Below are 40,861 nucleotides of genomic sequence, written 5' to 3' on the forward strand. Positions count from 1 at the left end.
ACCCCGGGCTCATGTGGGCGCGCATGGCCAGACCCTGCTGGGTCAGCCCTTGGCGCTTGCGGTATTTCTTTAAGTTGTCGATAATTTGGTCGTAAATCGGCTTGTTTTTCTCATTCATATTCTCACCGATTTCAGTGTATCCGCTTTCATTGCAACAAATACTAGCAAAAAGCTAGTAAATATGGTAAGATAAAAGAAAACTTGACAAGGTGAGAAGAAAATGAGCATAATACTCTGCAAAAATATTTTCTGTGTCTTCTGGGATAATGGATTCTGTAAGAGGAAGGAAATTCGGCATGATTTATACGGCTTATGTGAAACTTCTCTACTAAAAGGAATAGGAGAGATAGACACTACAAAAGAGACGATGGGACAAAAAACAAGCCCCTCTTCTGCAAATAAACAAGCATCCCGACACTCGCTTCTTTATCCTTTTGGAAAAACCAAATAAAAAGAAAGCCCCATGGATTCATAAAAACAGCCGGGATGAATAGAATAGGAAAGAAAGCGATTTGCAGAAGGGAGAGAAGGCGGATGAAACGAAAATGGATCAGCCTGATCGTTGCGTTGGTGATCCCGGTCGGCTTGGTGGGAGGGCTGTCCGCCCTGATTGCCGGCAATTCCATGGAGGTGTACGAATCCTTTATTAAACCGCCCTTGTCCCCGCCCGGCTGGCTTTTCCCAGTGATGTGGACCATCCTTTTCATCCTGATGGGCGTGGCCTCCTGGCTTGTCTACCGCAGCGATTCGCCGCTCAAGTCCCCCGCCCTCTTTCTCTACGGCGCGCAGCTGGCGGTGAACTTCTTCTGGACCCTCACCTTCTTTGGTGAACGGTACTATTCCGGCGCCTTTCTGGTGCTCGTGCTCTTGTGGGCTATGATCCTCATCACCATCCGCCAGTTCGGCCGCATCGACAAGCGGGCCGCCTGGCTGCTGGTGCCCTATGTGTTGTGGGTCACCTTTGCCGGATATCTGAACTTTTTCATCGCCCTGTATAATTAATCGGAGCATAACAAAAGCCCTGTGTGCCGCAAACGCATACAGGGCTTTTTGGTTATTTTGTTTCCCGGTCTTTCTTCAGGGCTTCAAAGCTGCGGTCGTAGGTGGCTTCCCCCTCCTTGGAGAAAAAGCAGCCCGGAAAACCGCCCTCGTGGTCCCGGTGGTGGGCCACACAGGCACAGCACTTGCCGTGACGGGGACAGTCATAGGTGCATGGACATGGACGGGTATTGCTGCATGCGTTCATGCTTCGTCACCTCCCTTTGCCCTCATTATACCCAAGGCAAACGGGGAAAGGCAAGGCTAACTTCGACCCGCTTCCCGCTTTTTCGCCTGCTTGTAGGAAAAGCGGATTTCCTATCTGAGCGGGGAAGCAGCGTGCGCAATTATTCCGCCAGCAGCCGGGCCAGGATCTCGTTGGACACCAGAAACCCGTCCCGGGTCAGCCGCAGGCCCCTATTGTCCTCTTCCATCAGCCCCGCCGCCGAAAGGGGCTTTGCCCGCCTTCGCAGCCGCTCCGGAATGGGATGGCCGAACCGGGCGAGGACTCCTTCCTCGGTAAGCCCTTCCACTAGCCGCAGCCGCAGCAGGACGTATTCCTCGAAATCGCCGCCCGCTGCGTCCTCCACCGGAGGTTCTCCCGAAAGGAACCCTTCCAAATCCCGCGGATAGAAAAACCGCCGTCCGTTTAAGAAGGAATGAGCCGCGGGCCCCAGCCCCAGGTATTCCTCCCCGTTCCAGTATTTGAGGTTGTGGCGGGAGGCAAAGCCGGGCTTTGCGAAATTGGAGATTTCATATTGTGCGAGCCCCATCCTCTCCAGTCCCCGGCAGGCGGACTGGTAAAGGGCCACCTGCGCCTCCTCGCCGGGGAACTCGTCCGCCGGGCGCAAAGAGAAGGGGGTGCCCGCTTCGATTTTCAGCAAATAGGCGGACACATGCTCGGGTGACAGCTGTTTTACCAAGGACAGGGTTTTCCCCAAGCTTTCCTCCGTCTGCCCCGGGATGCCCAGCATCAGGTCGAGAGACAGGTTTTCAAAGCCTGCCCGCCGCGCCTCCTTCACCGCCCGGACCGTGTCTATGGCCGTGTGCAGCCGTCCCAACGAGGCAAGATCTTCGTCCACGCCCGTCTGCATCCCGATGGACAGCCGGTTGACACCCGCCGCCCGGTAGCCCTGAAAATCCCCAAACGAAGCGGTAGCGGGGTTGACTTCCAGTGTAATCTCCGCCGCATTCAACCCAAAGTATTTTTCTGCCGCCGCAAGCAGCGTCCCCACCCGCTTAGGCCCCAGCAAAGACGGGGTGCCGCCGCCGAAATAACAGGTATCCGCCTCATAGCCGCCCCCCTCCCCATAGCGGCCCAGGGCGGCAAGCAGAGCGGAAGTATACTTATCGTATAAATCGTTGTTTCCTTTACAGGAATAAAAGTCGCAATAGCTGCATTTGCGCAGGCAAAAAGGAACATGAAGATAGAGGCCGATCCAATGGGGCACGGAAAATGCCCTCCTTTCTGCATCAATCGAATTCATGCATCTATATATGCATGAATTGCCCGGCAAAAAAGCCGCCCAACACGCCTGGGCGGCTTTTGTCGCGTCTTATTCGTCCAGCTTGAGCACCGCCATGAACGCCTCCTGGGGCACTTCCACCGAGCCCAGCTGCCGCATGCGCTTCTTGCCTTCCTTCTGCTTCTCCAGCAGCTTCTTCTTGCGGGTAATGTCGCCCCCGTAGCACTTGGCAAGCACGTCCTTGCGCAGCGCCTTGACCGTTTCCCGGGCAATGATCTTGCCGCCGATGGCCGCCTGGATGGGCACCTCGAAGAGCTGGCGCGGAATGTGTTCCTTGAGCTTTTCGGCGATCTTGCGGGCCCTGGTGTAGGCCTTGTCGCTGTGCACGATGAAGGACAAGGCGTCCACCACCTCGCCGTTGAGCATCACGTCCAGCTTAACGAGATCCGACTTCTGGTAGCCCATCACCTCATAGTCAAAGGAAGCGTAGCCCCGGGTGCGGGACTTGAGGGCGTCGAAGAAGTCGTATACGATTTCGTTGAGCGGGAGCTCATAGTGGATGTCCACCCGGCCCGCGTCGATGTACTGCATGTCCTTAAATACGCCCCGCCGCTCCTGGCACAGGTCCATGATGTTGCCCACGAACTCGGTGGGCGAGAAAATATGGGCGTTGGTGATCGGTTCCTCCGCCTGGGCGATGGTGCCCGGGTCGGGGTAGTTGGTGGGGTTGTCGATGTAAACCACGTCGCCGCTGGTCTTGGTGATTTTATAGATGACCGACGGGGCGGTGGTCACCAGGTCCAGGTTATATTCCCGCTCCAGCCGCTCCTGGATGATCTCCATATGCAAAAGCCCCAGAAAGCCGCAGCGAAAGCCAAAGCCTAAGGCCACCGAGGTTTCCGGCTCAAAGGACAGGGCCGCGTCGTTTAATTGCAGCTTCTCCAAAGCCTCCCGCAGGTCCGGGTACTTGGCCCCGTCCGCCGGGTAGATGCCGCAGAACACCATGGGGTTCACCTTGCGGTAGCCGGGCAGGGGCTCGGGCGCGGGGTTCTCTTTCAAGGTGACCGTGTCGCCCACTCTTGCGTCCGCAATCACCTTGATGGACGCGGCGATGTACCCCACGTCCCCCGCCGCCAGGCAGTCGTCCGGCTCTAAGAGGTTCGGGCGCATGTGCCCAGTCTCCACCACGGTAAACTCCGCGCCGGTGGCCATCATCTTGATGGTGTCCCCCGGGCGCACAGAGCCTTCCTTGACGCGGATGTAAACGATGACGCCCTTGTAGGGGTCATAGTAGCTGTCGAAAATCAGCGCCTGCAAGGGCTTGTCCGGGTCCCCCGCCGGGGGCGGCACGTCCTTGACGATCCGTTCGAGAACCGCCGGGATGTTCACCCCGTTTTTCGCGGAAATCTGGGGCGCGTCCTCGGCGGGAATGCCGATGACATCCTCAATTTCCTTGATGACCCGTTCAGGCTCCGCCGCGGGCAGGTCGATTTTATTGATGACCGGCAGGATCTCCAACCCGTGGTCCAGCGCCAGATAGGTGTTTGCAAGGGTCTGGGCCTCGATGCCCTGGGACGCGTCCACCACCAGCACCGCTCCCTCGCAGGCCGCTAAGGACCGGGACACTTCATAATTGAAGTCCACATGGCCGGGGGTGTCGATCAGGTTGAAGGTATAAAACTGGCCGTCGTCCGCCTTATAGTCCAGCGAAACGGCGTGGGCCTTGATGGTGATGCCCCGCTCGCGCTCTAAGTCCATATTGTCGAGAAGCTGTTCTTCCATGTCCCGCTTGGCGACGGCCTCGGTCAGTTCGAGAATGCGGTCGGCCAGGGTGGACTTGCCGTGGTCGATGTGGGCCACGATGCTGAAATTTCGGATGCGCTGCTGCACATTGTGCAAAATGATCACCTCGTCGAAAGGGTAGGATCGAATCCTTTCTATTATACAGGCAAGCGCCCGGCTTTGCAATTGATTTGCAGAGGAAGAAGGCATCCCTGCCGCGATTTATAACAAAATCGATGGCCACCTGCACCCGATACGCGTATTCGTACACAAAATACGCGTACTCGTTGATGACAGCGGGCAGTTTCCCAGCTAAAATAAGGGCGAAAGGGCATGAATCAACAATCGCTTTTTCGTTTTCCGATCTTCTCTAATGAAAAAGCGCGGCTATAGGCTGTCAATTAACCGCAGGAAGGCCTGCTTTTGCTCCGGGGACAAACGGCTCCATTTGGCAAGCAATTCACGCTGCTCCTGCGTCAGCGGGCAGTCGGAATCACCCTCATAGAAAAACTCGGACAAGGTGATGCCCAAACCTTCGCAGAGGCTTTCCAATGTAAAAATAGAAGGATTATACTCTCTACGGAACCAAGAATTAATGGTAGTTGGAGGAATGCCAGACCGTAGGGAAAGCTCACGTTCGTTCAGGCCACGCTGCTTCATCAAGCTCTCCAGCCTATTTAGAATATTCATGGAACACCTCATACGCTTTTTTCTTATTATAAAACAAAAAGGCGATAACTGGGTGAACGAAAAAGCGTATTATATAAACGAAAATGCGTTCAAGGAGGAAAAGGCAATGGAATCACGGCTTAAACTGCTTCGGGAAGAAAGAAATCTGTCTCCATCCGAGCTTGCTCGGACCGTAGGCATCTCTCTTCTTACCTATCAGCGCTATGAGAAGGACCATACCCGGATGAAAACGGCGGATCTATACAAGCTGGCCCTGTTTTTTGATTGCAGCATGGATTACCTGGCTTACCGCACCCAAAAGCGGGAGGTGCTGCGATGAGACGGTACGTGTGAATTATATTCACAATCACCGGCTCATCCATCCTTCTGGACGCTCCATCCGCTTTCGTGGATGCGTTGATGTGTGAAATAGATTCACAAGAAAAGCCTTAAAGCCTCTGCCGATTTCTGTGGATAGCCAAGTGTGTGAACATAGTTCACGTGACTCAGAGCCCTTCCCACTTCAAGCCATCCGCTTGCTTCTATGGGATTGGTGTTGAGTGAATATAGTTCACATCCCTGGGGATGCATCCGCCCGGCCACACAGGCCATTTTGGGCTGTGTGAATATGGTTCACATTATCGGCTTGTCCTTCCGAAAAAGGACGTTTGTTGGTAGGGGTGCTCGAATAGGTGAAATATATTCACAAATAGGAAGGACCCATTCCCAGGCTCCGCCGATTTCGGAATAAGCCCCCATATGTGAATTGGATTCACATATGGGGGCTTATTCCCTCTCAAGAACCAACTATTTTTTGTGGATCGTGAATGTATTTCACCGACTCGGAGAGTTCTCCGTCCACTTAGTAGCGTGGATTACGCGGGCACGTGAATTGTGTTCACGTGTGTAAGTTCCATCCCCCCTGTACTTCTGCCGGTTTCTGTGAATGCCCGAAGTTAGTGAGTTTGGTTCATATACTTTGGGCTTATTCCGTCGTGGAAGGCATTTATCCAGCCCCAAGGGGTTGTTTTGGAATGTGGATTAAATTCACATCCATACAGGCGTATCCAACGGCCTGCCTGTACGGATGGAATCTGCTTATCTGCCGGAGGGAAAGCCGCAGGCCGGGGCTGCTGCCTGTTTGTCCTCATCCAAATGTGTGAATATCATTCACAATAAGTCAAAAGCGTCCAGGCTCATGAGCCTGGGCGCTCTTTTCCTATTCCTCCCCGTCTGGGAACAGCATGGCGTCTACATAGGCGTCGTTAAAGTCCGCCCGGCCGGACAGCTCCAGGTACTTGGCGTCCCAGGCGATCTGGGTCAGGCGGGCCCGGGCCCCGTCCTCTAAGAGAACCGCCCCGGCCCCCAATCCCGCCGTGTTGCCCCCCGCCTGAGTCTTAGGAAGGAAGGCGGCGGGCAAGAGCCCGATGCGGCAGGCGCTTTTGGGGTTTAGCGCGCAGCCGAAGGACCCGGCCAGCACCACCCGGTCCACCTCCGCCTCGGTTAAGCCCGCTTCCTTTAACAAAAGCGCGATGCCCGCCGCGAAGGCGGCCTTGGCCAATTGCAGCTCCCGGATGTCCTGCTGGGTAACCGCTATGCCCTGTTCCTTGCTTAGCAGAAAAGCGGGCTGGCCGTCAAGCGCAAGGAAGCGCCCGGCAAGAGCCGGCGGCAGCTCCTCGCCGTCCATTCGCCCGGTTTCGTCCACCGCCCCGCAGTCTAAAAGCGCCGCCGCCGCGTCCAACAGCCCCGAACCGCAGATGCCCGCCGCCGGTTCCCCGCCGATGGTGGTCACCGAAAGGCCCTCCTTGGTCAGCGTCACTTGGTTGATCGCGCCGGGGACCCCGCCCATCCCATAGCGGATGCGGGCTCCTTCCAGCGCCGGGCCCGCCGCCACCGAGCAGCAGAAAATCTCCCTGCCCCGGCTGAGGGCCATTTCCCCATTGGTGCCGATGTCGATGAGCAGGGCGTTTTCCTTAGGGTTCCCAAGGTCCGCCGCCAGGATGCCCGCCGTAATGTCCCCGCCCACGTAGGCGGAAAGGCAGCGGATGAGATGAACGGGGGCGTTGGGGTCGATAGAAAGCCCCAGCTCCCCGGCGGGCACGTCCCCGCCGAAGAGGGACTTAGGAGTAAAGGGCGCCTGGGCGATGGAGGCGGGGTCCAAGCCGCGCAGCAGGTGGAGCATGGTGGTGTTGGCCGCGATGACGCCCTTTTGCACCCGCTCCACCGCTGCCCCCGCCTTTCTGCAAACGAAAGAAAGCATGTCGTTGAGAGCACCCACAATGGATGTTTGCAGGGCGGGAAGCGCCCCCTTCCCCGCCGCGTCGATGCGGGCGATCACGTCCGCCCCAAAGGTGCGCTGGGGATTTAGGGCGCTTTCGGTACTGAGGAGCCGGCGGCTTTTCAGGCCGAAGAGGGAAAGGGCCACCGTGGTGGTGCCGAGGTCGGCGGCGAAGCCCAGGGGCTCGGTTTCGCCGGCCGGTTCGCTGGGAGCAGGGGAGTTCTCTCCAGTCTGGGCTTCGGCGGGAGCCTGCAAAGTCACCGTCGCCTCCCCTTCCACCCGGGCAAAGCACGCCAGCCGCACGCCCGCCTCCCGGGCGCTTCCCAGCAGGATCGCTTCCTCGTCCGACATGGCCGAAAGTGCTCCCGTCGCCTTCACCCTGCATTTGCCGCAGGTGTGGCCCCCGCCGCAGGGTGCGTAGAAGGAAACGCCGCACCGGCCCAACAGGTCAAGCAGGGTTTCGCCCGGGTGGGCGCTGAGAAGGTCCGTCCGGTCCCCGCGGATCAATGTAACGTCTGGCATAAGCGCCGCCTGCCTTTCCAAGTTAGAGTATCACGAGTATAGCACGAATCGGCGGGAAAAAACCACCCAGTTCCTGCAAAAAGCGCCTTGCGCGGGGGACTTTGTTCGCGTATACTGAAAGAAAAAACAGGCGTTTTTCGAAAGGAGCGGACCCGATGGAGAAATTTATGGACTGGCTGTGGGCCGTGGTGGTGGAGTACGGGCCGAAGCTGCTCGTTGCGCTGATCGTGCTGCTGGTGGGGCTGTGGCTGGCAAAGCTGGTGACCAAGTTCGTCATGAAGATGCTGCAACGGGGCAAGGTGGACGTGACCCTGCATTCCTTCATCCGTTCCACCGTCTATATCGCCCTGATGATTCTGGTGGTGGTCACCGTCTGCGGCACCCTGGGGGTGAACATGACCTCCATCATCACCGTCATCGGCGCGGCGGGCGCGGCCATCGCCCTAGCGTTGCAAGACAGCTTAAAGAACATTGCCAGCGGCATTCTCATCCTGGTTTCCCATCCCTTCCGGGTGGGGGACTATGTCCAGACCGAGGGCGTGGGCGGAACGGTTACGGAAATCCGCCTGTTTTACACCACCCTGACCACCATAGACAACAGCCGTGTGGTCCTCCCCAACTCCCGCCTGACCGGCAATAACCTCATCAATTACAACGCCGAGGAGACCCGCCGCCTGGATCAGAACTTCTCCATCGGCTATCAGGACGACGTGGCCCTTGCCAAGGAAACCATCCTTATGCTGGCCTGTAAAAACGAGCTTACCATCCCGGAGCCGGAACCCACTGTTCAGATGGTGGAGCATGGGGATTCAGCCATAGTGCTGCAGCTGCGCTGCTGGACCAAAACCGGGGACTACTGGCAGCTTAAATTTGAGCTGCTCGAGCAGGTGAAGGCGGAGTTCGACCGCATCGGCATCTCCATTCCCTTTCACCAGGTCGACGTGCATGTAACGGGAGAAAAGGCGGAATAACGCAGTTGGCCGGTACAAGGGGAAAACAAAAGAAAGGGACGCCCCTGCTTTTTAAGCAGGGGCGTCCCTTTCTTTTGTGAAAACGGCAAGGATATCGCCTTCGGCCGAAGTGTCAGGCGTGATGTGTGCGCCCCTTCAGATCGTCGATAAGCATCTGGATGTGAGCAATCTCTTCCGGATGAAGGGAGGTTACCTCAAGATAGAGCCTGGTGTCCAATCCCAGCAAATAATCGGTGCTTACCGAAAAAAAACGGGCCAGCTTTACCAGAACCTCAATGGAGGGCTGGATGTTGTTATTTTCCCAGTTTGAAATACTCTGCTTGGATACATTCAGCTTTTTCGCAAGCTCCACCTGGTTAAGACCCCTCGCTGCCCTAAGAGTTTTTATTTGTTCGTGCAACATAGAAAGAGTCTCCTTGAAGTCAAAGATCACAATACCATTATATAAATATAATTGACAACATAAAAATACAAAGGTATTATGATAATGGACGAGTTGTTTCATTCAAGGAGGGTGGTTGGAAAATAGACGGTATCGAATTCCCGGAATTTACAGAAATAAACTGGCAACCATCCGGGGGCTGTGTCGAACAGCTTGGCTATGATCAAATTTTAAAATCAGAAAGTAGGGTTGTACCATGAAAAAAGAATTCTTTCCATTATGCTTACGCTGCTTCTGACCTTTTCGATGATACCTGCCGCTTCGTTGACCACTTACGCGGCAACAAGCGCCACAACCAGTTCGTCTTCGTATTGCACGGTGAAAATCAGCCAGTCCCTTATCAACAAACGAGGCAAGCAATATGCCAATGTAAAAAATCAAGACTTACGATATGAGCGGCTGGTATAACACCGGGGCCAAAGTTCGTATCACGCTGAGAGACGGCAATGGGAACTACATTTGCAGTTGGGTTGGCAAAGGTGGCGACACCCTGAAGCTTGGGGATGCCCACCATGTTTATCGCATCTATGTAAGTTACTACGATAACCCTGGAAACAACTTTATTTCGCAAGGAAATAGCTTTACCAACACAGGCGCATCGTATCAGTGGAAAATCTCTAACGCCAAAAACTGTAGCATTTCCTAGCCGATAGGCAATGAGAGGAGAAATTTAGAATGACAAAACGCGAGCTCAAACAGGCATGGAAAAAGGAATGGAAGCAGAGCAAACCCGGGGTGTTTATTATGAAGGTGCTTTCGTATGTAGGGCTGGTCGTATCCATAGGCTTACTGGCCCTGGTCCCCAGTGCTTTTGGGAAGGAATGGAGCTTTAAATATCAATGGGGCTCCAAATTCTATATGATTGCAGTGGGAGCTTTGCTCCTTTCCATAGCAGTTCTTATCGCGGTGAAATGCGTATCCTTCACTTCCTGGAAAAAATATTTCGAAGAGCATAAGGGCCAGCTTATGTAAACGGGTGGGGCTCCTACTTTTTGCCTTCGTAAGGGTGGGGCCTATTCCCCAACCCAGCGTGCCGCAGCTGGCCGGAAGCGCCGGTAAAGGGCGGAAGGACCAGCTGGTTTCCCTGCACCTCTACGCCGTGCATGGCCACCTGGGGAACAAAGCCCTGGGGCATGGAGACCGTGCGGGTCTGATCCCCGGCGTTGACGGCGGTGAACAAAGAGGTGCGCTTACCGGTGCGCAGATAAGCGGCCACCGGCCCGTCGCAAGCCATGGGGACAAAGTCCCCGTCCGCCAAGCATGGGCAGGACCGTCTGAGCGCCCCCAGCTTCTGATACCAGCCGATGAGCGACCGGTCCTCATGCCCCCAGGGATAACAGCCCCGGTTGAAAGGGTCCCGATAGCCCTCCATCCCCGCCTCGTCCCCGTAATAGAGGCAAGGAATGCCCGGCAGGGTATATTGCAGCAGCGAGGCCAGCCGAAGGAGGATGAGCCCGTGGGCCCGCTGGCCCTCGGACAGGCTTTTCCCCGCCTGCCACTCTCGGCCGTACCCTTTGTCCGGTTCCCCAGCTAGGTAGGTGATCGCCCGTTCGGTGTCGTGGGTACCGATGTGGTTCATCAGCACCCGCAGGGCTGGGCGTGGATAGTTTTCACAGATGGAGAGCACCGCTTCCATCAAAAGGCCGCTATCCTTTGTGCGCAGATATTCCAAAACCCCCTGCCGGAAGGGGTAATTCATCACGCTGTCCAGCTGTTCGCCCAGCAGAAATTTGCGGCGCGCCCCATAGCTTACCTTGTTGGACGCGTCCTCCCAAACCTCGCCCAAAATAAAGTTCTGGTCGCTTTCCTCTTTGACCGCGCGCCGAAACTCGTCTAAAAACCCGTCGGGCAGCTCGTCCGCCACGTCCAGCCGCCAGCCGGACGCACCCAACCGCAGCCATTTTTTCGCGATCCCCTCCTCGCCGCAGATAAAACGAAGAAAATCGGGGGATTCCTCCGTCACCTCCGGCAGGGTGGTAAAGCCCCACCAGCTCTGGTACTGGTCCGGCCACTTCTGAAACTTGTACCAGGGATAATAGGGGGATTCGGTGGTGTTGTACGCGCCGTTGGGCGGGTAGCGGCCTTCCCGGTTGAAATAGACCGAGTCCGACCCCGTATGGCTGAACACGCCGTCGAGCACAACGCGGATGCGGTACTGCTGGGCGGTGCTGCACAGGCGGGCGAAATCCTCCTCGCTGCCCAGAAGCGGGTCGATGCGGCTGTAATCCGCCGTGTCGTAGCGGTGGTTGGAATGGGATTCGAAGATGGGGTTGAGGTAAAGGCAGGTGACGCCCAGCGCCTGCAAATAGGGGAGCTTTTGCCGGATGCCCTCCAGGTCCCCGCCGAAAAAGTCGGAATTGGTGATCTTTCCCTCGCCGTTGGGGCGCCATTCCGGTTGTCCACCCCAGTCCTGCCGCAGGGTGCGCCCGGCGGGCAGATTCTCATGAGGCTTGCCGGACTTTGCAAACCGGTCGGGAAAGATCTGGTAGAGGATTCCCCCTGCCATCCAGGAGGGAGTCTGGTAATCCGGGTCGTAGGCGGTCAGCTGCCAGAATTCCCCTTTTCCGAACTTGCCCTTTCCTCCCCGGTCCCGGTGGATTTCTTCCAGTCCCTTAGCCGTGTCGCACTCAAAGGAGTACCAGTAAAGGCTGATGCGGCTGGGGACGAAATCGCATTCCCACCACTCGTAGTCAAACCCTTCCATGCCGCACCAGAACAGGCCGTACACCTGAGCCTGCGTCTGGGAATCCTCCCGGATCACCAGGCGCACTCCGGAACAGTTCTTGCTGCGGGGGATGAGCACCTTAAAATGAACGTTCTGCCCGGCCTTGACCGCGCCAAAGGGAGAACGGTGAACAAGGCTGCGGGAATCAAAGGGACACAGCATCCAAACACACTCCTCAAGTTCATGAAAAAGGATTGGCTGGGGCGGCGTTAGCCGCCCCAGCCCGTCGATGGCACAAAGGGAGCGCAGGCTTATTCCTCCTGCCCGAAAAAGGAAACCCCTTGCTGCAGCAGAAGGGTCAGCTTCATGATGCACACCTGGGTTTTTGCGTCGGTGATTTCACCGGACAGGCACATCTGCACCGCCTGCTCCAGCGGGACCTTGACCGGCTCGACAAATTCGTCCTGATCGGGGCGAGGTGCGGTAAAATGGGAAATTTTCGCCCCGTACATATAGATGGTTTCGCCGCAGTAGCCGGGGGTGGGCAGCATGAGCCCCAAATCCCGGTAACAGACGGCTACGCCGCCTGTTTCCTCCAAAAGCTCCCGTTTGCCGCCCTCCAGGGGGTCTTCTCCTTTTTCCAGCTTGCCTGCCGGAACCTCCAGCAGAATCTTGCGGTGAGGATAGCGAAACTGGCGCACCAGTAAAATTTCCCCTTCCTTGGTCAGCGCCCCTACGCACACGCCGCCCGTGTGCTCAACCACTTCCCGCTGGGCGGGCTTGCCGTTGGGAAGGAGAACCTGGTCGACCCGGGTGTTGATCACCCGGCCTTTGAACTTATATTCCTGACTGACGGTGGTTTCCATGAATTCCATGACTGCCTCCTACGCATACGCTGGGGCCTTTTGCCCCGAATGATTCTATTATACGCGCAAAACCTGTAAAAACCAAGAGATAGAAGCAGGATTGAACAAAGGAATCTGTTTTGGAATGGCGATGGCGTGAGACGAGGGAAAATCTGTTCATGAAATTGTAGGGAATTTGTAACCGGGATGCCGTTGCAATTTCCCAATGGCAATGGTAGTATGGTAGACATAATTGCGCAATCATGATGACTTTTGAGAGTGAAGAGGGAGACAAATGCGAAAACAGGTCCTTAGCACGCTGCTTGCGGCGATCCTGCTGCTCACCATTCTGGCCGGCTGCAACAAAGACCCGGTGTCTACCCCGGTGGCGGGCCCGGTTTCCTCTCAGGAGGATAGCAGTTCCTCGTCCTCGGATTCTTCCGTGCTGTCCCAATCCTCCGCAACCCCACAGATCATCGGAGAGGACGACGGGGTGCGCATCATCCGCTACCGGGAGGAATCGGACGAATGCTACATCCATGTGCTGTACGGCGCGTTCAAGGTCAAAGAGCTGGACGCCATGGTCAAAGATGAGGTCTATCGGCGGATTGACCGGTTCCAGCAGCGCCTATCATCCGCTCTGAGCGAGACCAGTCGCAACGACACCTATCTGACCATGCAGTACGACCAGGTGCGGTACGATTCCGATACCGTCACGCTGGCTTTTGAAAGCAACGAAATGTGCTTGGGGCAGTTTATCCACGATTCCTTTACCTTCTGTGTAAACACCAGTACCGGCGAACGCAAATATCTGAGGGACTTTGTGGACTTTGACGCGGCAAAGGAATTTTTGGTAGAGCAGTCGGTGCAGACAGTCCTCAAACAGTATCCTCAGCTGGAAGAAGGCTATGTAAGGGATAAGATTGACGCGAACCTCAAGGACACCTCGGATTTTACCGTTGAACCGGACACCCTTACTCTGCTTTTCGACGCGGATTTGTTCGGCATGACCCAATACGGTGTGACCATCCAGGTGCCCATCTCCCGTGGAGAGATCGACGCCTATCTCAAAGAAAAAAAGGAGGCGGAGAAGTCCCAAAGCCAAACGCCCCAGGAACCGCCCGCCCAGCCGCCTGCCGAACCACCCGCCAGCACCCCAACTCCGCCAGCACAGGGGGACAAGGTGGTCTGCCTGACCTTTGACGACGGCCCTCATCCCACCAACACCCCCGCCCTGCTGGACCTGCTGGGCCAGTACCAGGCGAAGGCCACCTTCTTCGTGGTGGGCAGCCGGGCGGAGCAGCATGGTCAGGTGCTCAGCCGGGCCGCAGCTGAGGGGCATGCTATAGGCAACCACACCTACAGCCACGCGAACCTGACTAAGCTTTCCGAGGCGGACAAGCTCGCCCAGGTGGCGAACGCAGCCCAAGCCATTGAGAACGCCTGCGGTGTTTCTCCTAAGCTCATCCGCCCGCCTTACGGCGCCCGGGCGCCGGGGGAAACGGAAATTGCCGGTGAGGTCGTCACCCTCTGGGATGTGGATCCGCAAGACTGGAAATACAAAGATTCACAGCGGGTGGCCTCCCATATCCTTTCTCATGTACAAAGCGGTTCGATTGTATTGCTGCACGATCTGTACGCTACCTCGGTGGAGGCGGCCGGGATCGTTTTGCAGCAGCTTTCCGCCCAGGGCTACCGGTTTATCACGGTGGAAGAGCTGTGGGGGATGTAACAAGCAAAAGGACCGGCGTCCAAAAGAGAAGTTCCAATCCGATACAAAGGAAGCCGGCCAAAACGTGTGTTACCACGTTCTGACCGGCTTTTTCTTATCGTCGCCGCTCGGAAGGATCCCCATCGTTCCGGTGGCACCGTGCCCATTCAGGAACCTTCTGCCGCTCTATCCCAGCGAGCGGACCAACTGCATGTCGTGCAGAATGTCCCAGAAAGTGGTTGGCGTTACCTGACTGCGCGCCAACAAGTGCAAGAATTCCAGCGCATCGTCGGAAGACATTACCATGTTATGGATTTCCTCCCGTTCCTCACTTCCGTCGGGATGATACAAGATCACCTCAAAACAGAATTCGCTGGGACGTTCTTCGGTGACCAGGTAGTCCACCCGGATACACCTTTTCTCGGAAATGATGCACTGCTTTAACTTGTGATGCATTTTCATCACGCTCCTCCTCCATTTGATAATGTGAAAATATGTCACATTTCGATATCTATTATACTATAATTTTGTGAATTTGAAACTATTACGCTTGACTTCTTTTCTGTGGATACGGAAGAATTTGTTGTACGGACGGGCCAAATCAACAGCAGGTCATTTTCGTGAGTCAAAATCCAATATTTTCTACGTCAAGTGTTGAAAACTTCCACCAAAGTTACTTCGTGCGGGTCTAAAGTTAGTATGATTTTTGCCTGTCCATCAAAACTGACGGTTTTAATCTTGACATCCGGAGCGGCTTTGGCGCGAAGGATCTGGATATCACAGGGATGGCAATAGGTGGGCGCGCCCATCTTCAGCCATGCGTCGTAGCCGGACCCGTATTCCCGGTTGACCCGGTACCGTTTCATCCGATAGGTGCCGTTAACCCCGTTGAGGAGGAACGTAAAGGTTTTGGACATCTCCGTCGGAAAGATACCGTAGCGCTCGGTTTTGGTAAAGCCGTCCAGCTTCAGGGAGGCAAACGCCGCGTCGTAATGGCAGTAGTTCCAGCAGAGAATTTGGTAACAGCCGTCGTCGCTGGTGGTGATAATATGGTTATCGCTCACGGAAAGAACGGTATCGCCCAGACGCGTGAGCAGCCAGATGGCGTTATAGGAGCTTTTTTTGATGCCGCTTTCCGAGAGCATACCGCTGCCGCCGTAAAATCCGTCGGGCATGATGCTGGTTCCCAGAATGCGGATGTCGGTGAAGTTGGAAAAGCTGACCGAGGAGGCAAGCTCGCTGAACGCAATCATATTTTTGACAATAAAGGGCCCCATATAGCTGATATCATGAAGCAGATCGTCCGGGAACAGTGTGGTGTTGAAACGGCTGATTTGTACGGGAAGGGTGTTCAGGCCCAGCCGGTCCATTTCCTGTCGGATGGCGGCAACGTGCCGAACCGGCGCGTTTTCGTCACCCAAGGCAAACTTGTTGCACTTGCAAAGCTCTTTCATGGTGGTAGGCCACAGATTTATGGCCTCTTCCATGCGTACGCCGTCTGCCAGCACCACCTGAGTGACGTTCCATCCCAGGAAATCCAGCGTCACATCCTCCCGGCGCATGTAGGCGGCGAATCCTTCCAGCCAGCCGTTATAACAGCTCGCCAGGCTGATGCCGCTGCATCCCACTTGTATGTTGCGGTCGAAGGATTTGACTGTGTAAAAGGTGCGGCAAAACAATTCGTAGAAGCTTTCCTTTGTTCCGGCCCAGTACCGTTTGGAATCGGGCGAGTTCCAAATGGCGAACTGCCATTCGGTTACCCGGCGTTTACCATACCGGTCGATGAGATGGTGCATCAGGCCACGGATCATATCAATCCAGTAATTTAGGTTTTTCGGAGGGCTGGCTCCGCCCAGCGACGTATCCGCCGCCAAACGAATGGAGGTCTGTCCCAGCTCAATCACGGGCTTTACGCCCATGGGAACCACCGTGTCAAGCAGCTTGTCCACCAGGGTATAATCGAACATAGGCGAGCTGCCTGGCGACTCGTTGTATACCCGCATGTAGTAATTGAGCATATTGCCGCAGTAGATGTAGTCATATTGGATTTCCTGCAAAAGAGAGGCAAACTGCTCTTTCCAGGCGTGACCCAGCCCGTCGCTGGCGTGCTCGAAGATGCATATCTTGTTCCAGACCTTATGTAAAGGCTTGCCGCGGTCGTATACGTTGAGTATAATTTTATGAGGTGTTTCCACCAGCGGGGTGGACGGTTTGGGATGATAATGAAGCTTGCGCAGAATATCGTCGAGCATATCCGCGTCGAAATAGTGCTCCTCGCGCAGCTTGTGCCGGGCCAGCATGTTGACGGAATTTTTCCGATAATGGGTAGGCGTTTCGCCGTAAATATCACGGAAGGCTTTGTAATAGGCGGCCACCGTGGTGAACCCATGCTTTTGGGAAATCGCCAGAATGGTGGCCTTGGTGTCCAGCAGGTCGTGCAGGCTCATGCGTACCCGGACGCTGTTGATATACTGGGAGATGGGCATGCCGACTCGTTTGTGAAACAGCCGGGACAGGTACTGGGGATTGAGACAGGCTACTGAAGCCAGCGTGTCCAGCGACCATTCGGACAGGTAGTTTTTATCGATGTAATCGAGCACTACGCTCAGCGGGTCATCCGGTTTTAGAGACAGGGCCGCCGAACGCCTTTCGGTTTCCTGAAAGGATTTTGCCAGCTGCTGGATGAGAAGATTGCATAAATTCAGCAGCGTCAGCGCGTAGCCGTCCTTTTGGGTGGAGGCCTCCATCAGCATTTCGGCGTAAAGCTGATAAACGTTGTCCAGGTCCTCGTCGGTGGCGGTGGGCGCCTGCAGGGAAAAGGTCATCGTTTTCAGTTCCGGCCAAACGTCGTAGTAGTTTTTCATGTCGATGCGCAGCAAGAGAATGAGCGCATCCCCTTGCCGGACAGTGACGTGATGCATTTGCATGGGATTGACAATTTGCAGCTGGCCCACCTTCATGTCGATGGAATTTTCACTGGTAGTAAGGGTTGTTTCACCGGCTAAGGGCAGGAGAATATTCAATTCGTGATGGCAATGCCATGTTCCGTTGAAGCTTGTGACACAATAGATGCGAAAAGGCAGACGAGAAGAAAAGCTCAGAAGTTCGTGCATGGCGTTCACATCATCACCCCCTTCGATTCGTTGGCTCAAAGCCCGCCGGTTCGCAAAAAAACAGCAGGAAGCTTGAAACCAGAATTGTAAAATATTCTATAATATAAACAGTAATTCATTGAATTTCAAGATTATACCTGTTAAAAGAAAACGAAGTCAGCACCCCTTTCGTAAGAAGGCTTTCATTTTTGTGACGCCTCATTCCAATGAAGCGCCTATAGGCCGGATGCCGATTCCGCTCGCATCCGGTGAAAAGCGGGTCTTCCGGAAGGCCGCGTGTCCGGCCGTTCTGTTTAACAGACCGGGCGGCAATCCACCCACTCAAAAAAGTCCAATAATTTTTCCAGTGTCGTCCACATCGATGGACTGGGCTGCCGGAACTTTCGGCAGACCCGGCATGGTCATAATGTCCCCGGTGAGTACCACGACGAAGCCCGCGCCCGCGGACACCTTTGCCCCGCGCACGGTGATGCGAAACCCCTTGGGCCAGCCCAATTTGGCCGGATCGTCGGAGAAGGAATACTGGGTTTTGGCCATACACACCGGGAAGCGGCCGAAGCCTAAGGTTTCCAGGCGGCTTAACTCCTTAGCCGCAGCGGGGGTGAAATCCACCCCGTCCGCCCCATATACCTGGCAGGCCACCGTCTCCACCTTTTCTTTCAGAGACAAATCGTCTCCATACAAGGGCGAGAACCGGTTTTCTTTTTCGTCGATGGCGTCAAGAACGGCTTCTGCCAGTTCCACGCCGCCCTCGGAGCCCTTGGCCCATACCTCCGACAGCGCCACCGACGCGCCAAGTTTCGCGCATTCTTCCCGAATGAGCGCAAGTTCCGCCTCGGTGTCCTGGGGGAAGCGGTTGATAGCCACCACCACCGGAAGCCTGTACCGATTAGTCAGGTTCTCCAGATGGTGCAGCAGGTTCGGCAGGCCCTTTTTCAGCGCCGGGAGGTTTTCCTCGCCCAGGTGCTCCTTCGAGACGCCGCCATGATGCTTCAAAGCCCGCACCGTTGCCACCAGCACGGCGGCGGCGGGCGTCAAGCCGCCGAAGCGGCACTTGATGTCAAGAAACTTTTCCGCCCCCAAGTCCGCGCCGAAGCCGGCCTCCGTCACCACATAGTCCGCCAGCTTCAAGGCGGTTTTTGTGGCGGTGATGGAATTGCAGCCGTGGGCGATGTTGGCAAAGGGGCCGCCGTGGACAAAGGAAGGCGTATGTTCCAGCGTCTGGACCAGGTTGGGCTTGAGCGCGTCCTTTAACAGCGCGGCCATGGCGCCCTGGGCCTTCAAGTCTCCCGCGGTGACCGGGCGGTCCTCCCGGGTATAGCCCACCACGATGCGGCCAAGACGGGCCTTCAGGTCCGCAAGGCTGCTCGACAGGCACAAAATCGCCATGATCTCCGAAGCCACCGTGATGTCGAACCCGTCTTCCCTGGGCACACCGTTGACCCGGCCGCCTAAGCCGTCGGTAATAACGCGCAGCTGCCGGTCGTTCATATCCACACACCGCTTCCAAGTGATGCGGCGCACGTCGATCTGAAGCTCGTTGCCCTGAAAAATATGGTTGTCAAGCATGGCGGCCAGCAGGTTGTTGGCCGCGCCGATGGCGTGCATGTCTCCGGTAAAATGGAGGTTAATGTCCTCCATGGGCACCACCTGGGCGTAACCGCCGCCGGCGGCGCCCCCTTTGATGCCGAAAACCGGGCCTAAGGAAGGCTCCCGCAGGCACAGCAGGACTTTTTTCCCAATGCGGTGCATGGCATCGGCCAGCCCCACGCTGGTGGTGGTCTTTCCTTCCCCGGCGGGCGTCGGGGAGATGGCGGTCACCAGAATCAGCTTGCCATCTGGTTTATCGGCCAGGGAATCGAGCAGGCTCAAATCCACTTTAGCTTTGTAGCGGCCATAGGGCTCCAGATAATGCTCAGGGATGCCGGCTGCCTCGGCAACCTGGAATATGGGCAGCATTTGATTCTCCTGCGCAATCTCAATATCGGTTTTGTAGTCCATGGGCCTGCACCGCCTCGTTTGTTTTTTGAGAGCAATCCACAAAAGTGGAAAGCCTGTTGAAAAGATTTCACTCACTGGTTTCTTTATGCAATTTATTATATAGTATTTCCTATATTTTCGCAATCAAATATATGCAGAAGATTCGCACATTTTTGCTACTTTTTGCGAAAGTTTCGGTAAAAATAAGCGATTTATATGAAATTGTATTTTTAGTCGCCAAAAATTAAGTTGAAATGATAGATAAGTTGTACTAATTTTTGGGATTTATCACTGGAAAGGAAAATGACAATTTATCGAAACGGCGCGGATTTCTATGCGAAAGCGGAAGAGATGCGCTGTATTGTTTGTCAATAGAAAAACCGCCCGCCATGTGACAAATACACACATGCGGGCGGTTGGTTTTTGAGTTATTCCTCCATTTGCTTTCCAAGGAAGCTGGCTGCGACTTGGATGAGCTTGAGCTCGGTGTCTCCGGGGATGGCGCCGTTTTCCGGCATCATCAGGATAACCGCTCCGGTCACGTCGCCGGCGGCGATGATCGGGATGGCGACGGCCGCCGCCCGGTCCACTCCTTCCACTGCCAGAAACCGGCGCTGGTCGCCGGCCTTGGTCACGTGGGTGCGGCGGGACTCCATGATCTCCTCGAGCTGGGTGCTGACCCGGCGGTCCAGCGCTTCCTTCTTAGGGATGCCGGCGCTGGCCACGCAATGGTCCCGGTCGCAGATGAGCACCGGTACCCCGGCCGCGTGGTAGAGCACCTCGGCATACTGGGCGGCGAAGGGGGAAAGCTCCCCGATGGGGGAATACTTCTTGAAAATGACCTCGCCGTCGTTTTCCGTGTATATTTCAAGCGGGTCGCCTTCGCGGATGCGCATGGTTCTTCTGATTTCCTTGGGGATGACGACCCGTCCCAGGTCGTCGATCCGGCGGACAATTCCGGTTGCCTTCATATATGAACTCCTCCAAAACGTATTGAATTTACAACCCTATTATTTTCCGCTATCCCGGTTTTATCCATTGTCTTTCAAAATAACTTTTCTTTTTGCCGGGCGTTTTTTCGGTATGTTTGGCCCTTGCGGTGCGAATACTTTCCATAAGTATGTACCGTGGGAGGGATTGTATGCGTATCAGCCCGGACGTAAACCAAAACATCGACGTCTTTCAAAAGCGGCTCCACTGCGACCTGAATTTCGATATTGTATTCCGCGCCATCACCATCTGCGGAAGAACCGCCGCCATGTTCTTTGTGGACGGCTTTGCCAAGGACGAGATCATCGAAAAGCTGATGGAGTTTTTCTATTCCAACGTAGAGCCCGACCAGCTCGCCGACGCCCATACCTTTTCCAAGGCCTGCGTGCCCTACTGCGAGGTGACGCTGCGCGAGGAGGAGGAGGAAATCGCCACCGGCATCCTTTCGGGAGAGCTGGCGCTGTTTGTGGACGGGTTCGACCGGTGCGTGGCCATCGACACGCGCACCTATCCCCAGCGGGGGAACGCCGAACCGGAGAAGGACCGGGCCTTCCGGGGCTCCAAGGACGCCTTCGTGGAAACCCTCATCTTAAATACCGCCCTCATCCGCCGCCGCATCCGGGACCCCCAGCTTTGCATGGAGAACATGACGGTGGGCACCAAGTCGAAAACCGACCTGTCGTTGTGCTACCTGGACGACAAGGTGGACAAAAAGCTCCTGACGAACATCAAAAACCGCATTTCCGCCGCCCAGGTGGAGGCGCTGACCATGAACCAGCAGAGCTTGGCGGACCTGTTGGTGAAAAAGAAGTGGTACAACCCGTTTCCGAAGTTTAAGTACACCGAGCGGCCGGACGTGTGCGCCGCCCAAATCCTGGAGGGGGACATTGTCATCCTGGTGGACAACGCCCCCTACGCCATGATCCTCCCCTCCGCCCTGTTTGACATTACCGACGAAGTCAACGACTACTTCTTCCCGCCCATCACCGGCACCTACCTGCGCCTGACCCGGTTTCTGGTGACCATCGCCACCCTGCTGGTCACTCCGCTGTGGCTGATGTTTTTGATGACGCCCCAGTGGATCCCCGACTGGCTTTCCTTCATCGTCCCCAAGGAGGAACCCCACGTCCCCATCATCGCCCAGCTTCTGATCCTGGAAATCGCCATCGACGGGCTCAAGCTCGCCTCCCTGAACACGCCGAACATGCTCACCACCTCCCTGAGCGTCATCAGCGCCATCGTGGTGGGGGATTTTGCAGTCCAGTCGGGCTGGTTCTCGGCGGAGACCATGCTCTATATGGCGCTGGTGGCCATCGCCACCTACACCCAGCCCAACTTCGAGCTGGGATACGCCATCAAGTTTATGCGGATGTTTTTGCTGCTGGTGACCTGGTTTTTCGGGGCATGGGGGTTCTTCATCGGCCTTGCCCTCATCTTCCTGGTCATGGTCAGCAACCGCACGGTGTCGGGCGGCTGCTACCTCTATCCCCTGATCCCCCTGAATCCTCGGGATCTGATGCGAAAGTTCTTCCGGGTGCGGCTCAAGAGCAAGAACGAGCGGTAAAAGAAAGGCCCCGGCCGGGTTCTCAATTGGAACCGGTCGGGGCCTTTTCCTGTGCGAATTCAAATAAGTCGTTGGGCGTGCAGTCAAAAATCTGGCAAAGCGCTTCGATGTTCTCCCGGCTGATGGATCGGGTTTCGTTGTTGAGCAGCCGCTGGAAGCTCTGATAGCTCATGCCCAGCTGCTTATGCAGCCAGTAAGCGGACTTCCCTTTTTGTTTCAAAAGCGTATGGATGCGCACGGTTACCATGTCAAATCCCCCTTTTCTTTATTGTACAGGGGAAAATAGCGGGCGTCCATGAACTATAGTTGGTTTTGTATGTGCACAATAGCTGTAGTCGCGTATGGAAAGAGCCCTTGTGTGAATATTGTTCACACAAGGGCTCTTTCTGCGTATTGGGGAAAAACAAAGGAAGAGTGTGAAATACATTCACACTCTTCCTTTTGCCGTGGCGGTTCGCTTGTCATGTGAATATGATTCACATACTTCCGTGCCGCCCGGCTGGTCACGTCAGCTTCTGGCCGAACACGTCCCCCAAACAGTCCAGAGGCGACTGGCCCTTTGCCATCTTCACCTGCAAATAGGGCTTCTGCCCGGCGTTGAGCATCACCCGGCCCTTGAGCCGGGCGGCGACGGCGGAGCCGGCCTGCAAATCCAGCTTTCGCATGTATAAAAGAAGGCTGTCCCCCTTCTGGGAAATCTCGTAGATGCCCTGGGCGGCGGCCAGGCTGCGGGCTAGCGCCACCGACACAAGCCCTTCCACCGCCGGGGGGATTTCCCCGAATCGGTCGATGAGCTCGTCGAACACGTCGGACGCGTCCTCCTGGGAGCGGATGTCCGCAATCCGGCGGTAGACGTACAGCCGCTGCTGGGAGCTTTGGATGTACCGCTCGGGGATGTGGGCCTCCACCTGCAGGTCCACCAAACACTCGTCCTCCCGCTTCTCGGGGGCTTCGCCCTTCTCTTCCCGGACCGCTTCGTTTAAAAGCTTCAGATACATGTCGTACCCCACCGCTTCCATGTGCCCGTGCTGCTCGGCGCCTAGGATGTTGCCCGCGCCCCGGATTTCCAGGTCCCGCATGGCGATCTTAAACCCGGCGCCGAACTCGGTGAATTCCCTTATGGCGTTTAAGCGCTTGGTGGCGATGTCGGTGAGCACCTTGCCGCGCACAAAGGTCAGGTACGCGAAGGCCCGGCGAGAGGAGCGGCCCACCCGGCCGCGCAGCTGGTGCAGCTGGGACAGGCCCATCCGGTCGGCGTTTTCGATGATCAGGGTGTTGGCGTTGGGCACGTCCACGCCGGTCTCGATGATGGTGGTGCACACCAGCACGTCGATTTCGTTCTCCAGAAGCTGGCTCCACACCTCGCTTAATTGCTCCTCGGTCATTTTCCCGTGGGCGACGCCCACCCGTGCCTCCGGAATCCGCTGGGAGAGGCGTGCCGCCACCCCTTCGATGGACTCCACGTGGTTGTGCAGATAATACACCTGCCCGCCCCGGCGCAGCTCCCGGCGGATGGCGTCGTCGAGAACCCCGGTGTCGTGCTCGAGCACATAGGTCTGCACCGGGCGGCGGTCCTGGGGTGCTTCCTCGATGACCGACATGTCCCGGATGCCGGACATAGCCATGTTCAGCGTCCTGGGGATAGGGGTGGCGGACAACGTCAGGCAGTCCACCCCGGAGAGGGCCTCCTTGAGCCGCTCTTTCTGGGCCACGCCGAAGCGCTGCTCTTCGTCCACGATTACCAGCCCCAGGCGTTTAAACTGCACGTCCTTGGAAATGAGCCGGTGGGTGCCCACAATGATGTCGATTTCCCCCCGGCGCAGCTGGGCGATGATTTTCTCCTGCTGCTTGGGGGTGCGGTACCGGGAGAGGACCTCCGCCTTCACCGGGAACCCTTCAAAGCGGGAGAGGATGGTCTGGTAGTGCTGCCAGGCCAGGATGGTGGTGGGCACCAGGATGGCGCACTGCATCCCCCCGTCCACGCACTTAAAGGCGGCGCGCAGGGCCACTTCCGTCTTGCCGAAGCCCACGTCCCCGCACAAAAGCCGGTCCATGGGGACTTCCCGTTCCATATCTCCCTTTATTTCCTCGATGCAGCGCAGCTGGTCCTCCGTTTCCTCGTAGGCAAACCGGCGCTCGAAGTCGTTTTGCAGGTCGGTGTCCGGGTCGAAAGCGTGGCCCTTCACCTGCATCCGCTCGGAATAGAGCTTGATGAGCTCCTTGGCCATGTCCTTGACCGCCTTGCGCACCCGCGACCGGGTTTTCTGCCACTCCGCGCCCCCTAAGCGGTTGAGCTTGATGAGAGAATCCTCTTTTGGCCCGATGTACTTGGAGACCAGGTCCAATTGGGTCACCGGGACATAGAGGGTGTCCCCCTTGTCGTACCGGATTTTGATATAGTCCTTCACAAGGCCCTGGATTTCCAGCTTGTGAATGCCTTCGTAGATGCCGATGCCGTGGGTGATATGTACCACATAGTCCCCAGGGGTCAGCTCCGCCACGCTCTGGATGGATTCGCCGCCCTTATGGCGGCGTTTGCGCGGCTTTGCGGCAGCGCCCACCCGGCCGTGGGTAATGATCGCGGCGCTGGAAACCTCCATGCCTGCCGACAGCCCGCCGGGCAGGACGGTGACCACCCCCGGCTGCAGCTCGTCGCAGTCGGGTACAAAGCGGGCGGCAAGCCCCCGGGAAACAAGGTCGTCCGCCAGGGTTTTGGCGGCACGCTCGGTCCCCGCCAGCACCGCCACCGCTTTTTTCTGATGCAGCAGGGGGTCCAGGTCTTCCAGCAAAATGTCCAGGCTGCCGCCCCACAGGGAAAGCTGCCTTGCCTGGATGGTGACCAGCTCGCCCAAGGGCATGTCGTAGGCTGTGCGGGCGAAGGCGTCTAGGAACAGAACGCCCCGGTCCCGGTATTCGGTGGAAAGCTGCCCGGGGTCCATGGTGAATTCCGTGAGCCCGCGGCACAAAACCCCTTCTTCCAAGAGGCCCTTTACGTCCTCCTGCAGCTGCCATTGGGAGGTGCGCACCCGCTCTTTGACCTTGGCCGGGTCGGAGAGGCAAAAAAGCATCCCGTCCGCATAGTCGAACAGGGTGGCGGGCGTCTCCCATAAAAGGGGCAGGTAGGCGTCCATGGCGGAGAGCTCCACCCCGTCTTTGAGCTTCTGGGCGTCCGAGTCAAGCCGCCCACGAGCGGCGGCCGCCATCTTGCCGCGCAGGGAGCCGGCCAGCTTTTCCAGCTTTAGCGCCAGCGCCTTGGGGTTCTCCACCGGCGTCTCGGTGGCCGGGGTGATGAAGGCACAGGAGAGAATGTCTACCCGCCGCTGGGACTCGATGGAGAAGGAAGTGATGGTGTCGATCTCGTCCCCCCACAGCTCCAGGCGCACCGGCAAGGCCGCGCCGGACGGGAAAAAGTCGATGATCCCGCCCCGGATGGAGAACTGGCCCATGCCGTCAATCTGTTCATACCGGCGGTATCCCGCCGCCAGCAGCGCCTGGGCCGCCTCCTTGACGGGAAAGGCCATGCCGGGCGTGAGTTCCCTGGTACGGCGTACAAGCTCTTCGGGAGGCATGGTAAAGAGCATGGCCGCGTCCGGCGTGGTCAAAACCACGTCGTACCGCCCTTTCATCATTCCGCACAGCACCGACAGCCTCTGGTGCTCGAACTCCCGGGACACCCCTTCCACCGGGCGAAAAGCCAGGTCTCTGGCTGGGAAGACAGCGGCCTTCAGGCCCATGGCCGTCAGGTCCTCCAAAAAGCGGCTGCATTCCCCCTCGTCCCCGCAGAGAAGGAGGGCCGGACGCTTTGCCCTGCGGCACAAAGCGAAGAGAAGGGCCGCTTTATGAATGTGGGATAGTCCCGTTACCGCCATAGGGGTGCGGGCGGCGGCACACCGGGCAACCACGCCGAATTCCGGCAGGGATTCGAACACGTCTACGAGAAAATTCATGGAAACCTCCCAGTCAGTCAAACACAAACGGTCAGGAAAAAGCGCCCGGCGACGGATGGTCGCCGGGCTTTTTGCAACGTATATGATTGAGATAGATTAATAATCGTTGGTATCGGTAGGCATTCCCTTTTTCTTAAGAAGGCGCTCCACACCGGTGCGCACCAGCGCGTAGATCACCGCCAGGGCCGGCACGCCGATGATCATGCCCACCACGCCCCACAGGCCGCCGCCGACCAAAATGGCCACGATGACCCAGAAGCCGGACAGACCCGTGGACTCGCCCAGAATCTTCGGCCCGATGAAGTTGCCGTCCGCCTGCTGCAAAAGGATAATAAACACGGTGAAGATCAGCGCCTGCCAGGGGTCCACCAGCAAAATCAGCAGGATGCTGGGGATGGCGCCGATGAAGGGGCCGAACATGGGAATCATGTTAAACACCGTGATGATCACGCTGATGAGCGGCGCGTAAGGCAGGCCGAACAGGGCCATAAAGAGAAAACAGATGGCGCCGATGATCATCGAATCGAGAATTTTGCCCGACAAAAAGCCGGTAAACACCTTGTTGGTCTGCCGGGTCAGCTCAATAATCCGGTCGGCAATGGTTTTCTTGGAGACGGCGTACAGAATCTTCTTGGTCTGCCGGGCAAAAAGGTCCTTCGATAATAGCATATAAATAGAGATAAAGATGCCGAAAAAGAGGTCCTTGATTCCCATGGCCACGCCGAAGGCCGCGTTGCCCAGAACAGGGATGAAGCCCTTGAGCCAGTTGACCAGGTCGTTGATAATCTGGTCCCAGTATTCCTGGACCATATGCATTTGATCCTCGGAAATGTGGAAATCGTCCAGGAGCTTGAGCACCCATTTCTCAGCTGTATCATAGTAGCCGGGAATGTTGGCGGCCAGGTCGGAAAGACTGGTGACCAACTGCGGCACCAGCAGCGCCACTACACCCACCACCACGATCAGCAAAACCAGAAAAGCAACCGCAATGGCAAGGCCCCGGTTGATGCGGGGATGGGGCTTTTTCTTGTCCAGCGCCTTGGCGCTGACCCGTTCGAAAAATTTGACCATCGGGTTTAAGATAAACGCCAGCACAAAGCCGTAGATCACCGGCGTCAGGATCCCCATGAAATTCCCCAGGTATCCCAGAAAGACCGGCATGTTGTCCAGCAATGAGGAGAACAGCGTATAGGCCACCAGCACGCCCAGGGCATACAGGCTGATGATGAAATAGCGGCCTTTGAAATTGAATTTCATCGGGACCCTCCTTTTTTCTCTTCCAAGGTGTGCCGGACCCGCTCGGCAAGAAAAATGTAGAACGCGAGCCACGCCCCACCCAGGGAAAAGCCCGCGAGCACGTCGCTGGAATAGTGGACGCCCAGGTACACCCGGCTGATTCCCACACAGGGAATGACCAGGAAAAGCAAAAGCATCAGCGGATATTTGTACCGGCCCCGGCAGTACCGGGCCACCAGATAGATCAAAAAGCCGTAGAAACTGATGGCCACAAAGGAATGGCCGCTTGGGAAGCTGAAGCCGCCCACGTCCACCAGTTGATTGATGTCGGGGCGGGGCCGGTCGAACACGCTTTTGGCAAAGGTGTTGATGACGCTGGAAAGCAACAGGTTCACAGGAATGGCCAGCGCCGGGTAAAGTTTATGGCGAAAGAGGAAAAAGGCAAGCAGCAGAATAGAAATACCGATGAGAAATGCGGGAGAGCAAAGATTTGTCAGGAAAATAAAGGATCGGGTGGTCTGCGGCGTAATCATGGAAGAGAGGAAATGATAGATTGCGCTGTCAAACCCGGCGGTCCGGTCGTTAACGATGAGGACCGCCAGCACGGCGAACACAGTAAGAGGGAGACCGAGGCCCAGCAGCACCCGGTATTTCTGAAAGAACAGACGCACGCCGCGGGTTTTGCCCCCCGTCATTTCGCGTCCTCCCCGCCGACGCCGGCTACAAAGCCGTTGCAGCGGTTCATGGCTTCGTCGGTCTTGCCCTGCACTAAGAGCTCAGCCGCGTCACAGGCGGCGTCAAGCGCTTTGGACAGGGCCTCCCCCTCCTCCTTCGTGAAACTGGAGAGCACCCAGTCAGCCAGGTCGTACTCGGGCCGGGGCTTTGCCCCTACGCCGATCTTCACCCTGGGAAACTGGTCCGAGCCCAACAGGTAGAGGATGCTTTTGATGCCGTTGTGCCCCCCGTCCGACCCTTTACGCCGCACCCGCAGCCGCCCGGGAGGAAGGGAGATGTCGTCAAACAGCACCACCACCCGCTGAGGCGGAATCTTATAAAAGGCCGCCGCGTCCCGCACCGCCTCGCCGGAAAGGTTCATAAAGGTCTGTGGCTTCATCAGCAGGCAGCGCACGCCGGCAATCTGCGCGTCGGCGCACACCGCTTTGAACTTGATCCGGTCGATTTTGGCGTGATGGCGCTCGGCAAGCCGGTCCACAGCCAGAAAACCCGCGTTGTGGCGGGTGGTCTCATATTTGCGGCCGGGGTTTCCCAGCCCGACAATCAGATATTCAATGGGTCCGGCGGGCTGCGCCGGCCGGCAAAAGGGGTGAAACATCCTGTCCATAACTCCTTTGCTGCCCTTGGCGGATACCATTAGGGTTGGATTTCGAGAGACACTCTATGCAAGCGGCTGGTGGTCAAAGGAAAATTCCATCGCGTTTAGGAAAGCCCGGGCGATGGCCATGTGGCCGATGTGGTTGGGATGAACCCGGTCCCAGGCAATGTTGGAGGAATGCATGTGGCAAAGAAGCCGGTCGAGTGCGGCCTGGGTGTCTACAAACACCGCGCCGGTTTGCTCGGCCACCTGCTTTACAATCGCCCCGTATTCGTCCATCCTTGCACGCATGGGTTCCTTTTTGTTGGGTTCCATATAATGGGGCGTCATAAGTACCAGACCCTTGACCTGGGGCTTTGCCTTGGCCGCCAGCTCGTGTAGGGTGGCCTCGTACACGTCGGGCAGCACCCAAAGCTCGGGAGAAGCGGGAGAGTCGAACTGCCGCCACACGTCGTTGACCCCCACCATGATGGAAAGCCAGTCCGGCTTAAGGGCTAGAGCGTCCGATTCAAAGCGGGCCTTCAGGTCCAGGGAAGTATTGCCGTTGATCCCCATGTTCACCACCCGAATGTTACGCTCCGGGTACACGCTCTGCATAAGGCCCGCCACGTCTCGCACGTAGCCTTGGCCATAGGGATGGTCCAGCCCCTCCCCCACCGGGCGCACCCGGCCGCAGTCGGTCACCGAGTCCCCAATGAAGACGATCTTTTCGTTCGTTCCGATGCGCATACAAACGCTCCTTTGCTTGATGTATGTGGATAGCCGCCGCCGGTTACAGGAACATGGGGGAAACCGGCGTATCCGTATAAATGCGCCAGATGGCTTCCGCAAACACGTCCGCCACCGACAGCACCTTGATTTTCTCGCTTTGGTGCTCGGGAGGCAGGGGGATGGTGTCGAGCAAAATGATTTCCTTGATCGGGGAGGCCTCGATGCGCTCCATCGCCTTGCCGGAGAGCACCCCGTGGGTGGCGCAGGCGTAGACTTCCTTAGCTCCGCCCCGCTCGATGACCGCCTTGGCCCCGTTGCACAGGGTGCCGGCGGTGTCGATCATGTCGTCCACCAAAATCACCCGTTTCCCTTTGACGTCGCCGATGATGTTCATCACTTCACTGACGTTTGCCTGCTGGCGGCGCTTGTCGATGATGGCGATGGGGATGCCGCAGCGCTCGGCGAAATTGCGCGCCCGGGTGACCGAGCCGAAGTCGGGAGACACGGCCACCACATCCGAGCCGTCGGCAATAAAGTCCCCGGTAAAGTGAGGCGCTAAAATCGGGACCCCCAGCAGATGGTCCACGGGGATGTTGAAAAAGCCCTGGATCTGGGGGGCGTGCAGGTCCATGGTCAGGACCCGGTTGGCGCCCGCGGCGGTAATCAGGTCGGCCACCAGCTTTGCGGAAATGGGATCGTGGGCCTTGGCCTTGCGGTCCTGCCTTGCGTAGCCGAAATAGGGGATGACCGCCGTAATCCGTGCGGCGGAGGCGCGCTTGACCGCGTCGATCATAATGAGCAGCTCCATTAAGTGCTCGTTGACCGGGGCGCAGGTGGACTGGACCAAAAAGACCTCCGAGCCGCGTACCGATTCCTGGAACGAAACTGAGATTTCCCCGTCGCTGAAGGTGGATACCACGCATTTGCCCAGCGGCACCCCTAAGTGCCTGGCGATCTGTTTGGCCATGTCCGGGCAGGAATTGCCCGCGAAGATTTTAACGTCCTTGCCGTGTATGCTCATGAAGCGTCCCCCTTGCTGTATTCCCGCCGCGTGGGCGGCTCTCGTCAAACGCAGGAAAAGGGCAGACAAACCGCCTGCCCAACCTTGCGTCTATCCTTCGTCTTTTTCCCGCTTGCTGGTCACCCACATGGGCTTGACCACCTGCCGTGCCCGGGCGATGGCCAGGGCGTTTTCCGGCACGTCGTCGGTAATGGTGGACCCGGCCGCCGTATACCCGTATTCCCCAATGCGCACCGGGGCAATCAGGTTGGTGTTGCAGCCGATGAAGGCATGGTCCCCCACCACACAACGGTTTTTCGACTTGCCGTCGTAGTTGACCGTGACGCAGCCGCAGCCGAAGTTCACGTGTTCGCCCACGTCCGAATCTCCCACATAGGTCAGATGAGGCACCTTCGTGCCGCAGCCAACGACGGAATTCTTGATTTCCACAAAGTCGCCCACCTTCACGCCGGCCTTCAGCTCGCTGTTTGGCCGGATGTGTACAAAAGGCCCGGCGGTAACCCCGTCGTGAACCGCAGACTGGTAACACTGAACGGCGTTGAGCTTTGCGTGGCTGCCCACCGTGCTGTCTTCCAAAAGGGTATTGGGACCGATGACGCAGTCTTCCCCGACGGTCACCCTGCCCCGCAGGATGGTGCCCGGTAAAATCACCGTATCCTGCCCGATGGTCACGTCCGGGCCGATGAGCACCCCATCGGTGCAGGGGATGGAGACTCCTTTCAGCATCTGCTCTTTTAAAACAGCAGCCCGTGCCCGGTCGTTGAGGGCGGCCAGCTGGACCCGGTCGTTGGCACCCAGCACCACGTCCTCCGACGCGGCCGCAAAGGCGCCGGCCTTTTTGCCCTGTTCCAGAAGGAGTTCGATGGTATCGGTCAGGTAATATTCCCCGGTAACCGGGTTTTTCGGGAGCTTGGGCAGCACCGAAAGAAGATCGTCCACCGCGAACCAGTAGCCTCCGGAATTGATTTCCCGGATGGCCTTTTGGCCTTCGTCTGCGTTTTTCTCCTCCACAATGCCCGAGATCCCGCCCTGGGGCGTGCGCAAAATCCGGCCGTATCCGGTGGGTTCCTTTACGACCGCGGAGATCACCGTCACCGCGTTCCCTTTTTTTCTATGTTCCTCATAGGCCCCGCGGATGCTCTCTCCGTCCATCAGCGGCGCGTCGCCGCAAAGGACCAGCACGCTCCCGCCCGCGTGGCGGGAAAGAAAGTCCGCTGCCTGCAAAACGGCGTGGCCAGTTCCCAGACGCTCGCCCTGGCGCACGGTTTCGCAGCCGTCTCCCCGGCTTTGCAGATAGCCTTCCACCTCGCTGCAGCCATGGCCGGTAACGACGCACCGGTCGGCGGCGCCGGCAGCGGCCGCCGCGTCCAGCACCCAGCCCAGCATGGGCTTAAACAGCACTTCACACAAAACCTTCGAATGCTTGGATTTCATCCGCTTGCCTTCTCCGGCAGCCAGAATCACCGCACAATTGTTCATAAACCTCGATCGCTCCCTCGCTGTTTCATTGGTCCTCCGGTTCCCTGCTACACTATATGAAGAAATAACAATTCATTATACAAAGCAAGCAGGAAGGGAAAATGGATAAAACGTGAATTTCCCATTACGATTCTATTATCGCAAGTTTTCCCACCGAATTCAATAGGAACTTTCACGAATTCTACCCGGGAATTGGCCCAATTTCGTTGACGGCAGGCGGGATATCGGTTATCATTTAGGGTGAAGTAATAGTAGATTGTCCGCGGCTGAGGCCTGCTTTTCCGAAGAGAGGGCCAAAGTGCAGCATCTTATCTGGAGGTACGTTTCTTATGGATATAAAGATTTCCCCTTCCATCCTTTCGGCGGATTTTGCCCGTCTCTCGGCCGACGTGGACAAAGTCTCCGGCGCCGAGATGCTCCACATCGACGTGATGGACGGCCATTTTGTCCCCAACATCTCCATCGGCACGCCGGTGGTCAAGTCCCTGCGAAAGGCGAGCCGCATGTTTTTCGACGTGCATTTGATGATTTCCGATCCGCTGAAATATGTAGGCCCCTTTGCGGACTGCGGGGCGGACCTGATTACCTTCCACGTGGAGAGCGGCTCGGATCCGGACGCGGTGATCGCCGCCATCCGGGAAAAGGGAAAAATCCCCGCCATCTCGGTCAAGCCGAAAACTCCGGCCCAGGCAGTGTACCCGTATCTTGACAAAGTGGGGATGGTGCTGGTCATGACGGTGGAGCCCGGCTTCGGCGGGCAGAGCTTCATGGCCGACATGCTCCCGAAAATAAAAGCCCTCCGGCAGAAGGCCGAAGAGCTTTCCCTCGATCTGGATATTCAGGTGGACGGGGGGATTGATCTGAACACGGCGCCTCTGGTGGCGCAGGCGGGCGCCAACGTGCTGGTGGCGGGCAGTTCGGTTTTCGGCAGCGGGGATCCCGCCGCTATGGTGGAGAAGCTGCGCGAAGCGGCAAGGGCCGCCTATGGCCGGGATCGGTAAACAAGCCGGTTATGTAAGATTCACGTCCTGGCTTTTATCGTTCCGGGTAGGCGCAAACAAACGCTACGTGCCGTACCGGCCGATTTTCATAATAGCGTCCTCTTCGGCCAAAAGCTGGCCGTGCTCGGCGGCATAGGCCGCCGCGGGCGCGCCTTCGCCGGCAAATTCGCCGTATTCCTTTAAAAGCGGTTCCAGTATGGAGACTTTCCCTTCCTTTGTATAGACCACCAGCCGGTATCCCCGGCCAAAGCGGTAGGCCGTGCTTTTGGGGATGCTTTCGCGCTGCTCGTGCCACAGGCGCGTGCATACGCACAAAAGTTCCTCTGCGCTTGGAAACTCGTATACATAAGGCCCGCACAGCCGCTTACACTGCAATTTCCCCACCCCCTGCAGGGCTGTAAGGTCCCGCGGCAGCACCGTGAAATACAGGATACAGCCGCCGTCGAGCAGGGGCAGCGCCTCGATCAGCAACCGGCCGCCGGAGCTGTCGAAGCCGGTCTGGCGGCTGGCCTCGTCGAGCAGCTCCCAAATGACTCTGCGGGTCTCCATCTCGGCATAGTCGAGGTCGTCGAAGGAAAGGGACAATGCGCGTAAATCTTCATATTTTAATGTGATTTTCAGACGGTCCTCCGAGCAGAGTTCTATTTTCATCAGCTTCAGCCCCATTCGGTTCAGAATCGGAGGGCACCGGACCCTCTCCTCCCATCATATGCAGGTACCAACACGGATGCAAGAGGTGAAAAACAGGATGACAATAATTTCTAGGCGCGGCATCTATCTGCCCAGCCATAAAAAGGAAACTCTTCGTAAACCGGTGGAATTGGCAGGTCTGCCCGACCGGCTGGCGATTCCGCTTTTTTTCTATGGCGAGGCGGATAACCCCTGCGTGCCCAGCGTGTCGGAGGACAGCCGGGTACGAAAATATGAAACGGTAGGGGTGTTCGCTTCTGGGTTTCACGTCCTCTCCCCTGCCGACGCGACGGTGCGGGAAATTCGGGAGATCGGCGGGCTTCCCTATCTGATTTTGGAGCCCGACGAGGAGCAGCAGGAACCCTCGCCGCTGCCCGCCTTGGACCCCAAAACGGTTTTGGAGGATGAAATTTTCGAGCGGGCCAACCGCGCAGCGGTAACGGCTGGGGGCCGACCTCTCAGCGAGGTGCTCGATACCTATAAAAAGAAGGGCGTCGTGCAGCTGTGGGCGGACGCCATTTGTGACGAAACGTATTCCACCGCCCGCATCGAGCTGCTGCGCACCCGCGGGGAAGACCTTGTTGCCGGCCTGCAGTTGGCGGCCAGAGCCATCGGGGCCCAGGCGGCGGGGATTTTGGTTTCCGCCTTTTCTTCCCGTGGGTTACCCGAAGGGGTGGACGGCCTGCCGGTGGAAAAGGCGCTGGGGAAATATCCGCTGCGCGACAGAGTCAGGGAAAAGCTGGCCATGACCCAGGGGGCGCTGTTGGACGCGGGAGCCCTGCTTGCCCTTTACGAAGCGGTGACTCTGGGAAAGGGCTGCGTCCAAACCCTTGTCACCGTCAACGGCAACTGCGTGGCCACTCCGAAAAACCTGTGGGTGGCCTGCGGTACGCCGGTTTCCTACCTGTTCGACGTGTGCGGCCTGACCGAGGAGCCTACCTGCTTTCTGCTGGGGGACGCCATGACCGGCCGCCTGGCCGACCGGAAGGACCCGGTGGCGCTGGGGACGGATACGGCCCTGGCCTTTGTCACCGATAAAATCCGCAAGCGTGCCTGTATCAACTGCGGGCGCTGCATCGAGCGCTGTCCGAGGATGCTCTACCCCACGGAAATCGCCCGCGCTTTAGACGCGAAGGAATACGAACAGCTTTTGCGGCAGAATGCCGCCGCCTGCACCGGCTGCGGCGTCTGCTCGTATGTTTGCCCGGTGGGAATCGACCTGACGATGAAAACCAAGCGAGCCGTCAGGCAGGTGAGACGGCTGCTGGAGGAGGAAGAGCTGGCAAAAGCCCAGCGGATGCTTCCAAACGCCGTGCCGGAGGAAGAGCAGGAGACGGTTTTGAGCGGCTTTGGCCGGGACGATTTGTTCGATCCCGTTTTCTATGAGCCGGAGAAGGAGACGCTTTCTTTTTTCACGAAGTCCCTTACGCCTTCCAAGAAGCAGCCGGTTCCGAAGAACAAGAAGACGCAGAAAAATCCTTCTTCTAAGAAAACCAATGGAAAAAATCCGTCCGCATCCGGGAAACCGGATTCCAAGGGAAAGTCCGGCGGCAAAAAGACCACGAAGGGGGCGAAGAAATGACGCGAACGAAAACCGCGCCCTTTGTCCGGCAGGGCGTTTCCTCCATGGCCATTTCCATGGACGTGCTTTTAGCCGGGCTGGTGCTTTTGGCCATGTCTTACCTCTATTACGGCTGGCGCCCGGTTTTGCTGGGCCTGATTGGAGGGGTTTCCTCCCTTGGCGCCCAGATTCTTGTGAGTCTTCTTCTTTCCCACCACCTGCCGGCAAGACCGGTTTCCGCCGCGGCCTACGGCTTGACGGTGGCGTTACTGCTCCCTCCCTCGGCTCCCTACTGGATGCCGGTGGCGGGCGGCGTGTTTGCCACGGCGGTGGCATGCGTGCCCTTGGGCGGAGAGGGGCATTCTCCCTTTCATCCTGCTGCGGCGGGCGCTTCCTTCTTAACCATATGCTTCGCAGAGCAAATGTTTGCTTATCCGGCCCCGCGGGCGCCTATGACAAATTTTTTGCCGCTGGGAGACACGGCTTCGGTGATTGCGGGGACCTCCCCTGCCTCGGTGATGAAAAACGGGGTTTCTCCTCTGACCACCCTGACCGAAGCGGTCACCGGCCAGGCGGCTGGAGCCATCGGCGCGGTCTTTATCCTGATTATCGCCGCTTGTGCGGTGTACCTAATTGCCCGCCGGGCGGTGTACCTTTCTTCCATCCTGTCCTTCCTGGCGGGAATCTACCTCATCGGCTACCTGTGGCCCCGGCTCTCCACCGGCCCGATCACCTCGGGACTGTGGGAGCTTCTGAGCGGCAGCGTGGTTTTTGCGGCGGTGTTTTTGGTGGGGGACCGGCGGTACGCCTCCAAGCATTTCTGGGTGCGCATCGTCTTGGGTCTGCTGACCGCTGCGGTCTGTATGGCCATGCGGTATTACGGCGTGTATGAGCAGGGCGCCTTCTTTGCAGTGCTGCTTGTCAACGCCGTGGTTCCGCTTTTTGACCGGCGCCTGACCCATCTGTTCGAAAAAGGAGGGGCTTTGCATGCCGAAGAATAGGATGACCCCGGTTTCCGTGCCCGGCCCTTTGCTGGAACGGGCGGAGCACTGGCTTAGAAGGCCCATGCTGCTTTTCCTGCTGGCCGCCTTCCCGGCGGTCCTGGCGGCGACCAGCTTTTACGACGCCTTTCTTCTTTCGGTCATCACCCTGCTTCTCACGGTGACCACCCAGACGCTCTTGTCCCTGGCGGGCGGACGTTTGGCCCAGTGGGCGCGGATTCTTGTGGCAGCCCTGGTGTCCACCGCGGTGATGACCGGCCTGTTCTTCCTGGCAAGCATCTGGGCGACCGATTTCTTTGAGCGCAGCCTCTTTGTGCTCCCCATGCTGGCCTTACAGCCCATGGTGCTGCCTATGTCTGACCCGAAGGCCTTTTCCCTGCCGCCCAAAACGGCGGTGTGCGACGCGCTGGTGCGCAGCGCCGCTTTTGCCGCCGTCACGCTGGTGTGCGGGCTTTTGCGGGAGTTTTTGGCGGCCGGCACTTTGTTCGGCGCGCCCCTTTTCGGGGAAGGCGCCTCCCTGTTCCCTGCCTTCGCTGGTCCCTTTGGCGGGTTTGCGCTTTTAGGGATCGAAGCGGCCGTGGTGCAGGGAGTTTTGCAGCATCTGCGTCATAAAAAAGCGGAAGGAGGGCAAGACAAATGACCTTTCCAACCGCCTTTTTGCCGGTTGCCTTGTTTGCCGGCCTCCTTCGCAGCCTGCTTTTCGCGGGAGCTGGGCTGGATACCGCCCTCATCGGGGCGCGTACCCCCCGCCGCATCCCGCTGCTGGCTGGCCTTCTTCTTCTCTTCACCCTTCCGGCCACCCTCCTGGAAGCGGGCCTTATCCGACCTTATCTTACTGGCCTTGGCAATTACTTGCCCATGCTGGAGGCGGCTTTGTTTGTGGCCGTCAACGGGGTGCTCTTTGCCGTGGGGATGCTCCTTTTAAGCAAAAAACGCCCGGCCCTTTTGGAAAACCTGTGCCCGGAGCTGTGCGCCGCCGCATGGAACGCTTTGGTACTGGGCATATTTATGGGAGGCGAGGCGTCTTATACTACGGACCTTGGCGGCGCGGTGCTGACGGTGATTTTCGGTTGCCTGGCCTTTCTGGCGGCCTCCTGCCTGCTCATACCGGTGGAGCGTCTGTCTAATTCCCCGCGGGTTCCCAAGGCCTTTCGAGGCCTGCCCGCCCAGTTTCTCTATATCTCGATGATTTGCCTGGCTCTGGCCGGGTTTGCATTCGGCGTCCCGGCACAGTAATGGGACAAACGCCATCCGGTTTTTACGATCGGAGGAATCGACGGAGGTATGCAGATGGAAAAAATCAAACGAAGAAAGTCCTTTCGGCGCAAGCGCAGTCCCTGGAAGATCATCCTGTTGATTTTAGGATGCGCGGTGCTGGTAGTGGGCGGCTTTTTCGCCGCGAGCATGATCGACAATTACATCAATTATAAAAACAGCCAGCCCTCCGACGCGTCCTCGTCCTCTCCCTCGTCCCAACCCTCTTCCGACCCGGCGTCCCAGCCGGGCGGCGACGTGTCCTCCCAGGCCTCCAACCCCGGCCACACCACCCTCAAGGGGACCCGGGCGGTAACGGTGTCTGCCCAATCCTTAAGCAGCCGCGTGACCGAGCTGCTGGCCCTGGCGAAGGACGGGAAGATCAACGCCGTGGTGGTGGACATCAAGACCGAGGACGGCACCCTGCAATACGCCACCAACCTGGAAGCAGCCACCCGCGCCGGCGCGGCAAAGGCCGACGCCCCCGACCTTTCCACCGCCTTAAAGCAGCTCAAGGATGGCGGGGTCAAGACCATTGCCCGCATGTCCTGCTTTAAGGACCCCAAAGCCGCCATGAAGCTTTCGGGCGCGGCGGTGATGTACCGCCCCAACCCGTCCCTCATCTGGCTTGACTCCACGAAAAACGGCAAGGCCTGGCTCAACCCCTACGCCGACGCCGCCAAGACCTATCTGATTGACATCGCCGCCGAAGCGGCGGACATGGGCTTTGCCCAAATCCTGCTGGCAAACGTTCAGTTCCCCGACAACAACAGCTCCGCCAGCTATTATGGGGCTGCGGCTTCGAGCGTCAGCCAGTCCCAGGCGCTGACCGAGTTCGTCACCCAGATGAGTGACGCCATGCGGGCGAAGGATGTGGAGGTCCGCCTGCAAAGCGGGGCCCTGGCCGCCGCCGGCGGGACGAACACCATCTACGGCGGAGTCAACCCCGTCGCCTTGGGCGGCGAGGGCCTGGTGGTGGACCTGCGCGTGAGCGCTCTGGGTAAAAATCTGGCGATTGGGGAGGATACCATCGCCGACCCGGCCGCCGATCCGGTGACTACCGTCGAGACGGTTGCCGCTGGGATGAAATCCGCCGGCGTGCAGCCCGTCTGCATTCTCGACGCGGACAGCACGAACCTTTCCGGCCAGATTTCCGCCCTGTCCGCCGCGGGCTTTGACGACTTTGTCCTCTACCGCGAAAGCGGAAGCTATACCGCCGGCGAGCTGACCACCAAAGACTGACGGGGCCACAAATCAAAGGGGCGGGGCAAAACCCCGCCCCTTTCCATCTTGGAAGGAGGAAACGACCATGTTAAAACGGGAAATCCCGTCGCTGGGCGTGACGGTGAGCCGCTTAGGCTTCGGCGCTATGCGCATGCCGGAACGGGACGGGAAGATTGAACGGGTGGAGGCCACCCGCATGATTGCGCACATGTTCGAGGCGGGCGTGACCTATTTCGACACCGCCTACCCCTATCACAACGGCGAGTCGGAGGAAATGCTGGCCGGGGCGCTGCGCAGGTTCCCGCGGGAGCGCTTCTTTTTGGCGGACAAGCTGCCCTTTCTGGAATACAAGTCCGAAGCGGACTATAAGGCCGTCACCGAAGAGCAGTTCTCCCGCCTGGGGATGGATTATATCGACTTTCACCTGCTCCACGCCATGAACGCCAAGCGCTGGAAATTTTTCAAAGAAATCGGCGTCCCCCAGTACCAGCAGGAGCTCAAGCGCCAGGGCCGCATCCGGTTTGCGGGCTTTTCCTTTCACGACTCCCCCGAGGCCCTGGAACAGATTCTCAACGACCAGCCGGACTGGGACTTTGTCCAGATCCAGCTCAATTACTTTGACTGGGCCTCTTCCCTGCGTTCCGGCGAGCTTTACAACATGCTGGCCGACCGGGGCATCCCCATCATCGTCATGGAACCCCTGCGGGGCGGAATGCTCGCCTCCCTTCCCCCTTACGCGCAGGACATTATTGCAACACGCCTCCCTGGCGTAACCCCCGCCAGCCTCGCGTACCGCTGGGTGGGGTCCCTCCCCTATGTGGACGTGATTTTAACCGGCGCCTCCACCATCGCCCAGGCGAAGGAGAACACCGCCGTGTTTGAGGACTTCTCCCCCCTGACCCAGAAGGAGTACGACGTGATCGACGAGGTGCTCGCCGCCATCGCCGCCAAGCCCAGCGTCCCCTGCACCGGCTGCCGGTACTGTGTCAGCGCCTGCCCCCAGGGAATCAACATTCCCCAGGTGTTTTACATATATAATGAGCAGGGCAAGTTCGACTGCGACGGCACGACCCATTGGCGGTATCTCAATGAAATGAAACCCCAGGAGCGGGCGGAAAACTGCATCGAGTGCGGAGCGTGCGTCTCCCAATGTCCCCAGAAGATTGACATCCCCGAGGAGCTTAAGGTGGCCCGGAAAACCATCGGGGAAGCCTGCAAGCGGGCCGCCGCCGCGGAAAGCAAATAGGCGCAGGTACCCATAAGCGCCGGGCAGGCCTGTCCGAGGTAAGGAGGGTCTGCCCGCGCCCGGAAGGCGGCTTTGCGCCTGTTTCGTCCTCCGGCTGGCAAGGGCGCGCGTTGGGCGCGGGTCTGCCTGCGCCCGGCTTAGAAAACCGGCACCGGCCGAAGACAAGCAGCCGGCGCGATTCCTTTCGCGTTTTTGGAGGGAAGGGGCGGCCCGTCCCGACTGCCTACAAATCCTCCAGCAGGAGAAGGGCGGCCCAGCGCACGCCGGTCAGGAAGGAATGGTAGGCTACGTCCTCCGTAACTAGGCCGAAGCCGTCCACGATGGTCATGATCTGGTCAGCCTGGGCGCGGGGCAGGGTCTCCTGCAGCTGATTGGATAGACGGAAGGCCTCCGCCTCCGGGGCGTCTGAGCGCTGAAGACGTTCGTTGGCTTGCTTGAGCAGCGGCAGGTAGATTTGGGTGCCGAAGTAATGCTTAAAGTCGTCAACCATGATGATACCTCCCAAAACAGGAACATGACTCTACAGTCATAATAATATCCTCTTATAGTCATTATGTCAATAGTAAATCGATAATTGTTTGCTTTTATTGGGGTTATATTTAAAATGAAGTATAAAATATACAATATTATTGTAAGTTCGGAAGGAGCCCCAAAATGGGAATGTCAAATAAGATTAAAGCTCTGTTAAAAGTGAGAGGGCTTACGCAAGCGGAATTAGCTCATCGTTTGGATACCGTCCCTTCCAATATCTATAAGAAGCTTGCCCGGGACAATTTCTCAGAAAAAGAGCTCATTGAAATCGCAGAGGCTTTGGACTGCAAATACGAAGGATTCTTTTTCTTCGAAAACGACGGGAAAATCTGAGCCGGTCCCCTTTCAAAAAGCCTGTACTTTTGCCTATTTGTGATTTCGCACAAAATTCCCGCAACCCAAGGCGGGTAAAGCGTGCAACAGTCATGTGAAATCCTTTCCAATTTAAAAAAGGCGCGATTTTCTCGATTTTTTCAAAATTTTTTTGAAAAAACCATTGACAAAGAAACCTGGATTTGATATTATAGTCAAGCACCGAACGGCGGGTCAGCAAAGTGGCCAAAAAGTCCGGTGGATGGACCTTGAAAATT

Annotated in this window: 38 protein-coding genes (1 of these 38 running past the window's edge); 14 read left to right on the forward strand and 24 right to left on the reverse strand. The window is 57.5% G+C overall.

The features are described from left to right. Nucleotides 1-118, reverse strand: the 5' portion of a protein-coding gene (locus WMO26_RS03480) for a helix-turn-helix domain-containing protein (RefSeq protein WP_349218151.1). Its footprint begins 140 nt before the window's first position; 118 of the gene's 258 nt are visible here — the first part of the coding sequence; the start codon lies at nt 116-118; the stop codon falls past the left edge of the window. Between the two features lie 416 nt (nt 119-534). On the opposite strand from WMO26_RS03480, the gene WMO26_RS03485 reads away from it, so the two are divergent. Further along, the gene (locus WMO26_RS03485) at nt 535-1,002 is read left to right on the forward strand and encodes a TspO/MBR family protein (RefSeq protein ID WP_349218152.1); all 468 of its coding nucleotides are present in this window, start codon (nt 535-537) and stop codon (nt 1,000-1,002) included. A gap of 52 nt (nt 1,003-1,054) precedes the next feature. Here the strand turns inward: WMO26_RS03485 and WMO26_RS03490 are convergent, their stop codons facing one another. From WMO26_RS03490 to WMO26_RS03505, 4 genes are all read right to left on the reverse strand, one after another. Beyond that, nucleotides 1,055-1,246, reverse strand: a complete 192-nt coding sequence (locus WMO26_RS03490) for a hypothetical protein (RefSeq protein WP_349218153.1) — start codon at nt 1,244-1,246, stop codon at nt 1,055-1,057. Nucleotides 1,247-1,385: 139 nt separating this feature from the next. Next, nucleotides 1,386-2,489, reverse strand: coding sequence for a radical SAM family heme chaperone HemW (gene hemW, locus WMO26_RS03495; RefSeq protein WP_349218154.1), 1,104 nt, complete (start codon nt 2,487-2,489; stop codon nt 1,386-1,388). Nucleotides 2,490-2,594: 105 nt separating this feature from the next. Beyond that, complete coding sequence (gene lepA / locus WMO26_RS03500; RefSeq protein WP_435431545.1) at nt 2,595-4,394, reverse strand: translation elongation factor 4; 1,800 nt, start codon at nt 4,392-4,394, stop codon at nt 2,595-2,597. 279 nt (nt 4,395-4,673) lie between these two features. Continuing rightward, nucleotides 4,674-4,976 (reverse strand): helix-turn-helix domain-containing protein, encoded by a 303-nt coding sequence (locus WMO26_RS03505; protein WP_349218156.1) that lies wholly within the window; start codon nt 4,974-4,976, stop codon nt 4,674-4,676. A 106-nt stretch (nt 4,977-5,082) separates the two neighbouring features. Here WMO26_RS03505 and WMO26_RS03510 point away from each other — a divergent pair, with 106 nt between their 5' ends. After that, on the forward strand, nt 5,083-5,295 hold the full coding sequence (locus tag WMO26_RS03510; protein WP_349218157.1) for a helix-turn-helix domain-containing protein: 213 nt from the start codon (nt 5,083-5,085) through the stop codon (nt 5,293-5,295). 879 nt (nt 5,296-6,174) lie between these two features. Here WMO26_RS03510 and WMO26_RS03515 read toward each other — a convergent pair. Then, nucleotides 6,175-7,755 (reverse strand): ASKHA domain-containing protein, encoded by a 1,581-nt coding sequence (locus tag WMO26_RS03515; RefSeq protein WP_349218158.1) that lies wholly within the window; start codon nt 7,753-7,755, stop codon nt 6,175-6,177. A 155-nt stretch (nt 7,756-7,910) separates the two neighbouring features. Between WMO26_RS03515 and WMO26_RS03520 the strand changes: the two genes are divergently transcribed. Further along, nucleotides 7,911-8,726 carry a mechanosensitive ion channel family protein gene (locus WMO26_RS03520; RefSeq protein WP_349218159.1) on the forward strand — a complete coding sequence of 272 codons (816 nt, stop codon included), beginning with the start codon at nt 7,911-7,913 and terminating at the stop codon, nt 8,724-8,726. A 112-nt stretch (nt 8,727-8,838) separates the two neighbouring features. Here WMO26_RS03520 and WMO26_RS03525 read toward each other — a convergent pair whose 3' ends face one another. Continuing rightward, nucleotides 8,839-9,129: a helix-turn-helix domain-containing protein gene (locus WMO26_RS03525; RefSeq protein ID WP_349218160.1), complete on the reverse strand. Its 291-nt coding sequence runs from the start codon at nt 9,127-9,129 to the stop codon at nt 8,839-8,841. Nucleotides 9,130-9,843: 714 nt separating this feature from the next. On the opposite strand from WMO26_RS03525, the gene WMO26_RS03530 reads away from it, so the two are divergent. Beyond that, the gene (locus tag WMO26_RS03530; RefSeq protein WP_349218162.1) at nt 9,844-10,140 is read left to right on the forward strand and encodes a hypothetical protein; all 297 of its coding nucleotides are present in this window, start codon (nt 9,844-9,846) and stop codon (nt 10,138-10,140) included. A gap of 13 nt (nt 10,141-10,153) precedes the next feature. Here the strand turns inward: WMO26_RS03530 and WMO26_RS03535 are convergent, their stop codons facing one another. Then, nucleotides 10,154-12,055 (reverse strand): glycoside hydrolase family 13 protein, encoded by a 1,902-nt coding sequence (locus WMO26_RS03535; protein ID WP_349218164.1) that lies wholly within the window; start codon nt 12,053-12,055, stop codon nt 10,154-10,156. Nucleotides 12,056-12,144: 89 nt separating this feature from the next. Further along, the gene (locus tag WMO26_RS03540) at nt 12,145-12,708 is read right to left on the reverse strand and encodes an NUDIX hydrolase (protein WP_349218166.1); all 564 of its coding nucleotides are present in this window, start codon (nt 12,706-12,708) and stop codon (nt 12,145-12,147) included. 265 nt (nt 12,709-12,973) lie between these two features. On the opposite strand from WMO26_RS03540, the gene WMO26_RS03545 reads away from it, so the two are divergent. Further along, nucleotides 12,974-14,410: a polysaccharide deacetylase family protein gene (locus WMO26_RS03545; RefSeq protein WP_349218168.1), complete on the forward strand. Its 1,437-nt coding sequence runs from the start codon at nt 12,974-12,976 to the stop codon at nt 14,408-14,410. A 165-nt stretch (nt 14,411-14,575) separates the two neighbouring features. Here WMO26_RS03545 and WMO26_RS03550 read toward each other — a convergent pair whose 3' ends face one another. The 4 genes from WMO26_RS03550 to WMO26_RS03565 all read right to left on the reverse strand — a co-directional run bounded on the left by WMO26_RS03550 (nt 14,576) and on the right by WMO26_RS03565 (nt 20,453). Continuing rightward, the gene (locus WMO26_RS03550; protein WP_349218170.1) at nt 14,576-14,851 is read right to left on the reverse strand and encodes a DUF6514 family protein; all 276 of its coding nucleotides are present in this window, start codon (nt 14,849-14,851) and stop codon (nt 14,576-14,578) included. A 185-nt stretch (nt 14,852-15,036) separates the two neighbouring features. Continuing rightward, on the reverse strand, nt 15,037-17,502 hold the full coding sequence (locus tag WMO26_RS03555) for a GH39 family glycosyl hydrolase (RefSeq protein ID WP_349218207.1): 2,466 nt from the start codon (nt 17,500-17,502) through the stop codon (nt 15,037-15,039). Between the two features lie 321 nt (nt 17,503-17,823). Next, nucleotides 17,824-19,503 carry a formate--tetrahydrofolate ligase gene (locus tag WMO26_RS03560; RefSeq protein WP_349218172.1) on the reverse strand — a complete coding sequence of 560 codons (1,680 nt, stop codon included), beginning with the start codon at nt 19,501-19,503 and terminating at the stop codon, nt 17,824-17,826. Nucleotides 19,504-19,910: 407 nt separating this feature from the next. Continuing rightward, the gene (locus WMO26_RS03565; RefSeq protein WP_349218173.1) at nt 19,911-20,453 is read right to left on the reverse strand and encodes a stage V sporulation T C-terminal domain-containing protein; all 543 of its coding nucleotides are present in this window, start codon (nt 20,451-20,453) and stop codon (nt 19,911-19,913) included. A gap of 170 nt (nt 20,454-20,623) precedes the next feature. Here WMO26_RS03565 and WMO26_RS03570 point away from each other — a divergent pair, with 170 nt between their 5' ends. Beyond that, complete coding sequence (locus tag WMO26_RS03570; protein WP_349218175.1) at nt 20,624-22,036, forward strand: spore germination protein; 1,413 nt, start codon at nt 20,624-20,626, stop codon at nt 22,034-22,036. Between the two features lie 22 nt (nt 22,037-22,058). Here the strand turns inward: WMO26_RS03570 and WMO26_RS03575 are convergent, their stop codons facing one another. From WMO26_RS03575 to glmU, 8 genes are all read right to left on the reverse strand, one after another. After that, the gene (locus WMO26_RS03575; RefSeq protein ID WP_349218177.1) at nt 22,059-22,283 is read right to left on the reverse strand and encodes a helix-turn-helix domain-containing protein; all 225 of its coding nucleotides are present in this window, start codon (nt 22,281-22,283) and stop codon (nt 22,059-22,061) included. 256 nt (nt 22,284-22,539) lie between these two features. Next, nucleotides 22,540-25,983, reverse strand: coding sequence for a transcription-repair coupling factor (mfd, locus tag WMO26_RS03580; RefSeq protein WP_349218179.1), 3,444 nt, complete (start codon nt 25,981-25,983; stop codon nt 22,540-22,542). A gap of 96 nt (nt 25,984-26,079) precedes the next feature. Beyond that, nucleotides 26,080-27,240 (reverse strand): AI-2E family transporter, encoded by a 1,161-nt coding sequence (locus tag WMO26_RS03585; RefSeq protein ID WP_349218181.1) that lies wholly within the window; start codon nt 27,238-27,240, stop codon nt 26,080-26,082. Further along, nucleotides 27,237-27,914 (reverse strand): phosphatase PAP2 family protein, encoded by a 678-nt coding sequence (locus WMO26_RS03590; protein WP_349218182.1) that lies wholly within the window; start codon nt 27,912-27,914, stop codon nt 27,237-27,239. The genes WMO26_RS03585 and WMO26_RS03590 overlap by 4 nt, the downstream gene beginning before the upstream one ends. Next, nucleotides 27,911-28,552 carry an aminoacyl-tRNA hydrolase gene (gene pth / locus WMO26_RS03595; protein WP_349218184.1) on the reverse strand — a complete coding sequence of 214 codons (642 nt, stop codon included), beginning with the start codon at nt 28,550-28,552 and terminating at the stop codon, nt 27,911-27,913. The genes WMO26_RS03590 and pth overlap by 4 nt, the downstream gene beginning before the upstream one ends. Nucleotides 28,553-28,615: 63 nt before the next feature. Then, nucleotides 28,616-29,281, reverse strand: coding sequence for an SGNH/GDSL hydrolase family protein (locus WMO26_RS03600; RefSeq protein WP_349218186.1), 666 nt, complete (start codon nt 29,279-29,281; stop codon nt 28,616-28,618). 43 nt (nt 29,282-29,324) lie between these two features. Continuing rightward, complete coding sequence (locus WMO26_RS03605) at nt 29,325-30,284, reverse strand: ribose-phosphate diphosphokinase (RefSeq protein WP_349218188.1); 960 nt, start codon at nt 30,282-30,284, stop codon at nt 29,325-29,327. 90 nt (nt 30,285-30,374) lie between these two features. Next, nucleotides 30,375-31,763 (reverse strand): bifunctional UDP-N-acetylglucosamine diphosphorylase/glucosamine-1-phosphate N-acetyltransferase GlmU, encoded by a 1,389-nt coding sequence (gene glmU / locus WMO26_RS03610; RefSeq protein WP_349218190.1) that lies wholly within the window; start codon nt 31,761-31,763, stop codon nt 30,375-30,377. Between the two features lie 329 nt (nt 31,764-32,092). Here glmU and rpe point away from each other — a divergent pair, with 329 nt between their 5' ends. After that, nucleotides 32,093-32,764 carry a ribulose-phosphate 3-epimerase gene (gene rpe / locus WMO26_RS03615; RefSeq protein ID WP_349218191.1) on the forward strand — a complete coding sequence of 224 codons (672 nt, stop codon included), beginning with the start codon at nt 32,093-32,095 and terminating at the stop codon, nt 32,762-32,764. Nucleotides 32,765-32,827: 63 nt separating this feature from the next. On the opposite strand, the gene WMO26_RS03620 is transcribed toward rpe, so the two are convergent. Further along, the gene (locus tag WMO26_RS03620) at nt 32,828-33,415 is read right to left on the reverse strand and encodes an adaptor protein MecA (protein ID WP_349218193.1); all 588 of its coding nucleotides are present in this window, start codon (nt 33,413-33,415) and stop codon (nt 32,828-32,830) included. Between the two features lie 97 nt (nt 33,416-33,512). On the opposite strand from WMO26_RS03620, the gene WMO26_RS03625 reads away from it, so the two are divergent. From WMO26_RS03625 to WMO26_RS03650, 6 genes are all read left to right on the forward strand, one after another. Continuing rightward, a complete protein-coding gene (locus WMO26_RS03625) occupies nt 33,513-35,036 on the forward strand; it encodes a 4Fe-4S dicluster-binding protein (protein ID WP_349218194.1) in 1,524 nt (507 codons plus the stop codon). Continuing rightward, entirely contained in the window at nt 35,033-36,016 is a 984-nt protein-coding gene (locus tag WMO26_RS03630) for an RnfABCDGE type electron transport complex subunit D (RefSeq protein ID WP_349218196.1), read from the forward strand. The genes WMO26_RS03625 and WMO26_RS03630 overlap by 4 nt, the downstream gene beginning before the upstream one ends. Then, nucleotides 36,003-36,656: an Rnf-Nqr domain containing protein gene (locus WMO26_RS03635; protein WP_349218198.1), complete on the forward strand. Its 654-nt coding sequence runs from the start codon at nt 36,003-36,005 to the stop codon at nt 36,654-36,656. Before WMO26_RS03630 ends, WMO26_RS03635 begins: the two co-directional genes overlap by 14 nt. Then, complete coding sequence (locus WMO26_RS03640) at nt 36,653-37,252, forward strand: hypothetical protein (RefSeq protein ID WP_349218200.1); 600 nt, start codon at nt 36,653-36,655, stop codon at nt 37,250-37,252. The genes WMO26_RS03635 and WMO26_RS03640 overlap by 4 nt, the downstream gene beginning before the upstream one ends. Before the next feature lie 54 nt (nt 37,253-37,306). After that, nucleotides 37,307-38,512, forward strand: coding sequence for a putative glycoside hydrolase (locus WMO26_RS03645; RefSeq protein ID WP_349218201.1), 1,206 nt, complete (start codon nt 37,307-37,309; stop codon nt 38,510-38,512). A 67-nt stretch (nt 38,513-38,579) separates the two neighbouring features. Next, nucleotides 38,580-39,740: an aldo/keto reductase gene (locus tag WMO26_RS03650; RefSeq protein WP_349218202.1), complete on the forward strand. Its 1,161-nt coding sequence runs from the start codon at nt 38,580-38,582 to the stop codon at nt 39,738-39,740. Nucleotides 39,741-39,963: 223 nt separating this feature from the next. Here WMO26_RS03650 and WMO26_RS03655 read toward each other — a convergent pair whose 3' ends face one another. Further along, on the reverse strand, nt 39,964-40,230 hold the full coding sequence (locus tag WMO26_RS03655) for a hypothetical protein (protein ID WP_349218204.1): 267 nt from the start codon (nt 40,228-40,230) through the stop codon (nt 39,964-39,966). Nucleotides 40,231-40,400: 170 nt separating this feature from the next. Between WMO26_RS03655 and WMO26_RS03660 the strand changes: the two genes are divergently transcribed. Continuing rightward, nucleotides 40,401-40,604, forward strand: coding sequence for a helix-turn-helix transcriptional regulator (locus WMO26_RS03660; protein WP_349218206.1), 204 nt, complete (start codon nt 40,401-40,403; stop codon nt 40,602-40,604). Here WMO26_RS03660 and WMO26_RS03665 read toward each other — a convergent pair. After that, on the reverse strand, nt 40,531-40,861 hold a 331-nt coding region (locus tag WMO26_RS03665; RefSeq protein WP_349218208.1), incomplete at its 5' end, for a hypothetical protein. The genes WMO26_RS03660 and WMO26_RS03665 overlap by 74 nt on opposite strands.

It is taken from the genome of Solibaculum intestinale, assembly GCF_040096205.1.
Taxonomy (GTDB): Bacteria; Bacillota; Clostridia; order Oscillospirales; family Acutalibacteraceae; genus Solibaculum_A; species Solibaculum_A intestinale.

What these genes read in the sequence shown, in the direction of transcription:
- WMO26_RS03485 (WP_349218152.1), top strand. Translation starts at nt 535, where the DNA reads ATGAAACGAAAATGGATCAGCCTGATCGTTGCGTTGGTGATCCCGGTC.
- WMO26_RS03490 (WP_349218153.1), bottom strand. Translation starts at nt 1,246, where the DNA reads ATGAACGCATGCAGCAATACCCGTCCATGTCCATGCACCTATGACTGT.
- WMO26_RS03505 (WP_349218156.1), bottom strand. Translation starts at nt 4,976, where the DNA reads ATGAATATTCTAAATAGGCTGGAGAGCTTGATGAAGCAGCGTGGCCTG.
- WMO26_RS03510 (WP_349218157.1), top strand. Translation starts at nt 5,083, where the DNA reads ATGGAATCACGGCTTAAACTGCTTCGGGAAGAAAGAAATCTGTCTCCA.
- WMO26_RS03515 (WP_349218158.1), bottom strand. Translation starts at nt 7,755, where the DNA reads ATGCCAGACGTTACATTGATCCGCGGGGACCGGACGGACCTTCTCAGC.
- WMO26_RS03520 (WP_349218159.1), top strand. Translation starts at nt 7,911, where the DNA reads ATGGAGAAATTTATGGACTGGCTGTGGGCCGTGGTGGTGGAGTACGGG.
- WMO26_RS03525 (WP_349218160.1), bottom strand. Translation starts at nt 9,129, where the DNA reads ATGTTGCACGAACAAATAAAAACTCTTAGGGCAGCGAGGGGTCTTAAC.
- WMO26_RS03530 (WP_349218162.1), top strand. Translation starts at nt 9,844, where the DNA reads ATGACAAAACGCGAGCTCAAACAGGCATGGAAAAAGGAATGGAAGCAG.
- WMO26_RS03535 (WP_349218164.1), bottom strand. Translation starts at nt 12,055, where the DNA reads ATGCTGTGTCCCTTTGATTCCCGCAGCCTTGTTCACCGTTCTCCCTTT.
- WMO26_RS03540 (WP_349218166.1), bottom strand. Translation starts at nt 12,708, where the DNA reads ATGGAATTCATGGAAACCACCGTCAGTCAGGAATATAAGTTCAAAGGC.
- WMO26_RS03545 (WP_349218168.1), top strand. Translation starts at nt 12,974, where the DNA reads ATGCGAAAACAGGTCCTTAGCACGCTGCTTGCGGCGATCCTGCTGCTC.
- WMO26_RS03550 (WP_349218170.1), bottom strand. Translation starts at nt 14,851, where the DNA reads ATGAAAATGCATCACAAGTTAAAGCAGTGCATCATTTCCGAGAAAAGG.
- WMO26_RS03555 (WP_349218207.1), bottom strand. Translation starts at nt 17,502, where the DNA reads ATGCACGAACTTCTGAGCTTTTCTTCTCGTCTGCCTTTTCGCATCTAT.
- WMO26_RS03560 (WP_349218172.1), bottom strand. Translation starts at nt 19,503, where the DNA reads ATGGACTACAAAACCGATATTGAGATTGCGCAGGAGAATCAAATGCTG.
- WMO26_RS03565 (WP_349218173.1), bottom strand. Translation starts at nt 20,453, where the DNA reads ATGAAGGCAACCGGAATTGTCCGCCGGATCGACGACCTGGGACGGGTC.
- WMO26_RS03570 (WP_349218175.1), top strand. Translation starts at nt 20,624, where the DNA reads ATGCGTATCAGCCCGGACGTAAACCAAAACATCGACGTCTTTCAAAAG.
- WMO26_RS03575 (WP_349218177.1), bottom strand. Translation starts at nt 22,283, where the DNA reads ATGGTAACCGTGCGCATCCATACGCTTTTGAAACAAAAAGGGAAGTCC.
- mfd (WP_349218179.1), bottom strand. Translation starts at nt 25,983, where the DNA reads ATGAATTTTCTCGTAGACGTGTTCGAATCCCTGCCGGAATTCGGCGTG.
- WMO26_RS03585 (WP_349218181.1), bottom strand. Translation starts at nt 27,240, where the DNA reads ATGAAATTCAATTTCAAAGGCCGCTATTTCATCATCAGCCTGTATGCC.
- WMO26_RS03590 (WP_349218182.1), bottom strand. Translation starts at nt 27,914, where the DNA reads ATGACGGGGGGCAAAACCCGCGGCGTGCGTCTGTTCTTTCAGAAATAC.
- pth (WP_349218184.1), bottom strand. Translation starts at nt 28,552, where the DNA reads ATGTTTCACCCCTTTTGCCGGCCGGCGCAGCCCGCCGGACCCATTGAA.
- WMO26_RS03600 (WP_349218186.1), bottom strand. Translation starts at nt 29,281, where the DNA reads ATGCGCATCGGAACGAACGAAAAGATCGTCTTCATTGGGGACTCGGTG.
- WMO26_RS03605 (WP_349218188.1), bottom strand. Translation starts at nt 30,284, where the DNA reads ATGAGCATACACGGCAAGGACGTTAAAATCTTCGCGGGCAATTCCTGC.
- glmU (WP_349218190.1), bottom strand. Translation starts at nt 31,763, where the DNA reads ATGAACAATTGTGCGGTGATTCTGGCTGCCGGAGAAGGCAAGCGGATG.
- rpe (WP_349218191.1), top strand. Translation starts at nt 32,093, where the DNA reads ATGGATATAAAGATTTCCCCTTCCATCCTTTCGGCGGATTTTGCCCGT.
- WMO26_RS03620 (WP_349218193.1), bottom strand. Translation starts at nt 33,415, where the DNA reads ATGAAAATAGAACTCTGCTCGGAGGACCGTCTGAAAATCACATTAAAA.
- WMO26_RS03625 (WP_349218194.1), top strand. Translation starts at nt 33,513, where the DNA reads ATGACAATAATTTCTAGGCGCGGCATCTATCTGCCCAGCCATAAAAAG.
- WMO26_RS03630 (WP_349218196.1), top strand. Translation starts at nt 35,033, where the DNA reads ATGACGCGAACGAAAACCGCGCCCTTTGTCCGGCAGGGCGTTTCCTCC.
- WMO26_RS03635 (WP_349218198.1), top strand. Translation starts at nt 36,003, where the DNA reads ATGCCGAAGAATAGGATGACCCCGGTTTCCGTGCCCGGCCCTTTGCTG.
- WMO26_RS03640 (WP_349218200.1), top strand. Translation starts at nt 36,653, where the DNA reads ATGACCTTTCCAACCGCCTTTTTGCCGGTTGCCTTGTTTGCCGGCCTC.
- WMO26_RS03645 (WP_349218201.1), top strand. Translation starts at nt 37,307, where the DNA reads ATGGAAAAAATCAAACGAAGAAAGTCCTTTCGGCGCAAGCGCAGTCCC.
- WMO26_RS03650 (WP_349218202.1), top strand. Translation starts at nt 38,580, where the DNA reads ATGTTAAAACGGGAAATCCCGTCGCTGGGCGTGACGGTGAGCCGCTTA.
- WMO26_RS03655 (WP_349218204.1), bottom strand. Translation starts at nt 40,230, where the DNA reads ATGGTTGACGACTTTAAGCATTACTTCGGCACCCAAATCTACCTGCCG.
- WMO26_RS03660 (WP_349218206.1), top strand. Translation starts at nt 40,401, where the DNA reads ATGTCAAATAAGATTAAAGCTCTGTTAAAAGTGAGAGGGCTTACGCAA.